At 36.5% G+C, this 57,671-nt stretch carries 50 protein-coding genes and 1 other annotated feature (2 of these 51 cut by a window edge); of the genes, 35 read left to right on the forward strand and 15 right to left on the reverse strand.

The features are described 5' to 3' along the window. The 7 genes from gad to RU96_RS05960 all read left to right on the forward strand — a co-directional run. Nucleotides 1–835: the 3' portion of a glutamate decarboxylase gene (gene gad / locus RU96_RS05930; protein ID WP_071864620.1), read on the forward strand. It extends 560 nt beyond the left edge of the window; only the last 835 of its 1,395 coding nucleotides appear in the window; the start codon falls outside the window, past its left edge; its stop codon occupies nt 833–835. Between the two features lie 118 nt (nt 836–953). Continuing rightward, nucleotides 954–2,459 carry a phosphohexomutase domain-containing protein gene (locus RU96_RS05935; RefSeq protein WP_071864621.1) on the forward strand — a complete coding sequence of 502 codons (1,506 nt, stop codon included), beginning with the start codon at nt 954–956 and terminating at the stop codon, nt 2,457–2,459. A gap of 82 nt (nt 2,460–2,541) precedes the next feature. Further along, entirely contained in the window at nt 2,542–2,745 is a 204-nt protein-coding gene (locus RU96_RS05940) for a hypothetical protein (RefSeq protein WP_071864622.1), read from the forward strand. A 148-nt stretch (nt 2,746–2,893) separates the two neighbouring features. After that, nucleotides 2,894–3,568 carry a two-component system response regulator SapR gene (sapR, locus tag RU96_RS05945; RefSeq protein WP_071864623.1) on the forward strand — a complete coding sequence of 225 codons (675 nt, stop codon included), beginning with the start codon at nt 2,894–2,896 and terminating at the stop codon, nt 3,566–3,568. A gap of 73 nt (nt 3,569–3,641) precedes the next feature. Beyond that, complete coding sequence (sapS, locus tag RU96_RS05950) at nt 3,642–4,667, forward strand: two-component system sensor histidine kinase SapS (protein WP_071864624.1); 1,026 nt, start codon at nt 3,642–3,644, stop codon at nt 4,665–4,667. A 97-nt stretch (nt 4,668–4,764) separates the two neighbouring features. Continuing rightward, nucleotides 4,765–5,640, forward strand: a complete 876-nt coding sequence (locus RU96_RS05955; RefSeq protein WP_071864625.1) for a GRP family sugar transporter — start codon at nt 4,765–4,767, stop codon at nt 5,638–5,640. 42 nt (nt 5,641–5,682) lie between these two features. Then, entirely contained in the window at nt 5,683–7,053 is a 1,371-nt protein-coding gene (locus RU96_RS05960) for an amino acid permease (RefSeq protein WP_071864626.1), read from the forward strand. A 51-nt stretch (nt 7,054–7,104) separates the two neighbouring features. Here RU96_RS05960 and RU96_RS05965 read toward each other — a convergent pair whose 3' ends face one another. The 3 genes from RU96_RS05965 to RU96_RS05975 form a co-directional block, all read right to left on the reverse strand. After that, entirely contained in the window at nt 7,105–7,884 is a 780-nt protein-coding gene (locus RU96_RS05965; RefSeq protein ID WP_071864627.1) for an ABC transporter ATP-binding protein, read from the reverse strand. 233 nt (nt 7,885–8,117) lie between these two features. After that, the gene (locus tag RU96_RS05970; RefSeq protein WP_071864628.1) at nt 8,118–9,314 is read right to left on the reverse strand and encodes a toxic anion resistance protein; all 1,197 of its coding nucleotides are present in this window, start codon (nt 9,312–9,314) and stop codon (nt 8,118–8,120) included. 88 nt (nt 9,315–9,402) lie between these two features. Continuing rightward, nucleotides 9,403–10,053 (reverse strand): 5-bromo-4-chloroindolyl phosphate hydrolysis family protein, encoded by a 651-nt coding sequence (locus tag RU96_RS05975; RefSeq protein ID WP_071864629.1) that lies wholly within the window; start codon nt 10,051–10,053, stop codon nt 9,403–9,405. Between the two features lie 286 nt (nt 10,054–10,339). On the opposite strand from RU96_RS05975, the gene RU96_RS05980 reads away from it, so the two are divergent. The 4 genes from RU96_RS05980 to RU96_RS05995 all read left to right on the forward strand — a co-directional run bounded on the left by RU96_RS05980 (nt 10,340) and on the right by RU96_RS05995 (nt 12,629). Continuing rightward, nucleotides 10,340–10,897: an NUDIX hydrolase gene (locus tag RU96_RS05980; protein ID WP_071864630.1), complete on the forward strand. Its 558-nt coding sequence runs from the start codon at nt 10,340–10,342 to the stop codon at nt 10,895–10,897. Between the two features lie 9 nt (nt 10,898–10,906). After that, nucleotides 10,907–11,212 carry a cell wall synthase accessory phosphoprotein MacP gene (macP, locus tag RU96_RS05985; protein WP_071864631.1) on the forward strand — a complete coding sequence of 102 codons (306 nt, stop codon included), beginning with the start codon at nt 10,907–10,909 and terminating at the stop codon, nt 11,210–11,212. Between the two features lie 146 nt (nt 11,213–11,358). After that, entirely contained in the window at nt 11,359–12,054 is a 696-nt protein-coding gene (locus RU96_RS05990) for a 5'-methylthioadenosine/adenosylhomocysteine nucleosidase (protein WP_071864632.1), read from the forward strand. A gap of 26 nt (nt 12,055–12,080) precedes the next feature. Next, nucleotides 12,081–12,629: a cysteine hydrolase family protein gene (locus tag RU96_RS05995; protein ID WP_071864633.1), complete on the forward strand. Its 549-nt coding sequence runs from the start codon at nt 12,081–12,083 to the stop codon at nt 12,627–12,629. A 163-nt stretch (nt 12,630–12,792) separates the two neighbouring features. On the opposite strand, the gene RU96_RS06000 is transcribed toward RU96_RS05995, so the two are convergent. Both RU96_RS06000 and RU96_RS06005 read right to left on the reverse strand, forming a co-directional pair. Continuing rightward, nucleotides 12,793–13,950 (reverse strand): alanyl-tRNA editing protein, encoded by a 1,158-nt coding sequence (locus tag RU96_RS06000; protein WP_071864634.1) that lies wholly within the window; start codon nt 13,948–13,950, stop codon nt 12,793–12,795. 87 nt (nt 13,951–14,037) lie between these two features. Then, the gene (locus tag RU96_RS06005; RefSeq protein WP_071864635.1) at nt 14,038–15,942 is read right to left on the reverse strand and encodes a M13 family metallopeptidase; all 1,905 of its coding nucleotides are present in this window, start codon (nt 15,940–15,942) and stop codon (nt 14,038–14,040) included. A 240-nt stretch (nt 15,943–16,182) separates the two neighbouring features. On the opposite strand from RU96_RS06005, the gene RU96_RS06010 reads away from it, so the two are divergent. The 10 genes from RU96_RS06010 (at nt 16,183) to RU96_RS06055 (ending at nt 28,230) form a co-directional block, all read left to right on the forward strand. Then, nucleotides 16,183–16,722, forward strand: a complete 540-nt coding sequence (locus RU96_RS06010) for a hypothetical protein (RefSeq protein ID WP_071864636.1) — start codon at nt 16,183–16,185, stop codon at nt 16,720–16,722. 123 nt (nt 16,723–16,845) lie between these two features. Continuing rightward, complete coding sequence (locus tag RU96_RS06015) at nt 16,846–17,817, forward strand: ribose-phosphate diphosphokinase (protein ID WP_071864637.1); 972 nt, start codon at nt 16,846–16,848, stop codon at nt 17,815–17,817. A 248-nt stretch (nt 17,818–18,065) separates the two neighbouring features. After that, complete coding sequence (locus tag RU96_RS06020; RefSeq protein WP_071864638.1) at nt 18,066–19,199, forward strand: cysteine desulfurase family protein; 1,134 nt, start codon at nt 18,066–18,068, stop codon at nt 19,197–19,199. Between the two features lie 69 nt (nt 19,200–19,268). Then, a complete protein-coding gene (locus RU96_RS06025) occupies nt 19,269–19,616 on the forward strand; it encodes a DUF1831 domain-containing protein (RefSeq protein WP_071864639.1) in 348 nt (115 codons plus the stop codon). Between the two features lie 163 nt (nt 19,617–19,779). Beyond that, nucleotides 19,780–20,631, forward strand: a complete 852-nt coding sequence (locus tag RU96_RS06030) for an aldo/keto reductase (RefSeq protein WP_071864640.1) — start codon at nt 19,780–19,782, stop codon at nt 20,629–20,631. Between the two features lie 9 nt (nt 20,632–20,640). Beyond that, nucleotides 20,641–21,246: a metallophosphoesterase gene (locus RU96_RS06035; protein ID WP_071864641.1), complete on the forward strand. Its 606-nt coding sequence runs from the start codon at nt 20,641–20,643 to the stop codon at nt 21,244–21,246. A gap of 269 nt (nt 21,247–21,515) precedes the next feature. After that, a complete protein-coding gene (mnmA, locus tag RU96_RS06040) occupies nt 21,516–22,637 on the forward strand; it encodes a tRNA 2-thiouridine(34) synthase MnmA (protein ID WP_071864642.1) in 1,122 nt (373 codons plus the stop codon). Nucleotides 22,638–23,007: 370 nt separating this feature from the next. Beyond that, nucleotides 23,008–25,047, forward strand: a complete 2,040-nt coding sequence (pbp4, locus tag RU96_RS06045; protein WP_071864643.1) for a penicillin-binding protein PBP4(5) — start codon at nt 23,008–23,010, stop codon at nt 25,045–25,047. 486 nt (nt 25,048–25,533) lie between these two features. Beyond that, a complete protein-coding gene (locus RU96_RS06050; RefSeq protein WP_071864644.1) occupies nt 25,534–25,902 on the forward strand; it encodes a DUF1033 family protein in 369 nt (122 codons plus the stop codon). A 246-nt stretch (nt 25,903–26,148) separates the two neighbouring features. Continuing rightward, nucleotides 26,149–28,230 carry a DNA topoisomerase 3 gene (locus RU96_RS06055; protein WP_071864645.1) on the forward strand — a complete coding sequence of 694 codons (2,082 nt, stop codon included), beginning with the start codon at nt 26,149–26,151 and terminating at the stop codon, nt 28,228–28,230. A 252-nt stretch (nt 28,231–28,482) separates the two neighbouring features. Here the strand turns inward: RU96_RS06055 and RU96_RS06060 are convergent, their stop codons facing one another. Beyond that, entirely contained in the window at nt 28,483–29,757 is a 1,275-nt protein-coding gene (locus RU96_RS06060; protein WP_071864646.1) for a solute carrier family 23 protein, read from the reverse strand. Between the two features lie 307 nt (nt 29,758–30,064). Further along, nucleotides 30,065–30,898 carry an AraC family transcriptional regulator gene (locus tag RU96_RS06065; RefSeq protein ID WP_071864647.1) on the reverse strand — a complete coding sequence of 278 codons (834 nt, stop codon included), beginning with the start codon at nt 30,896–30,898 and terminating at the stop codon, nt 30,065–30,067. A 177-nt stretch (nt 30,899–31,075) separates the two neighbouring features. Here RU96_RS06065 and RU96_RS06070 point away from each other — a divergent pair, with 177 nt between their 5' ends. Both RU96_RS06070 and RU96_RS06075 read left to right on the forward strand, forming a co-directional pair. After that, nucleotides 31,076–32,824, forward strand: coding sequence for an ABC transporter ATP-binding protein (locus tag RU96_RS06070; protein WP_071864648.1), 1,749 nt, complete (start codon nt 31,076–31,078; stop codon nt 32,822–32,824). After that, complete coding sequence (locus tag RU96_RS06075; RefSeq protein ID WP_071864649.1) at nt 32,814–34,595, forward strand: ABC transporter ATP-binding protein; 1,782 nt, start codon at nt 32,814–32,816, stop codon at nt 34,593–34,595. Before RU96_RS06070 ends, RU96_RS06075 begins: the two co-directional genes overlap by 11 nt. Before the next feature lie 45 nt (nt 34,596–34,640). Here the strand turns inward: RU96_RS06075 and RU96_RS06080 are convergent, their stop codons facing one another. Together RU96_RS06080 and RU96_RS06085 are read right to left on the reverse strand one after the other, a co-directional pair. After that, entirely contained in the window at nt 34,641–35,624 is a 984-nt protein-coding gene (locus RU96_RS06080) for a LacI family DNA-binding transcriptional regulator (protein ID WP_071864650.1), read from the reverse strand. A 12-nt stretch (nt 35,625–35,636) separates the two neighbouring features. Continuing rightward, on the reverse strand, nt 35,637–37,118 hold the full coding sequence (locus tag RU96_RS06085) for a sucrose-6-phosphate hydrolase (RefSeq protein ID WP_071864651.1): 1,482 nt from the start codon (nt 37,116–37,118) through the stop codon (nt 35,637–35,639). 292 nt (nt 37,119–37,410) lie between these two features. Here RU96_RS06085 and RU96_RS06090 point away from each other — a divergent pair, with 292 nt between their 5' ends. After that, nucleotides 37,411–39,366 carry a sucrose-specific PTS transporter subunit IIBC gene (locus RU96_RS06090; RefSeq protein WP_071864652.1) on the forward strand — a complete coding sequence of 652 codons (1,956 nt, stop codon included), beginning with the start codon at nt 37,411–37,413 and terminating at the stop codon, nt 39,364–39,366. A gap of 387 nt (nt 39,367–39,753) precedes the next feature. On the opposite strand, the gene RU96_RS06095 is transcribed toward RU96_RS06090, so the two are convergent. Then, nucleotides 39,754–41,943: an alpha-galactosidase gene (locus tag RU96_RS06095; RefSeq protein WP_071864653.1), complete on the reverse strand. Its 2,190-nt coding sequence runs from the start codon at nt 41,941–41,943 to the stop codon at nt 39,754–39,756. A 91-nt stretch (nt 41,944–42,034) separates the two neighbouring features. Here RU96_RS06095 and RU96_RS06100 point away from each other — a divergent pair, with 91 nt between their 5' ends. Next, nucleotides 42,035–42,829 carry an AraC family transcriptional regulator gene (locus RU96_RS06100; RefSeq protein ID WP_071864654.1) on the forward strand — a complete coding sequence of 265 codons (795 nt, stop codon included), beginning with the start codon at nt 42,035–42,037 and terminating at the stop codon, nt 42,827–42,829. Between the two features lie 88 nt (nt 42,830–42,917). On the opposite strand, the gene RU96_RS06105 is transcribed toward RU96_RS06100, so the two are convergent. Continuing rightward, the gene (locus RU96_RS06105; RefSeq protein WP_071864655.1) at nt 42,918–44,909 is read right to left on the reverse strand and encodes a KUP/HAK/KT family potassium transporter; all 1,992 of its coding nucleotides are present in this window, start codon (nt 44,907–44,909) and stop codon (nt 42,918–42,920) included. A 283-nt stretch (nt 44,910–45,192) separates the two neighbouring features. Between RU96_RS06105 and RU96_RS06110 the strand changes: the two genes are divergently transcribed. Continuing rightward, nucleotides 45,193–45,642: a DUF3290 domain-containing protein gene (locus RU96_RS06110; protein ID WP_071864656.1), complete on the forward strand. Its 450-nt coding sequence runs from the start codon at nt 45,193–45,195 to the stop codon at nt 45,640–45,642. An 11-nt stretch (nt 45,643–45,653) separates the two neighbouring features. Beyond that, nucleotides 45,654–46,289, forward strand: a complete 636-nt coding sequence (locus tag RU96_RS06115) for a DUF421 domain-containing protein (RefSeq protein ID WP_071864657.1) — start codon at nt 45,654–45,656, stop codon at nt 46,287–46,289. 577 nt (nt 46,290–46,866) lie between these two features. Here RU96_RS06115 and RU96_RS12800 read toward each other — a convergent pair. Next, the gene (locus tag RU96_RS12800) at nt 46,867–47,046 is read right to left on the reverse strand and encodes a hypothetical protein (RefSeq protein ID WP_143350950.1); all 180 of its coding nucleotides are present in this window, start codon (nt 47,044–47,046) and stop codon (nt 46,867–46,869) included. A 19-nt stretch (nt 47,047–47,065) separates the two neighbouring features. Continuing rightward, nucleotides 47,066–47,548: a prolyl-tRNA synthetase associated domain-containing protein gene (locus RU96_RS06120; protein ID WP_071864658.1), complete on the reverse strand. Its 483-nt coding sequence runs from the start codon at nt 47,546–47,548 to the stop codon at nt 47,066–47,068. Between the two features lie 70 nt (nt 47,549–47,618). Then, nucleotides 47,619–47,853: a binding site (T-box leader), on the forward strand. A 165-nt stretch (nt 47,854–48,018) separates the two neighbouring features. On the opposite strand from RU96_RS06120, the gene RU96_RS06130 reads away from it, so the two are divergent. From RU96_RS06130 to aac(6'), 7 genes are all read left to right on the forward strand, one after another. After that, entirely contained in the window at nt 48,019–48,666 is a 648-nt protein-coding gene (locus RU96_RS06130) for an amino acid ABC transporter permease (protein ID WP_071864660.1), read from the forward strand. A 13-nt stretch (nt 48,667–48,679) separates the two neighbouring features. Next, on the forward strand, nt 48,680–49,312 hold the full coding sequence (locus RU96_RS06135; RefSeq protein ID WP_071864661.1) for an amino acid ABC transporter ATP-binding protein: 633 nt from the start codon (nt 48,680–48,682) through the stop codon (nt 49,310–49,312). A gap of 42 nt (nt 49,313–49,354) precedes the next feature. Next, nucleotides 49,355–50,164, forward strand: coding sequence for an amino acid ABC transporter substrate-binding protein (locus RU96_RS06140; RefSeq protein ID WP_071864669.1), 810 nt, complete (start codon nt 49,355–49,357; stop codon nt 50,162–50,164). Nucleotides 50,165–50,254: 90 nt separating this feature from the next. After that, a complete protein-coding gene (locus RU96_RS06145; protein ID WP_071864662.1) occupies nt 50,255–52,669 on the forward strand; it encodes a DNA translocase FtsK in 2,415 nt (804 codons plus the stop codon). A 36-nt stretch (nt 52,670–52,705) separates the two neighbouring features. Further along, complete coding sequence (locus tag RU96_RS13035; protein ID WP_169818344.1) at nt 52,706–52,870, forward strand: hypothetical protein; 165 nt, start codon at nt 52,706–52,708, stop codon at nt 52,868–52,870. Nucleotides 52,871–53,170: 300 nt separating this feature from the next. Next, the gene (rlmN, locus tag RU96_RS06150) at nt 53,171–54,247 is read left to right on the forward strand and encodes a dual-specificity RNA methyltransferase RlmN (RefSeq protein WP_071864670.1); all 1,077 of its coding nucleotides are present in this window, start codon (nt 53,171–53,173) and stop codon (nt 54,245–54,247) included. Between the two features lie 141 nt (nt 54,248–54,388). Next, a complete protein-coding gene (gene aac(6'), locus RU96_RS06155; protein ID WP_071864663.1) occupies nt 54,389–54,943 on the forward strand; it encodes an aminoglycoside N-acetyltransferase AAC(6')-Ii in 555 nt (184 codons plus the stop codon). A 128-nt stretch (nt 54,944–55,071) separates the two neighbouring features. On the opposite strand, the gene RU96_RS06160 is transcribed toward aac(6'), so the two are convergent. Together RU96_RS06160 and RU96_RS06165 are read right to left on the reverse strand one after the other, a co-directional pair. After that, entirely contained in the window at nt 55,072–55,905 is an 834-nt protein-coding gene (locus tag RU96_RS06160) for an NUDIX domain-containing protein (protein ID WP_071864664.1), read from the reverse strand. Nucleotides 55,906–55,924: 19 nt separating this feature from the next. Continuing rightward, nucleotides 55,925–56,200, reverse strand: coding sequence for a hypothetical protein (locus RU96_RS06165; RefSeq protein WP_071864665.1), 276 nt, complete (start codon nt 56,198–56,200; stop codon nt 55,925–55,927). Between the two features lie 293 nt (nt 56,201–56,493). Between RU96_RS06165 and metG the strand changes: the two genes are divergently transcribed. Continuing rightward, nucleotides 56,494–57,671 carry the 5' portion of a methionine--tRNA ligase gene (gene metG / locus RU96_RS06170; RefSeq protein ID WP_071864666.1) on the forward strand. 832 nt of this gene lie beyond the right edge of the window, so the window shows 1,178 of its 2,010 coding nt (coding positions 1–1,178); its start codon is at nt 56,494–56,496; its stop codon lies beyond the right edge, outside the window.

Here is a 57,671-nt window from a genome sequence, read left to right on the forward strand (position 1 = left end):
TTTAGATGTAGAAAAGGCAGTGGCAGCAATTGACGAATATACAATTGGTATCGTAGGGATTTTGGGTATCACCTATACCGGACAATACGACAATATCAAAAAATTGGATGAGTTGTTGACAACTTATAACGAACAAACAGAGCAAAAAGTTTTTATTCATGTTGACGCAGCTTCTGGCGGATTATATGCACCTTTTGTTGAACCGGAATTAAAATGGGATTTTCAACTAGATAATGTTATTTCCATTAATGCTTCAGGTCATAAATATGGGTTGGTGTATCCAGGAATTGGTTGGGTATTGTGGAAAGACAAAACTTTTTTACCAGAAGAACTAGTTTTTAAAGTGAGTTACTTAGGGGGAGAATTACCAACAATGGCGATTAATTTCTCGCATAGTGGTGCGCAATTGATTGGGCAATATTATAATTTTGTTCGTTTTGGCTATAAAGGGTATCAAAGTATTCATAAACGGACCCATGATGTCGCCCTTTATTTAGGAGAGAAATTAAAAGAAGCAAAACAATTTGAACTAATTAATACCGGAGACCAACTTCCTCTACTGTGTTATAAATTAGTCGCGGATAAGACCAGAAAATGGACGCTCTATGATCTTTCTGATCGCCTTTTAATGAAAGGATGGCAAGTTCCAACGTATCCTCTACCGAAGAATTTAGACGAAGAGATCATTCAGCGCATTGTCGTCCGGAGTGATTTTGGAATGAATATGGCTCACGATTTTATTGAAGATTTAAAAGTGGCGATTAAAGAATTAGAACAGAGCCATTTAGTCTTTCACGAAAAAAAAGAACGAAAAAATTATGGCTTTACTCACTAACTTTACAAAGTTCAAATATTTTCGTGATAGATAAAAGTATTTTTTACCAAAAAAGTAATGCTTCTAAAAAAAGAATCTGTTATACTGAAGAAAAGCGTTTTCAGAAAGGGTGCTTATTTTGGCAAAGAAATTACCATTAGCATTGAGTTCAGATATTCGTGGTATTGCAGTAGCGACAACAGATTATAAAGAAAATTTAACTCCCTATGAAATAGAAAAAATTGCAGGTGGCATCATTTCTTTTTTAATCAAAAAAGGATTAGAAGAAAAATACAATCAAGGTAAATTAATTATCGGAATCGGCCAAGATAGTCGTATTAGTGGTCGGGCATTAAAAGAAGCAATGGTGGCTTCGTTTAACGCGCAAGGTGTACAGGTAATTGACTTTGGTTTAGCTACTACGCCAGCGATGTTTATGAGTACGCAATTTCCACAATTTTCTTGTGATGCGGGCATTATGCTAACCGCAAGTCACCTGCCTTATTATTACAATGGGGTAAAAATTTTTACCAAAACAGGGGGCGCAGAAGCAGAAGATGTGGCGTATATCATGGCGCATTCAAACCAACACAAAAACGGTTTAAAGGGAACAAGTCAAACTGCGGATCTTATTTCTGTTTATAGTGCTGATTTAGTTGAAAAGATAAGTTTAGCAACGAAAGAATTTGGAGAAAAACCGCTGGAAGGTTGGCATATTATCGTGGATGCTGGCAATGGGGCGGGAGGCTTTTTTGCTGAAAAAGTCTTGCAAGTATTAGGGGCAGATACTACCGGTTCGCAATTTTTAAACCCAGATGGTCATTTTCCCAATCATATTCCTAACCCCGATAATAAAGAGGCGATGGCAAGTATTAAAGCAGCAGTGTTGCGAGAAAAGGCCGATCTCGGCGTTATTTTTGATACTGACGTTGATCGTGCAGCTTTAGTGGGACCTGATGGCGCCGTTTTGAACCGCAACAATTTAATTGCCGTGTTAAGTAATATTGTTTTAACCCAACATAAAGGTGCTGTAATTGTAACCAATTCGCCGACAAGTGATCATTTAAAAACGTTTATTGAAGCGTTAGGGGGCAAGCAAGTCCGTTATATTTCGGGCTATCGGAATGTGATCAATAAAATGATAGCGTTAAATAATGAAGGAATTGACACCCAACTTGCCATTGAAACAAGTGGTCATGCGGCTTTTAAAGAAAATTATAACCTCGATGATGGCGCCTATGTCGTAGCCAAAATTTTAATGATTTTACCACAATTAAAAGCCAAAGGGCAAACGATTAATGACCTCATTGCCCAATTGAAACAACCTGCCCAAACAATGGAAATACGTCTGAAAATTAATGAAACTAATTTTAAAGACTATGGACAAAACGTAATTGATGCCTTAAGAAAAGCGGACTTTGTCGGCTTTAAAGAAGATACAGAAAATGAAGAAGGCGTGCGAATGATTTTAAGTGAACCTTATGGCACAGGCTGGTTTTTATTACGCTTAAGTTTACATGAGCCGCTACTTGTTTTACAAATAGAAAATGATGAAAATGATATGATTCAAAAAGTCCTGCCTATTTTACGTAAGTTTTTCGCTACTTTTACTAGCTTAGACCTGACATCTTTAGACAAAAAATAAGATTTGTCAAGATACCGCTTGCAAACAAGAAGATTTTGCGTAAAAATAAAGCTGAAAAGGTTTTAGTAAAAGGGGATTGAAAATGATTGGTTGGGTTTTAATGGGTGCCACTCTCATCACTTATGGCAGTAATTTTTTAGCGTACCGCTATCTGAAAAGACGACGGAGTGATTGGTTTGAAAAGATTGCTTTATACTTTGGCGTGAATATGAGTGTTTTATTTGCTGATGGCCTATTTTTATTTTGTGCCAAATTAGTCGAAGAAGGTATTTTAATAATTGAATAAAGTAAAGATACTTCTCATAACTTTTATGGGAAGTATTTTTTAATTCGCTAAGTTATTTTTAAATCTGGTGTCAGAACTTGCGACAAAAAACAAAATGCGCTAATTTGATATTATAAGCTTCACTAAATGTGTCTGATAGGAGGATATCATGGCAAAAATTATGGTAGTAGAAGACGAAGGTGTAATTCGTCAACTAATTATGGAAGAATTGAAAAAATGGCAATTTGAGGTTTTTGGGACTACTGATTTTGAAAATGTTTTTGATGATTTTTTAGCACAAGAACCACAATTAGTTTTATTGGATATTAACTTACCAGTTTTTGACGGCTACTATTGGTGTCAAAAAATTCGGGAGGTCTCCAAAGTTCCAATTATCTTTATTTCCAGTCGTAATACTAATATGGATATGATTATGGCGATGAATATGGGGGCGGATGATTTTGTCACAAAGCCTTTTGAATTGGATGTTTTAGTTGCTAAAATCAATGCATTACTGCGCCGTTCTTATAATTATTCTGAGGCCAGTAGCGAAACTCTCGTTCATAATGGTCTAACGCTAAATGTGGATAATAGTACGATGGTCATTCAAGATGAAGTTATTGATTTAAGTAAAAATGAATATCGTTTGCTGTACATTTTAATGAAAAATAACGGTAAGATTTTATCACGGGAAAAATTATTACGCGCATTATGGGATGATGAACGCTATGTGGATGATAATACGTTGACGGTAAATATTAATCGTTTGCGCCGTAAAATTGAACAGGCCGGTGTAAAAGATTATATTGAGACAAAAGTTGGTCAAGGATATCTTGTTCCTTAGTAAACTATGACTTGTAAGTAAGAAAAGCCCGCTTTACAAAAAAGGATAAAAATTTTAGTTGATAGGAGCTACAATGAACTTTTTTAAATATTTAAAAGATCAATGGCTATTGATTTTTGCTTGGGTAGGCTTTGTATTTTTGACCGCTTTTATAATGTGGCTGACGCCAGGATTTCAAATGAATTGGCGTAACATTGGCTATTTGGCTTTGATTGAAGGCGTCTTTTTCAGCTTATTTTTGGCTTACCATTATTATTATAAGCGACGCTGGTGGCAAAAGTTGCAAGTGGGTGAAGAAGAAAGTTCTATTCAAAATTATTTAGCCGGAGCGAGAACCCATGAAGAACAACTGCAACAAGATTTTATTAATCAAATTATTCGTGAACATCAAGTCCATATGCAAAAAATTGTAGCCGCACAAGAAGATCAAAAAGATTATATCGACTCTTGGGTTCATGAAATTAAGGTGCCTCTTGCGGCCAGTCAGCTGTTACTGCATGCAGTGGAGTTTGATATTCCGGATGAAAAATATATGCAGTTGGAAAATGAATTAGGCAAAATTGACGGCTATGTCGAGCAAGTTTTATACGTAGCCCGTTTGGATAATTTCTCAAAAGATTATTTGATTGAAGAAACCCAATTAAAAAAAGTTATTCAACCTATTATGCGTAGTAACGCCAATTATTTTATCCAAAAAAAATTGCGTTACCAAGTAGTGGGAGAGGATCAGCGGGTGTTAACTGATGGGAAATGGATTGGCTTTATTTTTCAGCAATTATTAAGTAATGCCATTAAATATACACCAGAAAACGGCGAAATCCTTATTTTACTCGATCAATCTGCTAAAGGTGTCACTTTAGCGGTAAAAGACAATGGAATTGGAATTCCAAAAGAAGATTTACGTCGGATTTTTGATAAGGGGTTTACAGGACAAAACGGCCGCTTTTCAGAAATGCACGCCACCGGTTTAGGCTTGTATTTAGCGCAAAATTTAGCCCAACAATTAGGGGTGACGTTAACCGCTGAATCAACCGTTGGGGTAGGAACGACCATGACACTTTTCTTTCCTTATGTGTCTTATTATCAAGAACAACGCTAAACTCGCAGAAAACTGCGAGTTTTTTCTTGTCTGCAAAACGTTTTCACTGCTACACTGTTTGGGTGTCTTTTTAGAATTAGAGAAAAGGAGAATGGAAATGGCTATATTAGTAGCATTAATACCAATGTTTGCCTGGGGCAGCATTGGTTTGGTAAGCGGAAAATTAGGTGGGGATGCCAACCAACAAACACTTGGCATGACGATGGGAGCATTTATTTTTTCACTAGGAATCTTCTTTGTGATGCGCCCAACAATTGATATGATGACAATTATTGTCGGCTTTATTTCTGGATTATTTTGGTTTGTTGGCCAAAATGGACAATTTCACGCCATGAAAGCAATGGGTGTTTCAGTGGGATTACCCCTTTCAACTGGCATGCAGTTGATGTTAAATACGATCGCAGGGGCAATCTTTTTCCATGAATGGCAACATGGTCGTGACTTTGTTTTAGGCTTTTTAGCCTTAGCATTACTCGTTGCTGGTGCTTATTTAACTTCCCGCAAAGATCCAGACGGTAAGAGTGAACCAGAAGCAGGAAGAAAAATGTATGATTTTGGTAAAGGTTTTCGTTTCTTGTTTGTTTCAACAATCGGGTATGGTCTTTACACTATTATTATTACATGGGCAGGACTTGATCCTTTAGCGATTATTTTGCCACAAAGTGTTGGGATGCTAACTGGAGCGTTATGTTTTTCAGCGAAAAAAGTTGCTTTTGACAAATATGTTTGGCGGAATATTACCTCTGGTCTTTTGTGGGGAATTGGGAACATTTGTATGTTATTATCCATCCAAACAGTTGGCTTAGCAGTTGGTTTTTCTCTATCGCAAATGGGTATTATTATTTCAACTTTAGGTGGTATTTTCTTATTGGGGGAACACAAGACAAAAAAAGAAATGTTTTATGTCATTATCGGTTGCCTTCTTGTTATTTTTGGTGGTATTCTTTTAGGATATATGAAGGCTTTAGCTTAGAAGCCAAAAAAGAATTCTAGTTAGATTATGAGGGGGAGCGCAATGGATTTTCGTAAAAAAGAGATTAAAACAAGTCATGCAACAGACTTAAAGCGCAATTTACAGTTAAAAGATTTGATTATGTTAGGAATTGGGGCCATTATTGGTACTGGTATTTTTGTTATAACTGGCGTACCAGACGCTAATCAGGCTGGTCCAGCCTTAACCTTATCTTTTGTATTAGCAGCTGTTGTTGTTGGTCTATCTGGACTTTGTTTCGCTGAATTTTCAGCGCGAATCCCCGTTATTGGTGGTCCTTATGCCTACATGTATGTTGTTTTTGGCGAATTTGCGGCCTGGTTTACGGGCTGGTTTTTGATTTGTGAGTTTTTATTAGCTGTTTGTTCCGTCGCTTCAGGCTGGTCAGGGTATATGCAAGGTTTTTTGGGCAGTTGGGGCATTCATTTACCAAAGGCATTAACGGCAGGCTATAATGCTGCCAATGGTACGTATATTGATTTAATTGCGGCTTTAGTTATTGTCTTTATTACTTTTTGGGTTAGCCAAGAAGCTAAAAAAGCACTGCGTTTAAATAATGCGATGGTATGGGTGAAATTTTTCATTATTATTTTATTTATTGCTGTCGGTATTTTTTATATTAAACCTAATAATTGGACGCCATTTATGCCTAATGGAATTGGTAGCGTCTTTAAAGGATCATCGCTAGTTTTCTTTGCCTTTTTAGGTTTTGATTCTGTTGCCATGGCGGCTGAAGAAGTGAAAAATCCGCAAAAAGATGTTCCCAAAGGCATTATTGGCTCAATTGGGATAGCAACAGTTTTATATATTATTGTCACTTTAATTTCAACTGGAGCAGTACCTTTTGCTAAATTACAAGTATCTGATCCCATGGCTTTTGTCATGCGTTACGCTGGTCATGGTTTAATTGGCTCTATTATCTCTGTTGGGGCAATTTTAACGTTATTGACAGTGACGATTTCTATGATGTATTCATTAGCTCGGCTATTATATGCAATTAGTAAAGATGGTTTGTTACCAAAACAAATGCAAAAAATTGATAAAAAGACGCGTACACCAAAAAATGCAACGTTTGTGGCAGGTGCTTTTGCTTTATTCTTTGCCGCTGCTTTTCCTTTGCAAATTTTAGCGGAATTAACCAACATTGCTGCTTTGGTTTACTTGATGATGGTCTCTGGTGGGATTTTGAAATTACGCAAAGAATTTGGTAAACCAGAAAAAGGTCAATTCGCAGTGCCATGGGTACCAGTTTTACCGATTGTATCTGTTTTAGCATGTGTCTTTTTAATTGTGCAATTTAGTATCACAACTTATATTGTGTTTGCGATCACGTTGATTTTAGGATTAGCGATTTACTTTTTCTATGGTTACCGCAATAGTGCAATGAATAAATAATAAAAATGTCATAGGAGTTCATCTGGGTGAGAACTTCTATGACATTTTTTATTATTGCGGATAAACGAGTATTCGCTCTTTCATAAAGGGCATAATTTGTATTTTACGTTGATAAAAATTATTTAAAATGGCAGGAGTAAGTAATTTTTGTGGTGTTCCTTTGGCAAAAATTTTGCCATTTGAAATCATGAGTACATGGGAAATAAAAGGAAGAATTTCTTCTATATGATGAGTAACAAATAAAATAGTAGGTGCATCCTTTTGGCATTTTAATTGTGCAATTCTTACTAATAAATCTTCTCGGGCAAATAAGTCTAATCCATTACAGGGTTCATCTAAAATTAAAAGCTCGGGATCTGCCATAAGGGCACGAGCAATCAGAACAACTTGTTTTTCTCCTTGAGATAGAATTTGATAAGATTTATGGTGAAGATTATCTCCACCTAACATAGCGAGTAATTCAGCCGCTTTTTTTTCATCGGCAGTACTGTAATCTTGCCACAAACCAATGCTTGAAAATTTGCCGGAGATTACAATTTCAAGAGCTGTGTCACTTTGGTAAAGTTTGGCTTGAACGACATTACTGACCCAACCAATACGTTTTGCTAAGTCTGGGATATTTGCCTTACCGAATTCAGCTCCTAAGACTGTCAATTTACCACTTGATGGCCACAAGTTTCCGGCAATTAATTGTAGCAGTAATGTTTTTCCCGCCCCGTTTAAGCCAAGAATAGCCCAATCTTCACCATGTCTAATTTGCCAGTTAATATTTTCAAGTAAAAATTTTTGGTTGCGGATTAAATGAACTGCTTCAAAATCTATAATAGCCATCGTTTTTCTCCTTAATTGACAGAATTTTTTTACAATTTCATCATAACAAACGAAACTTACTTTTGCCATTGAACAAGTAAGTTTAATTAAGGAAGACAAAATAAGGTGTGACAAGATTCTTGTCACACCTTATTTTGTCGAATAAACGCTATTAAAGAAACAACTTCTTAAATCAGTTGAAATTTCTTGAAGCGCATCACTTTTAGTCCGATTACTTCAATGTTAAAGTAGTTTCATTTTTCGTTTTGGGTTAGTTCTAGTAGACGTTGTTTCAAATCAGCCTCCATATGACCAAGTTCTACTTCGGCTGCTCGTCGTTTTTCTTTTCCTTCCCGTTGAATTTGTAACGTTTGTTGAATTGTTTCAACTAAGTCGTTTTGAGTCTTTTGCAAGGTTTCAATGTCAACGATACCGCGTTCGTTTTCTTTGGCGGTTTCAATTGCGGAAACTTTCAACATTTCAGAGTTTTTCTTCAATAATTCATTGGTTGTTTCAGAAACTTGACGTTGTGCCGTTACAGCATCTTTTTGACGTAATAAGGTTAATGCAATCACTACCTGATTTTTCCATAATGGAATAGCGGTATTGACAGATGCTTGAATTTTTTCAGCTAACGCTTGGTTCGTATTTTGAATTAAGCGAATCTGAGGGGCTTGTTGAATCGTAATTTGTCGTGCTAAACGCAAATCATGAGTTCGTTTGTCTAAACGGTCTAAAAATTGATTGTAGTCATTGACAATTTGCACGTCCATTTGATCACCAGTAGCTTGGGCTTTTTCAACAGCTTCTGGAATAATTTTTGTTTGCAATTCTTCCATCTTTAATTCGCCTGCGGCAATGTAAAGATTTAAAGCATCAAAATAGTCTTTGTTTTTATGATAAAGTTGTTCTAGCATCAAATTATCTTTTAGTAGCCCATCTTTTTCTTTGTCCAGTTTAACGGCAATTTTGTCAATTTGAGCACCGATTTTTTGATATTTGGCGGTAATTTCATAAATGGATTGTTTAACTTTACCAAACATCCGTTTAAAGACGTTGCCTTCTCCGGCTCTTAAATCATCTGGATTGGCTTCGTTTAAGCGATACATTAAATCAGTTAAAGAATCACCCACAGGACCGATATCGGCAGCTTGGACATGATTTAACATGGATTGAGAAAACTCGCTTAATTTTTGTTGCGCGACAGCGCCATAGGTAATCACCCCTTGTTGATCTGTCACATCAATTTTTGCCGCTAATTCTTGGGCTTGTACTTTGCGCTCATCAGGTAATTTGTCAACTAAGCGCTCAGCTTTTTGTTGATCTTTTAAAACATTAATTTCATTTTGTTGTGTTTGGGTTAAAGAACCTACCGGGGTAGTAAATGGATTGTTTAATAAATCGTCTAATGTTTGATCGACGTTTTGTTGTGTTTCAGGTGTATCGGTCATCTTCATTCCTCCAGTTTTACTTGGTTTTCGTAATTAAAAGTTTAATAAAAAATCTAGCTTGCGCTAGATTTTTTTTGTAAGCGCCTGCTTACAAACTATTATCTCTTTTTAAGCTTTGTTTGGCAATGGAAAGCTCAATATCCAAATCTTCCAAATCATCAGCGACAAACTGTTGATAATCTTTAGCGATTAAAGCGGCCATTTGATCAATAATTTGAGAGCTTTCTTCGATTTTTTCATACGTTTCTTTGGTTTTGATTTCATGCCCGTTAATTTCAATAAATTTGTCGGTTAAATCTACCATGTTAGGTAGGTGAGTGTATAAGAAATGATTGGCAAAATGCAATTTTTGGGGATCTTTTACCAATTCCTTAAACATAGCTTTTGAGGCACGCAATGTATCATGGCGTAAGTCAATTGCTTTTAACTTGGCATTTTGGTTAATGTTTTCTTGCAATTTTAAAATTTGCTTTTTCGTTTGATTCATCGTTTCGCGGAAAAATTCAATCTCTTTTTCCGTCATGCCACTTTCTATATAGTGGGCTTCTTTTTCTTTGGTCATGACAGGTAACACACTTACTTGGCTATTGTTGCGCCGATTTGAAACGCCATAAATAATTAGGCAAATACCGCCAACCACTAAAATGAGTGGAATCAAATCCGTTCCTGTTTCATAGCCGAAATAAAGCAGTAAAAAAAGAATTCCTGCTAACATGAGTACAGTGGTTTTTTTCTTCATTTTTTACCCTCCTAAAATTGGGTGATTTATCATTTAAAGGTCTTCCCTTAACTTCACGAGTTTATTTTACCACGGGGGGAGGTGGAAAAAAATCAGACCAAGGGTGGATTTTTGCGATTTAGAAAATTCATAAGATTTATTATCGCATTCTTAAGTTTCCCATTCGTGAAATTGTGTATAATAGTACTTAGTTTTAATCAAAAGGATTCAATTTCCTTTTATGATTACCCACAGTATATTTATAAAAACAGGCAAGTGGAAATAAAAATAGAAAGTAGGCGTTCCAATGCTTTCCTTTGCAGATTTTGAAGAAAAAACAATTAAACGAACTGAACTTTTTCACGGTAAAATTATCGATGTCTTTTTGGATGATGTTAGACTGCCTAGTGGCGGTACCGCCAAACGAGAATTAGTCTTTCATCCTGGTGGCGTAGGCATTATTGCCATTACGGCTGAAAATAAAATGCTTTTTGTTAAACAGTTCAGAAAGCCTTTAGAAAAAGTTATTTTAGAAATTCCCGCTGGTAAAATTGACCCAGGTGAAGGAAGTCATCCTGCTGTGACAGGTGCTAGAGAATTAGAAGAAGAAACAGGTTTTGCCGCTAAAGAAATGAAACATGTAGGTTCAATGTATTTATCACCTGGTTTTTCAAACGAAATGTTACATCTTTATCAGGCAATAGGATTAACTAAGGTCGAAAACCCTCGGGCGCAAGATGAAGATGAAGTACTGGAATTATATGCATTAACACTTGAACAAGCCCAAAAAGCGGTCAAAGACGGAATAATTTGTGATGCGAAAACTATGTATGCAATTACTTATTGGGAATTATTACAGAAATGAGGGGCGTAAGTGAGTAAAGGACCACTAATTACCCGCAGTGAGTTACGTCGGCAAAAAGAAAAAACAGGAATAAGAAAGGAATTTGATGTTCCTGTGCGGGAAAAAGAAACGATGAAGTTACAAAAAGAATACGACCGAAAAGATGAAAAAATTAAAAATTTTTATCGTAAAGAAGCTAAAAAGCAAAAAGAACTAACCAAAACCAGAAGCGGCGAATCTCGTAAATCCCGTGAATTGAATAGTTTTTTAGTCGGCGCAATTATTGTCGTTGCGCTTTTAATTGGGGTCGTCTTATTGGCAACTTTCTTTTTATAAATAAAACAAAATGAGTTGGAATTAAGTTGGCGTGTAAGCTATACGTAAACTTAAGTCTAGCTTTTTTGCATTTTCTTATCGAGTGAAATTTTTTAAAGAAACTGCTACTATTAGGTTAAATAACAGATAATGCTGGGGGAATTAATGTGAAAATTGGAATTATTGGCGCAATGGAAGAAGAAATTAAAATTTTAAGAAGTGCAATAGATAGTCCGCTATCTTGGGAACGGGCGGATGCTTTGTTTATTTCTGGTCGAATTGGTAATCATGAAGTGATTGTAGTTCGTTCTGGGATTGGAAAAGTAGCAGCCTCTTTAACCACCAGCTTATTAATTCAACAATATGGCGTAAATATGGTGATTAACACTGGTTCTGCTGGCGGGATTGGTGCTGGCTTAAGCGTAGGTGATTTAGTTATTGCTGAAAAATTAGCTTATTTTGATGTTGACGTCACCGGATTTGGCTATAAAAAAGGACAGTTACCAGGTGGATTTCCGCTTTATTATGAAACGAGTACTTATTTGCAACAAGTAATGGCTCAAGCGGCAGCAAAAACGGATCATGAAGTAAAACGCGGTCTAATTGTTACCGGAGATAGCTTCATCGATAGTCCAGAAAAAGTAACCGCAATCTTAAAAGATTTTCCTGATGCATTAGCTTGTGAAATGGAAGGGGCGGCTATTGCGCAGACAGCGAGTCAGTTTTCTATTCCGTTTTTAGTTGTGCGGGCGATGAGTGATACTGCCGATCATAGCGCGACGGTTAGTTTTGATGAGTTTATTGAAGAAGCTGGCAAACGTTCTGCTGAATTAGTTTTAGAATTTATTCGGATTTTAAAATAGATTTTCTATAAAAAGGGAGGCCCAAAATGAAAAAAGCACTTATTTCGATTGATTATACCAATGATTTTGTAGCAACAGATGGCAAGTTAACGACTGGAAAAGCTGGTCAAGCGATTGAAGAAAAGCTCGTGGCAGTTACAAAAGATTTTATTGAAGCAGGCGATTACACCGTTTTTACCATTGATGCCCATGATCCAAACGATCAATATCATCCTGAAAATGGACTGTTTCCTCCTCATAATGTTATTGGAACTAGTGGCCGTAATCTTTACGGTAGTCTGGCGTCTTTATATGATAAACACAAAGAAGATGCTACCGTCTATTGGATTGATAAACGCCATTATTCTGCTTTTAGTGGCACGGATTTAGATATTCGCTTGCGGGAAAGAGGGATAACCGATTTATATTTGACAGGTGTTTGTACGGATATTTGTGTGCTGCATACCGCAGTTGATGCTTATAATCTAGGATATAAATTGCATATTATAAAAGATGCTGTCGCAAGTTTTGATGAAATTGGACACAACTGGGCCTTATCACACTTTAAAAACACATTAGGTGCTGAAATTTTATAAGATAAAAAGTAAAAAAGTAGGTGTGCTAATTTAGTCATTTATTTTTGGCTTATGCTAGTGCTATAAAAAGGTATTTCAAATAAAAAAACAGCGATGATTCCATGGTTAGTTTTCTTAACCACAGATTTCATCGCTGTTTTTTTGAGTGCATTTGTTTATTTAGCTAGTCTTGTAAAAAGTGTAACCAAGCTTCTTTTTGGCTGTAAGGTAAGGTACCGTCACCTTTTAAAGCAGAACCGCCACCACGGCCACCAAATTTTTGATTGCTCAATTTAATCAGTTGTCCGATGGGAAGTTTGTTATTTTCTTTTAGACAAGTCAGGTGATAGCGCAAAATGTCATCGCTTTTTGTAGCGGTACAAATCAACGCTAACGGATAAATTTCAGCTAGTTTACGAGCGGCTTGTTGTAATTCATTTACATTTGCTGTAGTCGCTTCACTATAAACAAAGTTTGGTGCAATTTCTTTGGCAGTTGTGATTAACGTTTGAACTTGATAAGCAGCAAGACATTGTTGGTAAGTGTCGATTTTTTCTTGTTGCTCTTTAAAGAAAGTTGTTAAATCAGTAATAGGAACTTGGGTGACTTTCGTTAAAGTTGCTAATTGTTTTTGATTGCTTTCAAATTGTTGGAATAAACGATTGCCACAAGTAAAGTGCAATGTCATTCCTTTTTTATGTTCTTTTATTTGGGTAAAAGCAATTCCTTGCACTTCGGCGGTATTTTGAACGTGAGTACCACCACAGCCAATGAGGTCAAAATCAGCAATTTTAATTAAACGTAAGCCAGCAAAATATTTTGGCGGAGTCGTAAAAAGGGTTTCTTTTTTCAGCTGTTCTTCAGTCGGGAAAAGAATAAAGACACTTTTATGAGCGCGAATAATTTCGTTACTACGGGCAATGGCTGTTTGTAATTGAGTGGGACTTAATTTTGTATCAATCTCAAAAAAAGAATCTGTTAGTGTAATTTGTTCTTTTGAAATGCGAACTTGAAATAAATCTTCGCAGACTCGCGCTAAGATGTGTTGGCCGGTATGTTGTTGCATAAGGTCAAAACGTTGTGCCCAATCAATTTGGATATCCACTTGTTGTGGAAGATTATTTGGCGCTTCTTTTAGATAATAACGAACATCATTTTCATTTTTTTGTATTTTTGTCACAGGGATAGCTTGTATCCAAGCCCTATCTGCCGGTTGGCCACCACCACCTGGATAAATAATACTGTCTTTTAAAGAGACAAAATTACCGTATTCGTCTGTTCCTTGTTGGGTAATCGTGGTTTTTAAGGTCGTGAGATAACTATCTTTTTCATAAAGTTTCAATTGAAACACCTCTTTTTTATTAAAAAAGCACTAAGTTAGACGCATGAAAATACGAATAGCTTAATGCTTTTTACTACTTACAACTTCTTACCAAATATGCACTCGTTCTTCTGGCGCTTTATACATGCCGTCACCTTTCGTAATAGCATAAGTCTCAAAGAACTCAGGGACATTTTGCAGTTGAATATTGGCGCGTAGTTTGGCTGGCGCATGGACATCCACCGCCAATAATAATTGTTGATATTGTTCCCGTGCTTTTGTACGCCAAATTTTGGCCCAGTTGGTGAAGAAGTCATCTAATGAGACATCGGCTTCTTTTTTAGCCGCAGCTAGCGCGCAACTAACGCCACCTGCATCGGCGATATTTTCTGAAACGGTCAGAGTGCCGTTTACTTTACCTCCGGCGAATTTAATCCCATCAAATTCAGCAATCATTTTTGCCGCTAACTTTTCAAAATGCGCTAAATCAGCTTCCGTCCACCAGTTGTTCATATTGCCATATTCATCAAATTTCGCACCATTATTATCAAATGCATGAGAGATTTCATGAGCGATTACGGCACCAATTCCACCATAATTGGCGCTAGTAGACTGTTCCAAGCTGTAAAAAGGAGCTTGTAAAATAGCAGCTGGAAAAACAATGATATTTTTAAATGGATGGTAATAAGCATTGACCGTAGCAGCACTCATCTCCCATTCATTGCGATCAGCTGTTTTACCGTAACGGCTGAAATTGTCTTCTCTAACAATCCGGCTAAACTTGCGACTATTTGCGACTAAGGTTCCACCTTCTGCTTTACTGGTAGTGGTGAATTTTTCATAAAAAGCAGGGATTTTGTCAGGATAGCCTACTTGTACGCCTAATTTATTCAATTTCGTAATCGCTTTTGTACGGGTTTCTTTTGATAACCAGTCATTTTTTTCTAAGCGGTCTTGATAAATTCCAATCATAGTTTGGACCATATGTTTGACATCTTCTTTGGCTTTTTCACCAAAATATTTTGTTCCATAAAATTGTCCAACTACTTGACTAAAACGGCCATTTGCCAAATAAAATGCTGCTTTTTTTTGTGGCATAGCGCTAGGTGCGCCAGATAATTGTCGGGCATAAGTTCCCCCTAATTGACGTAAATCTTCACTTAATAAGTTGGTGTAACTTAAAGCGGTTTGAATGTAAAGCCAGTTTTTAAGTAATGGGAAGTTTTCTTCTGTTAAAAGGTCATTCAACGCATCAAAGTAATCAGGTTCTGTTACAATAATGGTTTCAGGAGTTGCGTTTATGAGTGTTTCCACCAAATCTTTTAAATCCAAAACAGGTGCATAGGCACAAAATTCCGTGAAACTCCGGGGATTATAATTTTTACTATAGTCAGCGTTCTCCTCAGAACTTCTAACATTAGGAACGATTAAGCGGTCAAAAGCTAAAGCATCTTGTGTAATTTTTTTAGCTTCCGTAGTAGAATGTCCCATTTTTTCAAGAACACGAATCGTCATGTCCGCAAAAACTTTTAGTAAGGCTTCCCCTTGCGGATGGTCTTTTTCATAATAGGTTTTATCCGGCAAAATAGTATCGGCAGGATAAGCAAATAAGACATTTTGCTGAGTATTTTTCATGTCTTGGTCTACATCTAAGGCAAAGGGTAACGCAAAACCATCTAACACCCAGTCAGTTAGCTGTTTATTTAGATCATCATAGCCTTTTAAAGCGGCAATCTTAGCCAAAGGTTCTTGAATCGGCTCTGCCCCTAATTTATCCCGCATGGCATAATCGTTAGCTAGTTCGTAATAGGCGATTGCATCTTCCATTTTTCCTTGTGGGATGGTGCTTTTTTCAGCTAGCATGTCATCAAATTCTGTCATTAATAATTTATCGATTCCATCGACTAGATCTTGAAAGCCGCCGGTAGCAGGTTTGTCCTCAGGGATAACGGCTGTTTTCATCCAGTCACCATTGACATATTCATAAAAATCATTTTTTAGTAAGTTACTCATCAGATGATATCCTCCTTGTTTTGCTATTACAACGACTGTCATGGATAAGTAAGTAGTTTAGGTACGTTGTTCTTATCGGAAAAGTGTTGAAAAGCAATAAAAAATCGTAGTTCTTTTTATTTTATGTCTATTATCGTATATAGAAAGCTTTTTCACAAAGAAAACGTTCAATTTTTTATAAGTCTAGCGAAAATGAATTAAAATGTTCACTTATGCTATACTGTGGGCGAGGTGAAGATTATGACTGCAAATGAATGGATTGGAATTGACGCTGCGCTTTTTTATCCTTATCGCAAGATTATAACCAAATCGGGGTATTTGTGTGGAACAAGTGCTGCGACTACTTTTTTATGCTATTACCAAGATCACCTAATGCCGACTATTATACCAGCGCACATTCGAGCAAAAGGTAGTGAAAATACGGCTGCTTTACAAGATTTATTGCGTGTAATTATTCAACCTTTTGATTTTCCAACGCTTTCTTTCCAAGTGGCCCATGGGATGTCTCGCTACTTTAGTCTATTTCATTTACCTTTACGGGCGCGGCAAACACCCCTAGGCGGTCTGACCCGTGTAATAAAACGCATCGACCAAGGAAAACCAGTCATTGTGGGATTAATGAAACTAAAAGGCAGCACGTATGGCAATCACTGGGTGGTAGCTTATGCTTATAAAAAAGATGCTGTTGGCAATTATTGGCTCAAAATTCACGATAACTGGGGAGACTATCAAAAAATAGTTCCCGCTAGTTGGATTAATGGCACCATTTCTTTAGCGTAAAGTGAGATGAAAGTGAACTTGCGCTTACGGTTCAAAAATGCCGCAAAAAATGTTAGAATAAAAAAGAATTTGTCATAAAAAATGACGTTTGTTAAAGAACTGCCAATAACTAAGGAGGCTATCATGGGGGAACAATACCAGGATCAATCGTTGAAAATTTTTAGCTTGAATGGAAATGAACCATTAGCAGAAAAAATCGCTGCTGTTTTTGGAACAAAATTAGGACAATGTGCCATTAAACAATTTAGTGATGGTGAAATTTCAATTAGTATTGAAGAAAGTGTGCGGGGTGCTCACGTCTACTTAATTCAAGCCACCAATCAACCTGTTAATGATTACTATATGGAATTGTTGATTATGATTGATGCAATGAAACGTGCAAGTGCCAAAACTATTAACGTCGTCTTGCCATACTACGGCTATGCCCGTCAAGATCGGACTGCACGACCTCATGAACCAATTACTGCCAAACTTGTAGCCAATATGTTACAAGAAGCAGGTGCAACACGAATTTTAACTTTGGATTTACATACCGTCCAAGTACAAGGATTCTTTGATATTCCAGTTGATAATTTGTTTACGATGCCACTTTTTGCCAAATACTATCGCGAAAAGAAAATGTATGGTGATGATTTTGTGGTGGTTTCACCAAAAAATTCAGGTGTTAACAGAACCCGAAGTTTAGCGGAATACTTGAATACGACACTGGCGATTGTAGACCAAGAAGAAAGCGATGAAAATGGCGGTTATGTCATTGGCGATGTCACCGGTAAGACGTGTATCATGGTAGATGATATTTTAAATACCGGCAATACTTTTAAAGTAGCGGCAAAATTGTTAAAAGAAGCAGGCGCAAAAGAAGTTTACGCTTGTGCATCTCATGCGTTGTTATCTCCACCTGCTAAGGAAAATTTGGAAAGTGCGGGGATTACCAATATTTGTGTGACGGATTCTTGTTTAACCGATCCGAGTCGTCATCCTAATAATTTAACTTATATTACTTGTGGTGAACTAATGGGGGAAGCCGTTAAACGTATCCATGAAAATACACCAATGAGTCCATTATTTCGCTTAGAAGAAAAAGATTTTGATTAGTCTAAAGTCAAAAAGAACGTAATAAACGTATAGAAAATTAAACATAAATGACTAAAAAATGTTGTTTATCTTTAAATGAGGCAGTGACATGCCATTTGTGTAGTATCGTTAAAGTTAACGCAAAGTTTAATTTTAACGATACTTCATGGTCACTGTCTCTTTTTATTTTGGCTAAAATGGTAATCAATTAATAAAACGTAACTTTTATGCTAGAATGACCCTAGCATAGACAAGAAAAGGTGAAGACAGTGAAAGAAATTTATTTGGATCATGCTGCAACAACGCCACTACATCCGACGGTTATAAACGCAATGACTGAAGCAATGCCGGTTTTTGGTAATCCTTCTAGCGTACATGGTTTTGGTCGCAAAGCCCATGAAAAATTAGAAGCAAGTCGCTTATTAATTGCCAAAAGTTTAGGGGTCAAAGCGCATGAAATCATTTTTAATAGCGGCGGAACAGAAGGTGATAATACCGCCATTATCGGAACTGCTCTAGCCCGGCAACAACAAGGCCGGCATTTAATTACCACCGCCATTGAACATCCGGCTGTTTTAGAATCGATGCATTATTTAGAATCTTTGGGATTTGACGTGACGTATTTGCCGGTGGATGAAAAAGGTCAATTGTCTGTTGAAACAGTTAAAAATGCATTACGGCCAGATACAATTTTAGTTTCAATTATGGCGGCTAATAACGAAACTGGAAATTTATTACCGATTAAAGAAATTGGTGAACTTTTAAAAGATCATCCAGCTTTATTTCATACGGATGCCGTTCAAGCTTTTGGGAAAGTCCCTTTAAATCCTTACGAAAATCAGATTGATTTATTTAGTATTTCAGCCCATAAAATTAACGGACCAAAAGGAGTCGGCTTTCTTTTTAAAAAAGACGGGGTCAGCCTACCAAGTTATCTTCATGGCGGCGAACAAGAAGAAAAAAGACGTGCTGGCACTGAAAATTTGATGGGAATTATTGGCATGGCGCAAGCTGTTGCCATTTTAACGCCAGAAAAACAAGCAGAAAATGCTGCTCATTATGCCAAACTAGCCGACTTGCTGTTAAAAAAATTGACTGAAGCTAACATTTCTTATCGCATTAATGGTGATTTACAGCATAAGTTGCCTCATGTTTTAAATTTACAACTGCTGGATGTCGATAATAATTTATTATTAATGAAATTAGATTTAAAAGGGCAAGCAATTTCAACTGGTTCTGCTTGTACAGCAGGTAATATTGAACCCTCCCATGTTTTAACGGCGATGTATGGTAAAGATAGTGATGCTATTCATGAATCAATTCGCGTTAGCTTTGGTTATGGAAATACTTTAGAAGATGTGGCTTATTTTGCCGATCAACTTATTGCCGCCTGCCAAAAATAATAGGTTCAGTATAGTCAAACCTTGAAAAAACTTTTATAATTAAAGTAATAATAAAATAGAGGTGAGCAGATGGCATTTCAAAAAACAGCAACTGTTTTAGGAGCAGCAGTAACCTACCAATTAAATCCTGAAGCAAAGAAATATACATTACGAGATAACGGCTTTAAAGAAACTAATGGCGGTAATTTTCAATTGATTCAACCTTTAGAGGCAACCCCTCAAAGTAAAGAAGGTTTTAAGTTAAAAATTACAGTCGACAGTGAAATTAAAACACTAAAAATGTCCGTTACCACTGCCAATGGCTTAAAAGCTGTTAATATTTTTAAAGATTCACAACATAAAATGTTGCAAGACAAATTTTACTTTTTAATGGATGGCTTTATTAGTCGCGGCTTATTTGAAAAAGTAGAAAAATAAACAATCAGTAAAACCGTTAGCTTGGACTGACGGTTTTTTTGTCCTAATTTTTTAGTTGCGGTCATTTTTTACTTTATTTTTCTGGTGTAAGAAGAGGTATTTTTTTACCCTATTTGTTTGCTGGTTTATACTGGAAGTAACAAAAGCCGAGGAGGAGAAATTGATGGAAATTGCAGGTGAAACAATCTATCCCATTGGATTGGGAACATGGCACATGGGAGATGATCCAGCCAAAAAGACAGCCGAATTAAAAGCTTTAACAGCTGGTTTAGCCCAAACAACGCAAGATGCTAAAGTAGCGGTGGATACAGCAGAAATGTATGGCGAAGGAAACGCTGAAAAATTAGTCGGAGCGGCTTTAAGAACAATCAAGCGTGATAGTATCTATTTGATATCAAAAGTTTATCCTTGGCATGCTTCAAAAAAAAAATTACCACAAAGCTTAGATGCCAGTTTAAAACGTCTTAATACCGACTATTTAGATTTATATTTACTCCACTGGCCGGGTGATATTCCGTTAGAAGAAACAGTAGTAGCGATGGAATCAGCTAAACAAGCAGGAAAAATTCGAAATTGGGGAGTCTCAAATTTTGATGTTACAGAGCTTAAGGAGTTAGCAAAAATTCCTGCTGGCAAAAATTGCGTGGCAAATGAAGTATTGTATAACTTAGGCAGTCGCGGGATTGAGTTTGATTTATTACCTTACATGAAAGAAAACAAGCTGCCTTTAATTGCCTATTCGCCAGTGGCTCAAGGGGATAGCCTGGGAAATCAGTTTTTAGCAGATGAAGTTTTACAATCACTAGCCCAAAAACATCAGTGTACCATTTTTCAATTATTACTTGCTTGGGCAATTCGTCATGATAATACACTGGCAATTCCCCAATCAAGTAATCAACAACATGTGCTGGCAAATTTTGCCGCTGCTAAGATTTCATTAACCGAAGCTGAATGGGAACTGATAGCAACGCATTATCCTGCTCCCACTAAAAAACAGCCTTTGGCAGTATTGTAGGTGAAGAAAATGAAATTTTTTACCTCTGATACCCACTACTTTCATCAAGATTTATTAGGCGACAATGATTTTGCACCCCGACCTTTTAAAGATTTAGCTACGATGCATGAAATTATGATCAAAAATTGGAATGCCGTTGTAAAAGAAACAGATACAGTTTATCACTTAGGCGATATCGCCATGCATAAAGACTATGAAGCTGGTTATCCAGAAATCTTAGCCTTACTGATGCAGTTAAATGGTCAAATTATCTTTATTAAAGGGAACCATGATCATCGGACATTATTCAAATTTTTAGCCCAAAATAATTCTGTTTTGGCCAATGGGCAAAATAAATTTGCTTTTGCAGATGTCGGCATTATTATAAAGTTCAACCATCATCAGTACTATTTAACCCATTACCCGCTACTTTTGGGTGTTACCAAAAATATCCGTAATCTTCATGGACATGTTCATCATTATAGCGTGCCGATTAAAGAAAATATTAACGTTGGGGTAGATGCACCGGAGTTAGATTTTCTGCCGGACAAACAACCCTTTGGCAGACCAATTTCAGAAAATCAAATTGATCTTATTGCGGCAAAAAAAGCGACGGTATTGGCAAATATGAGTTAATAAAATAAGAAAAATTATGATAGTTTAAATTTTATATTCTTCTACGGAAATCTTTACTAGTAGTTTTATAGCTGGCGTAATTTTAAGCAAAAATAAATAGATAGCTGCCTTAGTTTACCAACGGTTTAAATTATCATTTAAAGAAAATGCTAATTTAAAAACAAGTACATGAAATTATTAGACTTCTGTTGTATAATGACAAATACTGAAAAGTTGCGACCTTCAAATCGTTAAATTTTCGGAATTAACAATGAAATGATGGTGATTACATGACAGACAACAGCAAAATTCGCGTTGTCGTGGGCATGAGTGGCGGGGTGGATTCTTCTGTAACCGCACTTTTGCTAAAAGAACAAGGCTACGATGTCGTAGGTATCTTCATGAAAAATTGGGATGATACTGATGAGAACGGTGTCTGTACCGCAACAGAAGACTATAAAGATGTTGCCCAAGTGGCAGCACAAATTGGAATTCCGTATTATTCGGTCAATTTCGAAAAAGAATACTGGGATCGCGTGTTTGAATATTTCTTAGCGGAATATCGCGCCGGTCGCACGCCAAATCCTGATGTGATGTGTAATAAAGAAATTAAATTTAAAGCTTTCTTAGATTACGCGATGGAATTAGGGGCAGATTACGTGGCTACAGGTCACTATGCGCGTGTTTCAAAAGATGAAAATGGTGTTGTTCACATGCTCCGGGGTGTGGATAATAATAAAGATCAAACGTATTTCTTAAGCCAATTATCACAAGAACAACTTGCCAAAACAATGTTTCCTTTAGGTGGTATGCAAAAACCTGAAGTACGGGCTATTGCAGAACGTGCTGGGCTGGCTACTGCTAAGAAAAAGGATTCTACTGGTGTTTGTTTTATTGGGGAAAAGAATTTCAAACAATTTCTAAGTAATTACCTCCCTGCTAAAAAAGGGAAGATGGTTACACTTGATGGTGAAGTTAAAGGTGAACACGATGGGTTAATGTATTATACCATCGGTCAACGCCAAGGCTTAGGTATCGGTGGTGGCGGTACTTCAAATGACCCTTGGTTTGTAGTAGGGAAAGACTTAGCCACTAATACGCTTTATGTCGGCCAAGGATTCCATCACCCAGCGCTTTACGCTGATCGTTTAGATGCTAGTACAATTCATTTTACAACCAATGAACCAATGCCACAGGAATTCAAATGCACAGCTAAATTCCGTTACCGTCAAGCAGATGTTCCGGTAACAGTACGCTTATTAGCTGATGATCGCGCGGAAGTTATTTTTGATGAACCAGTGCGGGCAATTACACCAGGGCAAGCAGTTGTCTTTTATGATGGTGAAGAATGTTTAGGTGGAGGTCTAATCGACCACGCTTATAAAGCAGCTGAAGTTTTACAATATGTCTAAATTTTAAGATGTGTCCAAATGGGCGCATCTTTTTTTGGTAAAAGGATGATAATTTTACACAGAGTATGAAGGAGAGCGTAAAATTATTGAAATTTAGCTTTATGAACTAGCCTATTAATGGAGAGCTGAGCGCTGCTGTTAACATTTCTTTTGATCCTGCACAGGCAGCAGCTCTTCGGTAAAAATTCAAAAATTAGTTTCTGGTAAAAAGCACCAGAAGACGAATTTCTGAGATTTTTCCCAAAAGCTGACCGCTGCCTTTAGCTTTTCTTGTTAAAAGAATTAACTTTTGCTAAAAAATACGGAATTAGAAAAAGCGGGAACGTATCCTGGTGTAAAATATGAGTACTATTTTATTAGGAGAAAAAAGATGACGGAACAATCACGACGCAATACTAAACAAAAAAAGAAATTTAATCCATTTTTTATTGTTATTCTACTGCTTATTTTACTTATAGCTGGGGGCGCTTTTTTTGCGTATCATTTACAAAGTGAAAAGAAACAAGCGGCAAGAGAACAAGTGGTCAAAGATTTCACCACTTATTTAGCTGAGGGGAAATATGATAAAATTCCGAGTACACTTTTAGTTGATACAGCCCAACGTAACGGTTATAGTAAGAAAGAAATCAGCGAAAAGTATCAAACTATTTTCACAGCCATTGAAGCAAAAAATATCAAATTATCCGATTTAAAAATAACTGCCGGAAAAAATGATCAATATCAAGTGACTTATGAGTTATCCTTGTCGACGGCAATGGGCCAGTTGAAAAATTTGAAATATCAAACTTATCTCGCTTATGAAAATAATGAGCCAAAATTAGAGTGGGGTCCAAATCTAATTTTTCCTCAAATGAGCGGTAAAGATAAAGTTAGTTTAACTGTCGATGCGCCAGTCCGCGGTCAAATTTTGGATCGTAATAATCAACCTTTAGCAGAAAATGGAACACTAAAGCAATTAGGTGTTGTACCACAAAAATTAGGTGAAGGTTCTGAGAAGGAAAAAAATATTGCAGCCATTGCTCAAATTTATGACTTAACTGAAAAACAAATTACACAGGCTTTAGCTCAAAGTTGGGTTAAACCTGATTATTTTGTACCTTTAAAAATCGTCGATGAAGCCAAAAGTTTACCTACTGGTGCTAGTATTCAAGAAATTACAGGCCGTAAATATCCGTTAGGGGCAGCCGCTGCACAATTAGTTGGCTATCTAGGTAAAATTACCGCTGAAGATTTAGAAAAACATCCTGAGTTGACCAGTGATGGTGAAATTGGGCGTGCGGGACTAGAAGCAACTTATGATGAAAAATTACGGGGAACAGCCGGTGGAAAATTAGCGATTACAGATGAAGCGGGTAACGAAAAATCGGTTTTATTAGAAACGAAGAAAAAAGATGGCGAATCAATTCACTTAACCATTGATAGTAGTTTACAAGAGTTAGCCTATAATGCTTTAGCGAATCAAGCGGGTGCCACAGTAGTAAGTGCACCTAAAACAGGGGATCTTTTAGCTTTAGTCAGCAGTCCCAGTTATGATCCTAATAAAATGACCAATGGGATTTCTCAAAAAGAGTATGATGCTTATGAAAAAGATAGCAAAAAGCCATTTTTAAATCGTTTAGTGACCGGCTATGCGCCAGGATCTACCTTTAAAACAATCACTGCTGCTATTGGGCTTGATAATGGTAGTTTAGATCCCAATCAAAAAGTTGCAATTAACGGATTAAAATGGCAGCAAGATAGCTCTTGGGGAGACTATTATGTCACCCGCGTTTCAGATGTTCCTTCAGTGAATTTAAAAGATGCACTGGTTTATTCAGATAATATTTACATGGCGCAAGCAACGTTGAAGATGGGAGAAAAAGCTTTTCGAGCTGGTTTAGATCAATTTATCTTTGGGGAAGGACTAGATTTACCGCTTGCTATGAATCCTGCGCAAATCAGCAATGAAAAAAGTTTTGATTCTAAGATTTTACTCGCTGATACTGGCTATGGCCAAGGACAACTATTAATTAATCCTATTCAACAAGCAACGATGTATTCTGTTTTTGCCAACCAAGGGACACTTGTCTATCCAAAACTTATAAAAGACGCTAAGACAAAAGAAAAAGAGGCAGTCGTAAAAGCTGCCAGTGTCGCACAAATAAATGAAGATTTACAGGCTGTTGTAACCGATCCAAACGGTACAGCTCACAGTTTGAGTAGTTTAGGCTTTTCACTAGCTGCAAAAACAGGTACAGCTGAAATCAAAGAAAAACAAGATGAAAAAGGGCAAGAAAATAGCTTCTTACTAGCTTATGAAGGAGAAGGTAGTAGCTATCTCTTTATTAGTATGTTAGAAGACCGTCAAGAAAATGAATCGGCCACGCAATTAGCCCCTTCTGTTTTACAATATTTACATGATCACTATTAATAGATAAAAAATTTGACCTGAATGGATAACTATTTTATTGAGATGATGAAAACTCAAAATTAGTTATAATTCCATTTGGGTTTTTCTCGTTTTAGCGGTTGGACAAATAATCTATTTTATTCTTGTTTTTTTATTTTGTTAAAAAGAGTTATCACTTCAAACAAAAGATACTAAAATTAGCTTTTTGTTACGAAAAAAAATGTTTATCTTTCAATTTATTCGCGCAATTTGATCTAATAAAAATAACAGTCCCTCTTAATTGATTCGATTCTGTCGCCCGTTAAAAAGTGTTTAACTTTTTTATAAGGGAAAAAAGAAGTTTTAATAATATTTATCTTTTTTCAAAAGAAAAATTCCTTAAAAAGAATAATATTTTCAAATTAAATAAAAATAATAATGGTTATTTAAAATTAGTGCGAATTTCTTGTCAGTATAAGGATTCATGAGTATGATTAATGCAAATGGGGAATAAAAGGAGCAATAGGTATGTATCAGGTTGTTATTATGTATGGGGACAACGAACCGTGGTGGTTCTTTGAAGATTGGCAAAATGATATTAAAGAAGAATATACTTTTACTGATTTAAATGCGGCAGAACAATTTTATGAAACCAAGTGGCTAGAATTAAGTCCGAATTTTACACATCTGAAATCTCATCCCAATTATCAAGCAGCATTTTGGAACGAAAGTGACGAGCGCTGGTGTGAAGAGTGTGATGACTATTTGCAACAATACACGGGACTGGTTTTATTAAAAGATTATGCTGCGGTTACAAAAGAAAGTGCGTCAAACCTTTGTCAAACCATAAATGGTGAAGCAAGACTACGTGTATGTAGACGTAAAGTAGCAAATTAATCATTAAGTATAAGCTTAAACTGGCTGTGGTAGTTAGTTTAAGCTTTTTTAGTTTAGTAGATAAATGACAGTTAAAATTTGTTATTTCCTCTTATTAGAGTTTGTAAGATTATTTAATAGCAGTTTAGCTTTCAAAAGGGAGCTGTTATAATGAAGGACAGGAAATGAACAAAGTGATGTCACTAAAAACTGAATTATTTCATAGAACTATAAATTTTAACAAAGTCCTGTTTTAAAGGAGCAGATATGGGAAAAAAATTAGTATTAACCGAAAAACCAAGTGTAGCCAAAGATTTTGCTAAAGTCTTAGGGGCAAAACCAAAAGGAAAAGATTATTTTGAAAATGACCAATATGTTATTACTTGGGCGTATGGCCATTTATTAACTTTAAAATTACCTGAAGATATTAAACAAGAGTGGAAAACATGGACGATGGAAACATTACCCATGATTCCAAAACACATCGGAATTAAGCCGTTACCAAAAACTAATCGACAATTAAAATTAATTGGAAACTTAGCTAAACGGCAAGATATTACCGGTGGCATTATTGCGACAGATGGTGGTCGTGAAGGAGAAGCTGTTGGGCGCTATATTTTTGAATGGATTCGATTTAATAAACCGTTAGAACGGCTTTGGATATCTTCACAAACAACAAAAGCCGTAAAAGAAGGTTTTCGGCAATTAAAACCAGCAAAACAATACGATAATTTGTATCAATCAGCTGTGGCACGCGGAAAAGCCGATTGGTTGGTGGGGTTAAATGTTACCCGCGCTTTAACGGTAAAATACCAAGATAGTCTAAGTGCTGGTCGAGTTCAGACCCCCACTTTGGCATTAGTGGCAAAAGCCCAAGAAAAATCAGAAAAATTTATTCCTGAAACTTATTACACCATTGATTTGTTATATGGCAATGAAAAAGGGCGTCTACAGCTAAAAAATCCGCAACAATTACACGAACGTAACCAAGCAGAAGCGCTCGTTGCAAATTGGCAAAATCAAATTGGAAAAGTAAAAGACGTAACAGTAAAAGAAAAGCGTCAGTCGGCGCCTTTACCTTATGATTTAACAGAATTACAACGAGTAGCCAATAGTAAGTATCAATACTCCGCTAAAAAAACATTGTCGGTAGTGCAAAGTTTATATGAAACTCATAAAGTGGTCAGCTATCCGCGGACAGATTCAAAATATTTACCAAAAGATGTGGCGGGCACGTTAAAAGAAAGATTACAAGCGCTGGCGACAGTGGATAATCGGGCCAAAACGTATTTAAAAGAAGGGGCCAAAGTCAAACAAACTGCAGTTTTCAATGATAGTAAAGTAACCGATCACTATGCGCTAATCCCAACAGAAGAACGTCCTCGTTTTGAAAAGATGTCAACGGATGAAAGCCGCATTTATCATTTGATTGTAGAACGTTTTCTAGGATTATTTGCCGACCAATATATAACGGCAAACGTGAAGGCAATAGTTGAATTTCCTGCTGGTGAATTTGTTTTTCGCCAAGAAAAAGTATTGCAAAATGGTTGGCAAAAAGTGAGTGAAAAACTGACTGAAAAATTAACGGATTGGGAAAATGTCAAAAGCGTTAAGGGCCAATTTGCGATTAATAAAGAATTGACCACCCCACCTAAGTTGGCAACAGAAGGTAGTTTGTTAGCCCAGATGGAAAAGTATGCCTTAGGAACCCCCGCCACGCGTGCAGAAATTATCGAAAAACTATTAAAATCAGAATTAATGGAACGTAGAGGCAATGTTTTAGCCGTAACACCTAAAGGCAAACAACTGTTAAATTTAGTCAATGCCTCTCTTGTCAGTCCTGATTTAACTGCAAAATGGGAAAGAAGTTTAGAAAATATTGCGCAGGGGAAAGAATCTGCTACTAGCTTTTTAAAAGGAATTGAAAAAGACACTGCACGATTAGTAAGTGAAATTAAAGAATCCAAAGAAACTTATAAAGATTACACGCTTACGACTAAACTTTGTCCTGAATGTGGCGCACAGTTAAAAGAACGCAACACAAAAGATGGTAAAATCTATATTTGTTCCAATACTGAATGTAGTTACCGTCGCAGAAAAGAACCGAAAGTTTCGAATCATCGTTGTTCTCAGTGTCATAAAAAAATGGAAATTTTAGATGGTAAAAATGGTGCCTTCTTTAAATGTAAATATTGTGGTATCACTGAAAAAATACCAGATAAAAAAGCCCGTAATAAAAAAATGACAAAACAAGAAGAAAGAAAATTAGTTAAGAAATATAGTAAGCAAGAAGAAACAGAAAGTCCTTTGGCGTTAGCATTAAAAGCTGCGATGCAACAAAAGGATTAAAAAAAGGCGTGGCCACTTTAAAGTGGTCGCGCCTTTTTAATCGGTGAGAAGATAAGGTGAATGTGAAATGTAATTTTCAAAATGCCATCTTCTTACTTGCGAGCTGGACACTTCGTTTTGCTTTTCTTTAATCTAGCAAAATGAACTAACTCTCTACGACAATAAGCCAAAATCTTGTGAAATTTGGGGAACAATTTGGCAAGATTGCGCCTTAATACTAGAGAGTTAAATGCGTTTCTTCAGCTTTTTTTACTAACGATCTGGTAAAACTAAATTTAAAAAGATGCCAATTAAAGTGGACAATGCCATGGCTGATAAGGTGAATGTTCCAGCTTCAAAAACTAAACCGCCAATACCGATTACCAAAATACTTGAAGTAATCAATAAGTTTTTCTTTTTATCAAAGTTGGTATTATTTTCAACTAAAATTTTCAATCCGCTTGCGGCAATTACCCCGAATAAAACAAAGCTAATACCAGAGATTACTGGTCCTGGAATACTTAAAATTAAAGCACTTAATTTTCCGACAAAGCCTAAAACGATGGCTAAAACAGCAGCACCACCGATAACAAATACGCTATGCACACGTGTGATTGCTAATACCCCAATATTTTCACCGTAACTAGTAACGGGTGGGCCACCGACAAAGCCTGCCACAATTTGTGCTAAGCCATCCCCCATTAATGTGCGATCCATGCCAGGATCAGAAAAGAAATTGCGTTTGGTTAATTTATTTAACACCATTAAATGGCCGATATGCTCTGTCATGGTTACAAAGGCAATTGGTGCCATAGTGGTAATTGCATTGAAGTAAAGTTTTGGCTGATATTGGACAAACATAACTTCAAATGCCGGTAACTGTAACCACGGCGCATCAAGAACTGGTTGAAAGTCGACAATGCCAAAGGCTAAGGCGATTAGATAACCAGAAATAATTCCGAGTAAAATGGGAATTAGTCCTAAAAAACCAGTTAAAAACATGTTGAAAATAATTGTCACAGCTAAAGTCAATAAAGCTACAGCAACGTATTTAAAATCATAATTACCACTGGCATTATACATGGCGTTGTTAGCGGCATTACTTGCTAGACCTAGACCAATTACCATAATGACTGGTCCTACCACAATAGGAGGTAAGACCTTATCTAACCAAGCAGTTCCAATTTTTTTGATTAGAAAAGCAACGATTAAGTAAACCGCACCGGTTGTTAAAGCACCTTGGGCAATAGCCGGATAACCGTCTGTTTTCATCAATAATTGCATAGCGGCAATAAAAGCAAAACTGCTACCAAGATAAGCGGGTATTTTTCCTTTTGTGACGGTTAAATAAACCAGTGTCCCAAGGCCAGAACTAACTAAAGCGATACTTGGGTTAATACCAACTAAAATGGGAACTAAGACGGTGGCACCAAACATAGTAAATAAATGCTGTAAACTTAACCCAAACCAATGAAATGGTGTGGGGCGATCGTGGATGTCTAAGACGACATCATCATTGTGAAAGTGAATATCATTTTTCTCTGCCATAAAAAATCCTCCTCATAATTTTTGGTACAAAAAAATCCTACCTTTTTAGGCAGGAGGATCGTCAATGGCGACAATATGGGTAGTAAGACCCCTTAGCTTGTGACGGACCCTTCTTAGCCTCTCTGGACTATGTTAAAGGTGGTTTGAAAAAATGGACACGCAATGATGCGAATTTTTTCAATGGTGAATTTTTTTGCTGTTAAAAATATACACTACAAAAAGACAGATAGCAAGGAGATTTACTTTCTTTGTCCTCCTTAGTAAAATCTAATATCCTTTACTCTGATTTTTTTTAAAGCGCTTTTAATTAAGAGGTCTTTTTTTCACTTAAGCTAGAAGGTGCGATTCCAAATTGTTTTTTAAAAGATTTACTAAAATGATAAGCATCTTGGTAGCCTGTAGCTTGTGCAATCTGTTTAATTGACAGTGTTGTTGTTTTTATTAAATGTTCGGCCTCACTTAATCGTAATTTAATGAGATAATTAATCGGACTTTCCCCGACAATATCTTTAAATAAACGGGATAAGTAGGCGGGGCTCACAAATTGTGCTTGGGCAAGTTGTTCTAAACTGATTTCTTCTGTAAAATGATTTTCCAAAAAATAGATTGTCTCATCAACAATTTTTTGCTGGCGCTGTTGCCGGCTGGTTAAAGAAGTAGGTTGGCGTTCGTTTGTATCATCAAGACCGCGTAAAATATGCACCAACATTTCACTGATAAGAATTTTGCGTAATACCTGCGTTTCTGGAGCATCTTGATACAATTCCTCTAATAGACGCCACGCGATTTGTAAGACATTTTGCTGGTGACGTCCCAAGTTTAAAATGGGACTTTTATGGGGAAAAGTATCCCGAGGCAAACCTTGTAACGTAAAATTTTTAATCCCGATATGCAGTTGATGAGAAGTTTGTTTAATATGGCGCTCCATATGATGATAGCCTGGGTTAAAGAGTAGGACTTGCCCAGCTCGAATAGTAGTTTTGGGTAAATCTTCAAAAAAATACTCTGATTCTCCTTCTAATACTAGTGAAATTTCTAAAAAATCATGTGCGTGATAATTTCCAACTGAATCTTCATCGCAACAAGCATCAAAAAGATATAAAATTTCAGGATTAAAGGTTTGCGGATTGATTAAATGCATAATAAACTCCTATATTTTAACGAATTGTGAAATCGCTTTAATTTTGTTTTAAAAAAAGAAGCACTAAAGGCAAAAGCTATCTTTGTTAATATTTTACATCATTTTAAAGAAGATATCCCATTTCTTTTCTAATTCAATCTACTAAGATATTTATAGATAAAAGTTGGAGGTGAATTTATGTCGAATATGCAATGGATCTGGCGTTATATCAAAAAATCACGCAATCATTTTGGTCTTATTTGTTTATTTATTTTATTGAATGCAAGTTTGATTGTGGTTAATCCGTACGTGGGCGGGTTAATTGTAGATGACGTCATTAATCAGGGGAAAAAAGCGTGGTTGTTACCTTTAATTGCTTTAATGATTGGTACCACGGTTTTACGGACGATTGTACGCTATTTGTATCAAATTTTGTGTGAAAAAATGAGTCAAAATGCGATTTATCAATTACGCGAGGATATGTATTCTAAATTACAGACGCTAGATTTTGATTTTTTTAATCATACGCGTGTAGGTGATATTATGGCACGAATGACTGGCGATGTGGATGCAATCCGTCATTTTGTTGCCTGGGTCACTTACAATATTGTGGAATGTGTATTGTGGTTTTTAGCTGCTGTGATTGTCATGGCGTTTATTAGTTGGCAACTTACATTGTCTTTATTAGTAGTGACACCGATTATTTTTATTTTAACCAATAAAATGGCTAAAGAAGCGCATCCCAAGTTTTTTGAAATTCGGGAAAGTTTTGCACGCCTGAACTCGATGGTAGAAGAAAATATCGGCGGTAATCGCGTGGTAAAAGCTTTTGCAAGAGAAGATTTTGAATTAGATAAGTTCAAACAATACAATGAAGATTTTAAACAACGAAACTTGGATTCTGCTGAAGTTTCCGCTAAATTTTTACCGTGGCTAGATGGGTTTGCTGGTACATTAGCTGTTATTACGTTAGTTTTTGGCGGAATTTTAGTTATCCGCGGGAATCTGACGTTAGGACAATTGGTAGCTTTTAATGGTTATTTATGGATGTTAAATAATCCTTTACGAATGAGCGGTTGGCTGATTAACGACGTGCAGCGTTTTAATGCGGCTTGTATTAAAATCCGCCAATTATTGGGCCAAAAATCAAGTATTCCTGTTGAAGATGAAAACTTATTGACACCAATTAAAGGAGAAGTAGTCTTTGAAAATGTTAGTTTTCATTTTTCAGATGATCCAAATCACAATGTCTTATCCCAAATTAATTTTAAAACTGGACCAGGTAAAACAGTGGGGATTTTAGGAGAAACTGGCTCTGGGAAAACAACCTTAGTAAATTTGGTGGGGCGTTTTTATGATCCTACTCAAGGCCGTGTTTTAATTGACGGCAAAGATGCGCGGGAATATCCAGTACGTCAATTGCGTGAAAGTATTTCGATGGTTATGCAAGATGTTTTCCTATTCTCCAATACAATTGCTGATAATATTGCTTTTGGTAATCCTTATGCAGATGAAAACTTTATTCGGAAAATGGCAACAGTGGCAGATGCTGATTCCTTTATTACGCGAATGCCTCAGGGGTATGAAACGGTTGTCGGTGAACGGGGAGTAGGGTTATCTGGGGGGCAAAAACAACGGATTTCTTTAGCACGCGCCCTAGCTAAAAATCCTGCTATTTTAATTTTAGATGATACAACTTCTGCTGTGGATATGGAAACAGAGTCAAAAATTCAGCAGGAATTGGCTAAATTAACAACCAAAAAAACGACCTTTATCATCGCCCACCGTATTTCTTCTGTTAAAGATGCCGATCTCATTTTGTTAATGGAAAAAGGCCGTGTAGTAGAACAAGGAACCCATGAAGAGTTGGTGACTAAAAAAGGAAAATATTACGAAGTATACCGTAAGCAATTGGGATTGACAGGGGGGACAGAAGATGGCGCGTAATCGTTTTGATGAAGACGAAGAATTAGCACAAGAATTTCGCTGGGGCGATTTAAAACGGCTTTTAAGCTACGTCACCCCGTATAAAAAAGCAATTATAATCGTACTAGCTACGATTATTTTAGCCAATGGTTTAGGGATGTTAGGCCCTTATTTAACCAAAATCGCCATTGATACGGTTATTCCGCAACAAGATAGTAATCGGTTATTGCTGTTAGGTGGTATTTTCTTAGGTTCATTAATTATTATCGGGGTGTGCATGCGTTATCGTATTATCCAAATTACGACAATTGGACAAGATATGTTAAAAGATATGCGTTTTGATATTTTTGAACATTTGCAACGTTTGCCTTTTTCATATTTTGACAATCGTCCTCATGGCAAAATTTTAATTCGGGTTGTCAATTACATCAATACGTTAAGTGATTTATTAAGTAATGGCTTAATCAATTTGATCTCAGATATTTTTAGTGTCGTGATTACCCTTATTTTTATGTTCTTTATCGATGTACGCCTAACTTTTTATAGCCTAATTTTATTGCCAGTTTTATTTGTGATGGTGCTTGTGATTCAAAACAAACAACGTAAAGCGTATCAAGCATTAAGTAATAAACAGTCCAATTTAAATGCTTATATTCACGAAAGTATTGCCGGTATCCGTATTACCCAGTCGTTTGCTAGGGAAAAAGAAAATGCACGGATTTTTGATGAGGTAAGTGAAGAATACCGCACATCTTGGATGCATGCGGTGAAAATTCAATTTCTTTTATGGCCGGGTGTGCAAAACATAGCCGTCTTAACGACCTGTATTATTTATTATGTCGGGATTTCATCTCTGGGAGTTAATGTGACTACTGGAACATTAATTGCCTTTATTAGCTACATTAATAACTTTTGGAATCCGGTGATTAATATTGGAAATTTTTATAATTCACTGATAACAGCGAGTGCATACTTGGAACGGATTTTTGAAACACTAGATGAAATTCCCGATATTCAAGATGCAAAAGATGCTCAAATTTTACCACCAATTAAAGGTGAGGTAGATTTTGAACATGTAGCGTTTCGTTATGAAGCAGGTAAAAACATTTTAAATGATATCACCTTCCATGTGGATTCTGGACAAAGTATTGCACTTGTTGGTCCTACTGGCGCAGGTAAAACAACGGTTATTAATTTATTAAGTCGTTTTTATGATGTCAATGAAGGTAGTGTCAAAGTTGATGGTAGAGATGTTCGGGAGGTAACATTACAGTCTTTACGTAGTCAAATGGGAGTTATGTTGCAAGATACATTTATTTTTTCCGGAACGATTATTGAAAATATTCGTTATGGTAATTTAGCAGCGACAAAAGAAGAAGTGATTGCTGCAGCTAAGGTTGTGCGGGCTCATGATTTTATTAAAGATTTAAAAGATGGCTATGAAACTGTCGTCGAAGAAAGAGGAAGCACGCTTTCAGCTGGACAGCGCCAATTGATTTCATTTGCCCGCGCGCTTTTAGCAGATCCTAAAATCTTAATTTTAGATGAAGCGACATCTAGCATTGATACTAAGACAGAGGAGCTGCTCCAAGAAGGATTGCAACAACTCTTAAAAGGTAGAACATCTTTCATTATCGCCCATCGGCTGTCTACGATAAAAAATGCCGACCGCATCTTTTATATCGCAGGAGGTAAAATTGTAGAAAGCGGCAATCATGAAGAGTTAATGAAAGAACGGGGACTGTATTATCATTTGTATCAATCCCAATATGATTTATTGCAAGCAATTTAAAAAAGTCACGAAATGTTTCTGCTAAAAGAAACATTTCGTGGCTTTTTAAGTAGTTTGGCCTTGGATTAATTTCACCGGTAAGAGATAATTTGTTTCAAGTTTTTTGTCGGCATCTTTAATTCGTTGGAGCAATAAGTCCACCAAAACATCGGCAAAGTCTGACATCGGTTGGGCGATGGTAGATAATTGAGGAAAATAATTTTGGATAAATTTGGTCCCATCATAACCGATAATTTTTAAATCATCAGGGATGTTTATTCCTAAAGCGTGGGCTTGATTCATTACTAAGATGGCGGTTAAATCGTCAGTACAAAATAACCCATCAGTTTCTTCACTAGTCAAAATCCGTTTAATATCGAGATTTTTCATCGCCGTTGAACGCGCCATACTACGAATTTGGTGAACGATAGGACTTAAATTGTGTTCTTTTAAAAATTGTAAGTAGCCGGCTAAGCGATCATTAGTTGGTGAGGCTGATTCTTGGGAGCCAGTTAAAATAGCAATTTTACGAGCTCCTTTCAAATAGAGGTTTTCAGTCGCTAAGTATCCTCCTTGAAAGTTATCACTCCCAACAATGGGGATGTCATCTGCCAGATAACGATCAAATGAAACAATCGGCATCTGTAATTTTTCATATTCATTAATCCCTAAGTTATGGGCGCCGGCGATAATACCATCGACTTTATTGGCGGCTAACATATTTAAGTAATTACGTTCTTTTTCTTTGTTGTTGGCACTATCGCATAAAATAGAACGATAACCTAATTCAAACAATTTGCTTTCCAAAAGTTCCACCAACTCCCCGTAAAATGGATGAGCGACGGTAGGAAAAATTAAACCGATTAATTGGGTGTTTTTCCCTTGTAATGAACGAGCCAATGAGTTTGGCTGATAATTTAATTCTTTCATTGCTGCATGGACTTTATCAATTGTCTTTTGACTTAAAGAACCATAGTTATTAATGACGCGAGAAACAGTTGTCGGCGAAACACCGGCTTTTTTTGCGACGTCGGTTAGTTTTATTGTCATCTATTTCAGTCCTTATTTTTTCATGGACCGTAAAGGAAAAAGTGTACCTTGCCAGTTTTTATCTGTCATAACAGTTATCGCTGTTGCCGACTTTTCCGGGAAATAGCGAGCGGTTAAAGTTTGTTCACCTTGATTTATAAAGATTTCTACCACAGAAGAATCTACAAAAATTTGTAAATTAAGCGGTTGTTTTGTAATTTCAAATTCTCTTTGTGAACCAAAGGCAGTGGCAAAAGGGTGTTCGCTGTGGTTACGGTCAACTTTCATTTTACCATGCTTTGAATCAAATGAAATGGTTAAGCCATTATTTTTGATGGGGTCATGGAATAAAGTGATTGTACCTTTAGCGTCTTTTGTAAAAGTCAATTTTGCTTCATAACTGTTTGTATGCAGGTCAAAACTTTCAGTAGAAGAAGTGCCCTTTAGTTTTTGCATAGGTGTTGTTTGTAATTTTTTACTTTCTTGGATCGGTTGTTGGAAAAGCACATCTCCTATTAAGTGCAACTCTTTAACTAAGCTTAAACAATGCGCCCAACCTTCTTGATCGGTGGGGTATTCAATTTCGGGTAAGCCGATCCAACTAATTGCTAAAGCACGTCCATCCGGAGCATTAAAAGCTTGGGTGGCGTAAACGTCAAAGCCTTCATCTAAATTTTTTAAAGAACTAGCTCCGACTAAAGTATTCGTAGCTAAATCAAATTTTTCCGCTACCACATACATATTGGGATAGATATTGTCATAGTGGCAAATGTTTTTATCTAAGCCTTGGGGACAAAAAAGTAAAATCGGGCGTCCTTTATAAAAAACTAAATTGGGACATTCAATCATAAATCCCATTTTTTTATCAGTGAAAGATAACGGCCCGATAAATTGCCATTCTTTTAAATCATCACTAATATACGTTAATATTTGACCTTCTTGTTTGGTATTTTGAGCTCCAATCAACATGACATATTTTTCTTCATATTTAAAAATTTGAGGATCGCGAAATTCCTGCGTATAACCAGCAGGTGGACTAGGGATGAACGGAGTAGAAATTTTTGTAATTTCATTGTTTGTATCCATCAGCGCCCCCAATTGATAAGAATGACGCTCCCATTCTTGATCACGCACGTTACCGGTATAAGTCAGCAATAATTGATCACCAAGCGGAAACGCTGATCCAGAATAGACACCGTGACTGTCGTATTTACTGTCAGGTTGAAGCGCTAACCCTAATTCCTGCCAGTCGATTAAGTTATCTGAAACAAGGTGATACCAAGATTTTACCCCATGAACTGCACCAAAAGGGTAAGCCTGATAGAATAGGTGCCATTGATTATTAAAATAAGAAAAACCATTTGGATCATTTAAAAGTCCTGTAACAGGCTGAATATGGTAATTAAGACGCCATTGTGATTGGGCGACAGAATGGAGAAGTTCTTTTTTGTATTCAGTTGACCATTGTTCGTATGGTCGATATCGTTTTTGGGTATTCCAAGTAATCGATTTCATAAATTATGCTCCTGTCTTAAGTAAACGATTTCTAAGCTTATAGTAGAATATTGTGGTTTGTTTGTCAAACGTATAACAATTTTATTTTGACGTCATACTAGCTTTTTTGTTTAATTCTAGTTTATTTGAAGGAAAATGAAAAATATTTTTGATAAACGTTTGACAATTTTGTTTTAGCATGTCATACTAAAGCCAGAAAAAGCGATTACATTTTATTTATCCTTAATTTAATTTTGTATTTTGCACTTATTTACAAAAGGATAAAAACACAATGAACTTAGGAGGAAAAAAGATGGATTACAAAAAAGTTGCTGAAGAGATTACACAGGCTTTGGGAAAAGATAATGTTCTAGCGGCTGCTCATTGTGCAACTCGGTTACGTTTAGTTTTAAAAGACAGTAGTAAAGTTGATCAAAACGCGTTAGATAATAACGACGCAGTCAAAGGTACTTTTGAGGCAAATGATCAGTTTCAAATTATCATCGGTGCAGGGGATGTCAATTATGTCTATGAGGAATTTGTTAAATTGACCGGCACCAAAGAAGCTTCTACCGCCGATATGAAAGCGATTGCTTCTAATGGCAAGAAAAACAATCCTGCGATGGCGTTTATTAAAGTGTTATCCGATATTTTTGTGCCAATTGTGCCGGCCTTAGTTGCTGGTGGTTTACTAATGGCTATTAACAATGTGTTAACAGCACAACATCTTTTTGGGCCGCAATCTGTAGTTGAAATGTTTCCAGGAGTCCAAGATTTTGCAAGTATTATTAACTTATTAGCTTCAGCACCATTTGCCTTTTTACCAATTTTAGTTGGATTTTCAGCGACACGCCGTTTTGGTGGCAATCCTTATCTGGGAGCAGCGATGGGGATGGTTATGGTAATGCCGGACTTAGTCAATGGTTATGGCGTAGCCAATGCTATTGCAGATGGTTCAATGCCATATTGGAACATTTTTGGTTTGCAAGTGGCACAAGCTGGTTACCAAGGTTCTGTGCTACCGGTTTTAGCAGTATCATTTATTTTGGCTAACTTAGAAAAATTCTTTCATAAACGTTTGGCTAATGCTTTTGATTTTACGTTTACACCTATGCTAGCTATTATTATTACGGGTTTTTTAACTTTTACAGTAGTAGGCCCGATTATGCGAGGCGTTGGGGATGGTTTAACATACGGCTTAACGTGGTTATATGATACAACAGGAGCTATTGGGCTTGGGATTTTCGGACTATTTTATTCGCCGATTGTCATTACGGGGCTACACCAAAGTTTTCCTGCTATTGAAACAACATTATTAGCAGATGTCGCAAAAACAGGCGGATCTTTTATTTTTCCAGTTGCTTCAATGGCAAATGTAGCACAAGGGGCGGCAACATTAGCGATTATGTTACTAACGAAAAACGAAAAGCAAAAAAGTTTAGCAACTTCTGCAAGTATTTCCGCTATGTTAGGTATTACAGAACCCGCGATCTTTGGGGTAAACCTTAAATTGAAGTTTCCTTTTATCTGTGGGATGATTGCCTCTGGTATTGCCTGTGTAGTCATTGGTTTGTTCCATGTTTTATCAGTGGCAATGGGACCTGCTAGTGTGATTGGTTTTATCTCCATTGCACCTAAATCAATTCCATTTTTTATGTTGGGAATTTTAGTTAGTATTGTGGTTGGCTTTACGACAACTTATCTTTACGGTAAGAAAAATATGGCTTTATTAGCAGATGAAGCAACACCAAAAGCAGATGTTGCTGTGGCGATTAATGAAGATCCTGCACCAATGAAAACACCTAAAGATGAAGTGTTGGCTTCAGCGGTGACAGGCACTGCGATTGCTCTTGAAAATGTAGATGACCCAGTTTTTTCAACAGAAATGATGGGTAAAGGAATTGCGATTAAACCAAAAGAAGGGATTATTTACGCACCGGCTGATGGGGAATTAACAGTTGTTTATGATGCAAAACATGCTTATGGCTTAATGACGACCCAAGGAGCAGAAGTTTTAATTCATATTGGAATTGATACTGTGAATTTAAATGGAGTGGGTTTTACAACTCAACGGAAGTACGGTGAGTTGGTAAAAAAAGGGGACGTTTTGGGAACCTTTGATTTAAAAGCATTACAAGAAGCCGGTTATGATGATACAGTCATGGAAATTGTCACTAATACACAAGCCTATGCTGCTGTTGATGTCTTAAATAAGACGCAAGTTGTCGCCGGCGAAGATTTATTAGTTGTAAGTGAAGTTCAAAGATAAATTATAGTTATTTCTTATAGAAACACCAAAGTAAAAGCGTAATGAGCCGACCCCCAAAAGTTAGACCGAAAAGTCTAACTTTTGGGGGGCACTTCGTAAAACATACGCGTAACTTTGGTGTTTTTTATAGATAAAGAGATTATAGCGTTTTTATAAGTAAGTCCACAAGGTGTTTTTTAATCCAGCTTTGTAGACGGGATCTCTATGGCAATAAGCTGAATTTTGAAGAGAGTTGAAAATTTCAGCTTATTGCTTGAGAACGGGGAATTAGCTTATTAAGCAAAATTTAAAAACGAGGTTATGACAGAAGCTACTTCTGTCATAACGTTTATTTGGAAAAAGGAAATGTAACAAGACTTTTGTCACATCTCGCAAGTATTTGATATTTTAAACAGTTTTAGTAGACGTAATTTTTTTGAAATGGAAGTAGCATGTTTCAAAATCACCTTTTATACGAGGAATTAATAAGCCAGCATAATTTAACTCAGCTCCGCTAAAAACGGCTTGGCTATTTACTTCTTGATAAAGTGCGTCGTGGTCTAGATAGTAAGTTTTCAAATAGTGTGCTTTTTGTGCAGGTTGGGCTAAACCGTGAAAATAAACGACTAGTGCTTCGTCTTCATTTTTAAATAGCCAAGCACAAGCTGCAGTTTCAGTAGGTAAAAGCAGACGATAAAAGTCGCCGAATTGTAATAACTGGCGGTGCTTTTTATAAAATTTAATTTGTTTTTTTATTTCTGCAAGCGTAGTTTCAGATTGTTGATTTATTGCGAGTTCATAGCCAAAATTACCACTCATCGCAATTAAACCACGTGTTTTCAGCGGTGTAATTCGGCCAACTTGATGATTCGGGACATCAGAAACATGGGCTCCCATCATAATAGGTGGATAAAGATAGCTGTAACCACTTTGAATCCTTGTTCGGCATAGAGCATCAGAATTGTCACTCGTCCACGTTTGGGGCATATACGCCATCATACCAGGATCAAAACGTCCACCGCCACTGGAGCAATTTTCAAATAGAACTTCAGGAAACTTTGTCGTTAAAGTTTGTAAAATCCGATATAAGCCTAAAACATAGCGGTGAGCAATTTCTTGTTGCTGATCCTGCGGTAAAGTAAGGTTGCCCACTTCGGTTAAATGACGATTCATATCCCATTTAATATAATCAATTTTTCCAGTTTGCAAATAGCCAGTCAGCATGTCAATAATAAAATCTTGGACAGCTTCTTTACTAAAATCCAATACCAGTTGTTGTCGTCCTTGGGTTAAGGGATAATTTGGAACTTGCAATGCCCATTCGGGATGTTTATTAAAAAGTAAGCTCTCTTTTGAAATCATTTCTGGTTCAAACCATAAGCCAAATTGTAAGCCTTTTTCGTGAATTTTTTCAGCTAAGCCGGTAATTTTACTCGGAATTTTAGTTGTATTTTCAAACCAGTCTCCCAATGCTTTTGTGTCATCATTTCGCTGACCAAACCAGCCATCATCTAAAACGAATAACTCAATACCTAATTCTTTAGCTTTATCGGCTTGGTTTAATAAATCTGTTTCGGTAAAATCAAAATAATTTCCTTCCCATGTATTTAATAAAATTGGCCGCTCTTTTTTTTGCCAGGTTTTAGGAACCAAGTGCTCTTGGTAAAGATGATGAAATGTTTGAGACATACCGTTAAAGCCAGTTGTACTGTAGACCATAACTGCTTCTGGAGTTTCAAAAATAGCTTTTGGATTTAATTTCCATGAAAAAGTGTCCGGATTAATGCCCATTTGAACTCGGGATGTACCATATTGTTCTACTTCAACTTGGGCGATAAAATTTCCGCTATAGATAAGGTGAAATGCCATTACTTCACCGCTATTTTCGGTTGTGTTCCAGTTTGCCAGTGCCAAAAACGGCTGGTGCTGTGGACTGCTAGTTCCCCGATTAGAATCAATTCTTTGAATACCAGGGTGCAATTTTTGTCGGGTAATATTGGCTTCATTAGTATGGGCACCATTAAGGGTGACTAAATCATAATCACAACGAGGCAAATCTAACATTAAAGAACCAGCATTTTCTAAATAGATAGCTGTATTACTTAAGTTTTCAAAAGTTACACTGCGGGTAATAGCAGATGAATCGGTAAAAATACTGTAGTGTAAGATCATTTTTAGTTGCTGAATTGAATCAATTAATACAATTTCCAACGTCTTAGCTTTTGAACCACGAAGAGTAGGTAACTCTGAAAGTTTAGGTTTTCCGTCATAGATGCGATAGCTTTCATATTCAAAGGCGGTCACATTATTGCCGGCTTGATTAAGAAACTGATAATTTGCAATCCGATAATCGAGGCTTCCTTGAGTGCTTGTTTCTAATGGTAATGTGTTAAGCGAAAAAGTGCGCTCGCTACTAATAGGATTAGTATTAAAACCGCGATCGATAAATTGGGGTGGATTACTTTGATGATAACTTGTTAAAGCGGGCCCAAAGTAGCAATGTTGTAAATACTTGTCTTTTTCTACTTGGAAAATATAACTAATGGAATCGTTGCGTAAGTGAAAACGCTTTTCTTTTTCTTGGTAAATTATTTCCATTCTAATCGCCTCTATTCTCTTTTGATAATAATAAGATATAATAGAAAGATAGCGCTAAACAAGAAAAAATAATTTTGGGAAGGGTAAAAAATTGCAAGAGATAAATCAACGTTTTCATTATATTTCAGATGAAGGATTGCCTTTAATTTATGGGGTGGGAATTGGTTTTGGCGGGCAAGACTATTTTTGGGATGCGCGTCAGCGCAAGGAAAATATGCTCGTATTGCAAATGACGTTAACAGGAAGTGGTCAATTAAAAACACCCGGAGCAATGTTTACTTTAACCCCGGGGAAAGCCTTTTTAGGTGAAATTCCTGGTAATTATCAGTACTTTGGTGATAAATGGCATTTTTTATATTTAGAATTTTCTCCTAATGTTCGCCAATGGTTTCCGCAGTCTATCCAGGTGCTAACTTTAGAAAAAAAGTATCAGCTTGAAATAAAGAATTTGGTATCAAAATTAATTGAATCAGAAGTCGATATCTATTTAAACGCCAAGCTGACTTTTCAACTAGTACTTACCTTGAAAGCGGCGATTAAAAACCAAAACCTTGATCAGTCACCTAAAATGTTAAAAGTAAAAGATTATTTGAATAAAAATTATTCAAATGATTTTTCCCTTGATGATTTGGCACAAGAATTTGGCATGTCCAAATTTCGCTTAATACGGGAGTTTAACTCGGTTTATCAAATACCCCCTATGCATTATCTACAAAAAATTCGCATTAATCATGCGCAAGAGCTCTTGTGGCTAGGTAAAGAAGTGCAGTTTGTCGCAGAAGCTACTGGCTTTTCGAATGCCAATTATTTTAGTAAAGTGTTTCGCAAAGAAGTGGGGATGAGTCCATCTGACTACCGGGCAGGTAAGGAATTTTATCGGCGTTAAAAAACAGTTGCGATTAAAAACAAAAGTGCTCTGAGAAGTTAGATAAAAACTCTAACTTCTCAGAGCACTACAATTAGCGACTGTTTCTTTAATTTTTACGTTCCACGAGTCGGGTTTTCTTGGTGCGACCAATTATAAGAGGTACAGTTTCATATAAGACGTCACTATATTCTAAACCAAACCAGTTTTCTGGGGACATAGTATGTCGTTTAATCAAGAGTTTTGCCTGCATGATCTGACGTTCCCATTTACCTAGTTCCGTATTGTTAGAAAGCTCTTCTTCGATTAAGACAAATTGGAAATCACCGACATTTCGTCCCGGTGTTAAGGAATAACGTTGGGGTTGTTTTGGTAGCCGACCATCTTTCATTAAGTCATGAATAATTTGTCGGACGTAAACATTTACTTCCTGATTGACGCGAAAACCTAAATACAAACGGACAACGACAATAAAATCAGTTTCTAAGGTATCAACAGAAAATTCTTTAGTGTAAGGTTCATCTGTTACGACAACATTTACAAACCAATATGTTTGGGCCCGTTTTGGTCGTTTGTCTAAAATAGAGTAGACGAATTGTTTCCCAATTTCATCATCATTAATATGAGGTACTAGAAAAACCACGTTTGTTTGATACATTGGGATACTTTCATCTTGACGTAAAGCAGCTAATTGGGGGATATATTCTTTTAGATGCACGGTATCCGCTGCTTCTTCTTGAATAATATTGCCCCATTCCCAAATAATCATGACAGCTAAGATAAGTAAAGCAATAATCACAGCGACAAAGCCACCGTGTAAAAATTTCGCGGCACTGGAAATGAAAAAAATCGTTTCAATAGCTGCAAAGAAAAGACTAACACAAGCTGCTAGCAATTTATTGTGCCGTTTTTCTGATAAATAAAAGTAAAGTAAAAGAGTTGTCATAAGCATCGTTACCGTAATGGATAATCCGTAAGCTGCTTCCATATGAGAAGAGGTACGGAAAGTAAGCACGATTAAAGAACAAGCCAACCACAAAATAAAGTTCACCGCTGGGATATACATTTGTCCAATTGAAGATCCGGGATACATAATTTTCATTCGTGGCAATAAGCGCAACTTAATGGCTTCAGAAACTAAGGTAAAAGAACCCGACAATAACGCTTGTGAAGCAATTACAGCTGCAATGGTGGCAAATATAACCCCGAAAACCATCCAACTAGCTGGTAAAATACGGAAAAATGGATTTAATTGTTCAATCGCCTGGATTTTAGGGTCTTGATAAACACTTAATAACCAAGCAGCTTGGCCTAAATAATTTAATAAAAGGCAAACTTTGACATAAGGCCAGCTGACACGAATATTTTTCTTACCGACGTGTCCCATATCAGAATACAAAGCTTCCGCCCCAGTAGTTGCTAAAAAGATATTGCCTAAAATTAAAATGCCCAATTTGTTATCAGGACTAAATAAAAGTTTGATGGCATACATCGGATTTAAAGCGCGGATAACAGATAAATCTTGCCCAAAGTGAAAAAGTCCCATGCCACCTAAAAAGGTAAACCATAAAAACATCGCCGGGCCAAATGCTTTCCCTACCATATCGGTACCAAAACGCTGGACTGTAAATAAAATTAGTAAAATAATTAATGTGATAATTACAATCACATTTTGGTTCATCCCAAAACGATCATAAAAGGCTGGGATGCCCCGTAAGCCTTCAATAGCAGTTGTTACTGTAACCGCAGGCGTTAACACACCATCAGCTAGTAGCGCTGCACCACCAATCATAGCTGGGATAATTAAGTATTTGCTTTTTTTTCGCACCAACGTATACAGCGAAAAAATTCCGCCTTCACCGTGGTTATCGGCATTTAAGGCAATTACCACGTATTTAATTGTGGTTAAAAACGTTAGCGTCCAAAAAATCAGCGAGACAGCACCTAAGATAAAATCTGGATTGAGACTTTTTAAGCCACCGTTTTCTTCGACAATTGCCTTCATAACGTAAAGAGGACTTGTCCCAATATCACCATAGACAACTCCCATCGCAACCAGTAAGCCTGCTGCTGTTACTTTAGACATTTTCTGTTGACTCATTTTTTCCTCCTAAGTTTTGCTAAAATTAACTGAATAAGTTTCAAAAATAAAAACTTTCTCAGTTGGAACTTAGGTCTGGCAATGATGTTTTAGACCAGCGATTTACGCGGGATGTTGATCTAAAACCATAGTCTATCTATGTGCTACTCCCCTAATTAAGCTACATTATCGAGATTTTATAAGACAATGTCAAATAATAGTTGCAGTAAAAATCAAATATATTAAAAATAATTTATCTACATGCTAAAATAAGGAGAAGTAAACAGAGAAATGGGGAGTGAAAATGACTTTTTATGGCATTGATTATTTACAAAATAATGCAGGAGTAAACGATTACATTAAATATGGGTTGATTTTTGCCGCTTTGATTTTTTTAATTTTTGTATTTAGTACATATTTGCGACATCGTCTAGATACAAAATACCGAGATTTGACTATTATCTTTTTATTATTGTTACTTTTTTTACTGGGAGTACAGTATTCTGATTACAAACAAGATCAAAGCAATCATTCGCAGTCTTCCCAGATGGTCCATTTTGTTAAAAGAGTTGCCCAAGATGAAGTGGTTGCACCAGAAGAGGTATATGTTAACAGCACGACTTTGACGGACCAAATGTTAGTTTTAATCGGAGAAGATTGTTACCGCGTTACACTCAGTCAAGATGGGACGAACTTTAAAATGGATGCCGTAGCACTATTAACGGCCAAAGACCAGATTGTGAAACAAAAGTAGGGGGAATAAAGATGAGTTATTATTTACCAATTTTAGCCAAGTTTGCTTTGGGGCTAATTTGTTTAATTTTACAAATTACGATCATGGGAAAAGGCAACCTAGCTCCAACCTCTCCAATGGATCAAGTCCAAAACTTTGTCTTAGGGGGGATTATTGGCGGGGTTATTTATAACGAAGCCATTACTGTTTTACAATTTGTTTTAGTCTTAATTATTTGGACATTACTCGTTTTAGTTTTAAAATTTGCCAAAGAACATAACCGCTGGATAAAACGCGTGATTGACGGGGCACCAGTTACTTTAATTCGTAATGGGGCAGTAAATGTGCAGGATTGTCTGCGAATTGGTATTTCAGCCAATGACTTGATGTTTAAATTGCGTTCTAACGGCATTTTTGAAGTGGAAAAAGTAAAACTTGCGGTCATGGAACAAAATGGGCAATTAAACGTCATCGAATATGGCGCCGAAATGATTCGTTATCCGATTATTGTCGATGGCCAAGCAAATTTCGATTTATTAGAAATAATTGAAAAAGATGTTGACTGGCTAGAAGCAGAAGTAAAAGCCCAAGGGCACGACAAAATTAGTGAGATCTATTTGGGAGAATATTTAAATGGCAATGTCATTTTAACCGCTTATGAAACTTAAATTTAATCTAGATTTAAATTGAAATAAAAGAAAAAAACTGCCTTTATTAAAAAAAGTTGTTTTTAATTTATGAGAAATTTTATTTTTATTAGCGAATAAAATTTCTCATAAAAAGAACAACTTTTAGTGTGATTTAGTTTTTTATCTGGTTATTTTTATCAAAATAAAAATGGTAAAGGTTAGAAAATGTTTGTTATTAATAAGTTTTAAACGGTGTTCTTTTAATAAATTTCTTTTTCAGTGGCAAAGTTATAAAAAATGCAGGTTAAAATCATAAAACCTCTCACATTTTGCTAAAATTCCCGCAAATAAGTGGTAGCATAATTATGCAATAGGCTTAATTGTTTACCACGAGGGAGGAGTAAGGATGCGAAGTCGGAGAAAATTTATGGTAGGGCTGATATTGTTTATGTTAATTTCTGTTATTATATTAGTCGGCGTGTTGTTAGGTGTTTTGAAATATTTAGGATTGGATTTATTGGTATAGTACATATTTTTTTAATACATAAAAAAGCGTTCTCATCTAGAGAGCGCTTTTATTTATACGTTAAGATAAAAGTAGTTGCTAAAGCTGGATTTAAAAAGCTATCAGGTGGAAAACACCTAAACAAACGGCTTTAATTTTGCGAATTTTTTCATTTTTATCATCCAATTGTTCGTAAACTTCGCGAATAGTATCTTTAGTTAATAGATAGAATAAATAGCCGGCGCCACCAGCAATTAATGTGAAAATCAATAAGACCAACATAAGCGTCACTACACCTCGTAATTTCTATTTAAATCGCTACATAAAGTGGTTTGTATCCTAAATGATTTAAAATCTTTTCAAAATCACGAAATTGCATAATCAGTGTCGTCGAATTAATGTTGGGATGAAATCCGACTGTATCTTGTTGGTCGATATCTTTATCAATGACGACAGTGATTTTGTGATCATAATCATTAGGCAAAGCCAAAGGTGTGACCGAACCTGCGGGCACATTTAGTAATTCTACCAAATTTTTTTCCGAAACAAAAGATAGACGCTTTTCATTTAAGGTTTTCGCTAAAGATGTCAAATCTGCTTGTTTTTCATCTGGTAAAATGACCAAAAAACGATGTTCGCCTTTGCGCGGTTTTAAAACTAAATTTTTTACTTGTGGTCCGGGTAAAGTAAAAGGTACATTTTTAACGGATGTAATCGGTTGGTGGTCTACTCGTTGGTAGGAAATGTTTAATTCTTCTAGTAGTTGATAGGCAGCTTTGGCCGTAGCGAACATAAAAAAGACCCCTTTTAAAAAAATAGTTGACAAATTTCATTTCACCTTTTAAAGTTAAAGACAACCTAATAATACGACATCGATAAGAAGAGTAGCAAGTATGTCCATCTAAAGAGAGTCTCTGGCAGGTGAAAAGAGGCGATGACAATTTGTGAACCACATCTTGGAGTTGTTTTTCTGAAATACTAGTAAGAAAATCCGGGTATGCCCGTTACAGCAACAGTCATTGATAGATGACTTATAGAGACTCTTAGCTGCAAAGCAGGAGTGAAATAAGGTGGAACCACGTAATTTACGTCCTTTAGCGCTTGCGCTAAGGGACTTTTTTATTTTGGGATTACTTTTATCTATGGTGACTGATGGAGATTACTTTTGTGAAAAAGTAATAAAAAGAGGTGGAACCGCGGAATTACGCCCTCTGACTTTTATGTCAGAGGGCTTTTTTGTTTACAAAATAAGGAGCTGACGAGATGAATTATTTATTATCTGTTTTACCACAATTATTGTCTGGAGCAGGCATCACTTTAAAATTATTTGGTTTAACTTTACTAGGCTCAATTCCATTAGGGATTATTTTAGCCTTTGTATTAGCAAGCCACTTGCAACCTTTTAAGTTAATTGTGCAGGTGTATGTTTGGATTATGCGGGGTACGCCACTGTTATTGCAATTAATTTTTATCTTTTATGGGTTGCCACTTTTAATGCCAGCGCTGGTCTTGGAGCGCTTTGATGCTGCACTACTAGCTTTTATTATTAACTATGCTGCTTATTTTGCTGAAATTTTCAGAGGTGGCATTCAGTCTATTCCAGAAGGACAATACGAAGCAGCGCAAGTTTTACGCTTAAGCAAAATGCAAACAATCACGAAAATCATTATCCCACAAGTCGTAAAAATCACGCTTCCTTCAGTAGGAAATGAAGTGGTCAATTTAGTAAAAGATACGTCTTTAGTTTATATTTTAGGACTTTCAGATATGATGCGAATTGGTAAAATTGCAATGGAACGGGATACCACTTTGCTACCGTTAGTCGGAGTTGGTTTAATCTATTTGGTGATGACGGGGGCTTTCACATTGATTATGAAAGCTTTAGAAAACAAATTAAACTATTATCGTTAGGTGGGTGAAAATAATGTTGGAATTAAAGAACATCAATAAAGCATTTGGTAAAAAAACTATTTTTGAAAACTTAGACTTAAATATTCCTGATGGGGAGATTTTAGCGATTGTGGGTCCTTCTGGGGGCGGAAAAACAACTTTACTACGTATGTTAGCTGGCTTAGAAAAAGCGGATAGTGGTACTTTTTTACTAGATGGTAAAGCATTTAATCCGATTGCATTAAATGAACAAGAACAAGTTGTCGGGGTTGTTTTTCAAGATTTTCAACTTTTTCCCCATTTGAATGTTTTTGAAAATATTACGTTAGCACCAAAACTAGTTTTGAAGGAAAACACTGCGACTTTTACCAAAAAAGCTGAAAAGTTAGCTGCACAACTAGGATTAGAAGATTTATTACAAAGTTATCCTTATCAATTATCAGGTGGACAAAAACAACGGGTCGCAATTGCTCGTGCTATGGCAATGGATCCGCAAGTTTTGGCTTATGATGAGCCAACCAGTGCTCTTGATCCGGCTTTAAGAGAGCAAGTTGAAAAATTGATTTTATCTTTAAAAAAAGAAGGCGTCACCCAAATCGTAGTTACCCACGATTGGACATTTGCAGAACACATTGCCGATCAAACACTAAAAGTAACACCAAAATAAATTGGAAGTGTTGTAAAAAATAAGGAGGGTGTAAAAATGAAATTGAAAAAATGGAGTACATTATTAACTGTAGTGGCAAGTCTTGGTTTGTTGGTAGCTTGTGGGAGTAAGGAAGAAAATCCCAAAACAAAAGCAAATGAAATTCCAAAAGAAGTAGTCGTAGGGCTAGACGATACTTTTGTACCAATGGGTTTTAAAGACAAAGATGGGAATTTAGTTGGTTTTGACATTGATTTGGCTAAAGCTGTTTTTAAAGAAACCGGACAAAAAGTCAAATTTCAATCGATTGACTGGTCAATGAAAGAAACAGAACTTGATAATGGAACAATTGATGCCATTTGGAATGGCTACTCCAAAACGGCAGAACGAGAGCAAAAAGTCCTTTTCTCCGATACGTACATGGAAAACGATCAAGTGCTAGTTACACCGAAAAAGAGTAACATCACTACGTTTAAAGAGATGAAAGGTAAAATTTTAGGCGCTCAAGAAGGTTCTTCTGGTTATGACTTGTTTACTAAACAGCCAGAAGTGTTAAAAGATATTGTCGCAGATAACGACGCAGTTTTATACGCCAGCTTTAATGAAGCTTTTATTGATTTAGAAAATGGTCGTATTGATGGTTTACTAATTGATAAAGTCTACGCTGATTATTATTTAACGCAAAAAGATCAACTAGAGGATTACAACATTATTAAAGGACCGTTTGAAAATGAAGATTATGCAGTCGGAGTACGAAAAAACAATGAAGCCTTAGCTAAAAAAATTAATGAAGGTTTTAACGCTATCAAAGAAAATGGCGAATTTAAAAAAATCTCTGAAAAATGGTTTGGTGAAGATGTCTCACCCAAATAAAGTGGTTAAAACTTTTAACAGGTAGAACAAAACTTTTGTTCGCCTGTTTTTTTTTGTATAATAAGGAAGATGAAATGAGGGATTATAAAAATGGCACAACGAAAAAGCCAGAAGAAAAAGAAACGAGTAACAAAAAAACAACAGCAACAACAAGAAAAAATGATGTTGGCGGTAATTGGCGCCGCTTTTATAATATTTGCGCTACTTGGTTTATTTAAGTTGGGCTTTTTGGGAACTTTAATTGCTAATTGTCTTAGAATTATTGGGGGGAATACTTATCCTGTATTGGCAATTGCGCTAGCTTTATATGGACTATGGCTAATGGTCAAAACCACAGCGGCAAAATTGGAAAGTTTTCGTCGCTTTTTGGGTGGACTACTTATTTATGCGGGCGTTTTAATGTTTTTACACGCGTTATTATTTCGCAATGTAATTAGTGGTGACCCCAATATTATTAATACAACCTGGGGTGCTTTATTAGGGGACATTCGCACGAACCAAGTCAGTCAAAATGTCGGCGGTGGTATGTTAGGGGCTATTTTGTATCAATGTAGTTATTTTCTAGTATCCCAAATTGGAAGTTATTTCTTTGCCTTTTTATTAGCAAGTGTAGGTTTATTTTTAGTTAGTATGATGAGTGGTGGCGAGCTTTTAGAACATTTGCAAGCTGCCGGTGAAACCTTACAAGAACTTTTAGCCGGTGACCCTGCAAAAAAAGAAGCAAAACAGGCGTTAAAAAAAGCAAGACAAGCAGAAAAGGCTGCTACAAAAGCAGAAAAAATTGCTGCTGAAAAAGCCGCTGCAAAACGGGAATTAGAAAAAAATGCGAAAAATCAAGTTCGACCACAAACAGAAGGTGAAAAACTGGCGGAAACAGCAAAAAGTACCGTTGAAGTTGAACCAGAGCAATTGAGTTTTGTACCAATTGATCATTTTCAAGAAAAAGTTGCTACTGAGCCTGTAACGGAAACGAATAATTTAAACCAGACAACAGAGGCTGAGATACCAGACGACGGTGAAGATTTAGATTTTGAAATTCCAGCCGAAGCAGAAGATCGCGATTATCAACTACCCAATGTGACGTTACTAGACTCACTTCCGCCTACTGACCAGAGTGATGAATATCAAAAAATTGAACACAATATTGGTGTATTAGAACAAACCTTCCAAAGTTTTGGCGTCGAAGCAAAAGTTGTCAAAGCTAGCTTAGGACCTGCTGTAACCAAATTTGAAGTCCAGCCAGCAGTTGGGGTGAAGGTTAGTAAAATTGTCAGCTTAACAGATGATATAGCCTTAGCCTTAGCTGCTAAAGATGTGCGGATGGAAGCACCGATTCCCGGAAAATCTCTAATTGGTATTGAAGTGCCAAATAGTAGCATTAGTATGGTTTCCTTCCGAGAAGTGATTGAAGCCCAACCAGATCATCCAGATAAATTATTAGAAGTACCATTGGGGCGAGATATTTCTGGTCGGGTTCAAACGGCCGACTTAACGAAGATGCCCCATTTACTTATTGCTGGATCAACAGGTAGCGGGAAATCCGTTGCCATTAATGGCATTATCACAAGTATTTTAATGCGGGCTAAGCCCCATGAAGTCAAATTAATGATGATTGATCCCAAAATGGTGGAATTAAATGTTTACAATGGGATTCCGCATTTGTTGACACCGGTTGTGACAAATCCGCGAAAAGCTGCCCAAGCATTACAAAAAGTTGTCAAAGAAATGGAAGAGCGTTACGAGAAATTTGCCGCGGCCGGCGTCCGCAATATCACCGGCTATAATGAAATGATTTCAGAGCGAAATAGTAGTCATGGTGAAAATAATCCGATTTTACCTTTTATCGTAGTTATTGTTGATGAACTGGCGGACTTAATGATGGTGGCTTCTAATGAAGTGGAAGATGCGATTATTCGTTTGGCTCAAATGGCACGGGCAGCTGGAATTCACATGATTTTAGCGACACAGCGGCCGAGTGTGGATGTTATTACCGGGATTATTAAAGCTAACGTTCCTTCCCGCATGGCTTTTGCTGTTTCGAGTGGGACGGATTCCCGTACAATTTTAGATAGTAATGGCGCCGAAAAATTACTAGGGCGCGGGGATATGCTCTTTTTACCAATGGGTGAAAATAAACCGATTCGCGTGCAAGGTGCCTTTATTTCCGATCATGAAGTAGAGCGCGTGGTAGCCTTTATCACTGAACAACAAGGGGCAGAATATGAAGAAAAAATGATGGTCACAGAAGAAGACGAGACTGCAAGTGGTGCTAATGCTCAACCAGAAGATGAGTTATACGAACAAGCCAAAGATTTGGTGGTTGATATGCAGACTGCTAGCGTTTCATTATTGCAGCGCCGTTTTCGGATTGGTTATAATCGGGCAGCGCGTTTAGTTGATGAACTGGAAATGCACGGTGTGGTAGGCCCTTCTGAAGGAAGTAAACCGCGTAAAGTTTTAATTGAACCAGCCCCAACAGAAGAAGTCCCGCAAGATTTAGAGTAGCAAACTAACTTTTTAATGGAACAAAAGGAGGTAACGATGCAAGAATTTTTGCTTAAAATGTTACGAAAAATTACTGCCCTCACGCGTAACGGCGGAGCAGCAAACGGTAATACACTCAGCCGCAATGCTTATGGTGAGTTGGAAAAACAAGAACAAAAATTAAATGCATCAAAAAAAGAACAGACACCACCTCAAAAGTAAATTGTAATAAAAGAAAGCTATATTTTAGCTGATTTAATTTGTTTTCTAGACGTGCTTAGCTTAGCTAAGCAGTTTAGAAAACTTTTTTCTTTAGTACATATAAAAATCTTAGAAACTAGACAACTCTATTAGGGTTTTACTCAAACATATTTTTTCTTTTAGACAAAATGAGTCTTTTCACTTTTTTTATTTCTTTTCTTTCTTTAAAAAAGACTAAGCCAGGTTGAAAGATAGACAATAAATCTGTTATAGTATGGAGCGAATCTGTCAAAAAGGGGAAAAATTGTGAAAAAACCAACAATGAAACCATCTATTTATGGTTTAAATAAAGAAGAGCTAATGAACTGGCTGATTGAAAATGGCGAAAAGAAGTTTCGGGGCAATCAAGTTTGGGAATGGCTTTATGAAAAGCGTGTGTCAGAATTTGCACAAATGACGAATTTGTCGAAAGTTTTAATCGCAAAATTAGAAGAACACTTTGTTGTAAATCCTTTAAAGCAATTAGTAGTCCAAGAGGCAAGTGACGGTACGGTTAAATATTTATTTGAGTTGCCGGATAAGCTGATGATTGAAACAGTCCTAATGCGGCAAGACTATGGCATGTCAGTTTGTGTCACTACCCAAGTTGGCTGTAATATTGGTTGTACTTTTTGTGCAAGTGGCCTATTGCGAAAGCAACGGGATTTAACAACAGGTGAAATTGTCGCCCAAATTATGTTAGTGCAACACTATTTTGATCAACTGAATAATGGGGATCGTGTTTCCCATGTCGTCGTGATGGGAATAGGCGAACCATTTGATAATTACGATAATGTTATGAACTTTATTCAAGTGATTAATGATCCTAAAGGTTTAGCCATCGGTGCCCGCCACATTACGGTTTCTACAAGTGGTTTGGCCCGTAAGATTAAAGAATTCGCGAATAACGGCTTGCAAGTTAATTTAGCGATTTCATTACATGCCCCTAATAATGAAGTCAGAAGTTCCATGATGCGTATTAATAAAAGCTATCCAATTGAAGTTTTAATGGAAGCAATTGATGAATATATCGAAAAAACGAATCGACGGGTTACCTTTGAATACATTATGTTAAATAATGTCAATGATCGCCCCCATCATGCCAAAGAACTTGCTGAGTTGTTAAAAGATAAGAAAAAATTAGCTTACGTCAACTTAATTCCTTACAATCCAGTCAGTGAACACGATCAATATTCTCGTAGTGAAAAAGCGGATGTTTTACGCTTTTATGATATTTTAAAACGTAATGGAATCAATTGTGTAATTCGTAAAGAACATGGTACAGATATTGATGCGGCCTGTGGACAATTGCGGAGTAAAAAAATGCAAGAACAAAAAAAGCAAAAACAACACGCGTAAAATTACTTAATCGTTGTGATTAGAAAAGTGGCTGATGCCACTTTTTTTCATTTATATTCTGATTTAAGAAAAAGTCATATTATTTCCTGCATTTTTGAATTATTGGTAAACTACCTTTAAGACTACAGGAGGCGTGTGCCAATGTTAATTACAGAATTTGAACGGGATAATCCAATTTTAAAAGATCAATTGGCAGATCTTTTAGCCAAAACATGGCCTAAAGAATATGGTCAATCAGCTAAAACAGAAGTTGAAAAATTGTTAGCGCCAGAACGCATTGCGGTTGCTGCTTTAGTAAAAGAGGAGCTGGTGGGCTTTATTGGGGCGATTCCACAATATGGTCAAACGGGTTGGGAATTGCATCCTTTAGTAGTAGTGCCAGATTTTAGGCGACAAAATATTGGTGCTCGCTTGGTTTCTTTTTTAGAATCGGAAATTGCTTCTAGAGGCGGGATTACCATTTATTTAGGTGCTGACGATGAAAACAATGAAACAACTTTAAGTCAAATGGACCTCTATCAAGAACCTTTAGCAGCAATTGCACAAATTAAAAATTTGAAAAATCATCCATATAGTTTTTATGAAAAAATGGGGTATCAAATTACGGGTGTGATTCCTGACGCAAGCGGTTGGTTTAAACCAGATATTATTATGGCCAAACGGATTGGTGATTTTGAAGAAGTAACAGAGGATTAGTGGCTTTCTCACTGTGAGGTAAGGTGCTTTTGTCGAAAATCTACTTTAGAATAAAGGAAAAACAGGAGGTGTGACAAAAGACTTGTCGCACCTCCTGTTTTCGAATAAAGCTGATATGGCGCAAAAATTTAGAATTTAGCTGCGAGAACTTCTTTTTTTAGTTGATAAATTTTAGAAGGTCGGCCAATGCCAAGGGGTTTTTCACCAATTTCATCAAAATATTGCAACATCGCTTTTTTAAAGTTGGAATGATCGATACTTTTAAAATCCATGCCCCAAAATTTTGCAAAAACTTTGCGGGCTTCAGTGATCGTAAAAGTAGGTCCTAAAACTTGTAAAACTCTAGGTTCATGTTCCATTTTTTCTGCGACGCGTTTAAAAGCTTTTAAGACAATTTGACTGTGGTCAAAAGCTAGAGAATCGCTACCGGAAGAAAGGCCAGTTTTTAAGTTCAAAATAATCTCAACGTCTTGACCGCTGGTTAAATACAGCTGGCTTCCTTTTCGTTCCATGGTAAACCACCGAACTTCATCCGCATCATCCCCGGCACTTAATGGTTCTTCTCCAATAAAAGTTAAATAACTAACGGTGACTACCCAACCTCTGGGATCGCGATTAGGCGTGCTGAAAGTATGGAGTTGTTCAATATTGGATTTAGAAATTTCTACTCCCGTTTCTTCCAATGTTTCTCGTAGTACCGAGTCATCAGTTGATTCATTTGGCATTACAAATCCGCCAGGCAATGCCCAAGAATTACGATAAGGATGGCTTTTTCGCTTAATTAAAAGCATTTTTAACTGGTCTTCTTCTTTGTTGTAACACATTAAAACCATATCAACAGTTAAAGAAGGTTTCTCATATTCTGGGTGATCTTGCTTTTTATACCACTGCAGAAAGTCCTCTTCGGTGGCAACTTGTTCATAGTAATGTTTTTCTTCAGCTTTTGATGCAAACTCTGGCATAAAACTGCTCACCTCTACTTTATTTAAAAATAAATGGAATAATCAAATTGAATAAAAAGAAAATTAGGTAAAAAGGAGTTGTTTTGCTCGCTTTATCTTTTAAGCTAATTAAGCCTGAAATAGCGATTCCAATCAGTAAAAGGCCACGAATAATTGCAGTTGTGGTCAAAAAAGATTGTAATTGTCCCTCTAAATTAAAATAGCCATATAAGCGGCCGTAAAAAGCGCAAAATATCATGTGGAAAAGTGTTAAAACGGCAATGGCCGCGATTAAAAGCCGATGTTTTTTTGTCATAGTGTGTCCCTCAATTTCGTTAATCTCTTTCATTATACCAAAAAAAATTTCTTTAAGGCGGGCAAATCCAGTGAAAATGAATTTGCCTTTGTTTTTTACAAGGAAAAGCACTTAAAGAAAGTTAGAATTGTGGTATACTAGCTAAGAATCATTTACGTGATGTGTACTTAAAAATTTAGGTGACGACCTTGGTTGAAATGCGACGAATAGCCATTTGTGGTATTTTAGTAGCTTTTTAAAGCGACTGGTCCCAAAGAGTCATCTTCACTTTTTTATTACTAGGAGGAAAATCCATGGCTGGAAAAGAAACTTTTTATATTACAACACCGATTTATTATCCCAGCGGCAAACTGCATATTGGTAACTCATACACTACAATTGCCTGTGATGCGGTTGCACGTTACAAACGTTTAATGGGCTTTGATGTTTTTTATTTGACTGGTGTTGATGAACACGGTCAAAAAATCGAGAAAAAGGCATTAGAATTAGGTGTTGAACCCCAAACTTATGTAGATAAAATGGCAGCTGATATTCAAAAGTTGTGGAAAACATTAGATATTAGTTACGATAAATTTATTCGGACAACGGACGATTATCATAAAGCAGCAGTCCAAAAAATCTTTGATCGTCTTTTAACCCAAGGGGATATCTATTTAGGTGAATACGAAGGTTGGTATTCTGTTTCTGATGAAGAGTACTTTACTGAAACGCAATTAGCAGAAGTTTATCGTGATGAAGATGGTAAAGTAATCGGCGGTAAAGCACCAAGTGGGCATGAAGTCGAATTGGTAAAAGAAGAATCTTACTTTTTCCGCATGAGTAAATATGCTGATCGTTTATTGGAATATTACAATGAACACCCAGAATTTATTCAACCGGAATCTCGTAAAAATGAAATGATTAACAACTTTATTAAACCTGGTTTAGAGGATTTAGCAGTATCACGGACTACTTTTAAATGGGGCATCCCTGTTAAATCTGATCCAAAACACGTTGTATATGTTTGGATTGATGCCTTATCTAACTATATTACTGCTTTAGGTTACGGCTCAGATGATACTACTTTATTTGATAAATATTGGCCTGCTGATGTGCATATGGTAGGTAAAGAAATTGTCCGTTTCCACACGATTTATTGGCCAATTATGCTGATGGCGCTAGATTTACCATTACCTAAAAAAATCTTTGGTCACGGCTGGTTGTTAATGAAAGACGGTAAAATGAGTAAATCAAAAGGAAATGTAGTTTATCCGGAAATGTTAGTTGAACGTTACGGCTTAGATGCATTACGTTATTACTTATTACGGGCAATGCCTTTTGGTTCAGACGGCGTCTTTACGCCAGAAGATTTTGTGGCTCGAGTGAACTATGATTTGGCTAATGATCTAGGTAACTTATTAAACCGTACGATTGCGATGATTAATAAATATTGTGATGGCAATGTACCGGCTTATGCTTCTAAAGTGACTGC

Source organism: Enterococcus canintestini (genome assembly GCF_001885735.1).
Lineage (GTDB): Bacteria > Bacillota > Bacilli > Lactobacillales > Enterococcaceae > Enterococcus_C > Enterococcus_C canintestini.

What these genes read in the sequence shown, in the direction of transcription:
- RU96_RS05940 (WP_071864622.1), top strand. Translation starts at nt 2,542, where the DNA reads ATGATTGGTTGGGTTTTAATGGGTGCCACTCTCATCACTTATGGCAGT.
- sapR (WP_071864623.1), top strand. Translation starts at nt 2,894, where the DNA reads ATGGCAAAAATTATGGTAGTAGAAGACGAAGGTGTAATTCGTCAACTA.
- sapS (WP_071864624.1), top strand. Translation starts at nt 3,642, where the DNA reads ATGAACTTTTTTAAATATTTAAAAGATCAATGGCTATTGATTTTTGCT.
- RU96_RS05955 (WP_071864625.1), top strand. Translation starts at nt 4,765, where the DNA reads ATGGCTATATTAGTAGCATTAATACCAATGTTTGCCTGGGGCAGCATT.
- RU96_RS05960 (WP_071864626.1), top strand. Translation starts at nt 5,683, where the DNA reads ATGGATTTTCGTAAAAAAGAGATTAAAACAAGTCATGCAACAGACTTA.
- RU96_RS05965 (WP_071864627.1), bottom strand. Translation starts at nt 7,884, where the DNA reads ATGGCTATTATAGATTTTGAAGCAGTTCATTTAATCCGCAACCAAAAA.
- RU96_RS05970 (WP_071864628.1), bottom strand. Translation starts at nt 9,314, where the DNA reads ATGACCGATACACCTGAAACACAACAAAACGTCGATCAAACATTAGAC.
- RU96_RS05975 (WP_071864629.1), bottom strand. Translation starts at nt 10,053, where the DNA reads ATGAAGAAAAAAACCACTGTACTCATGTTAGCAGGAATTCTTTTTTTA.
- RU96_RS05980 (WP_071864630.1), top strand. Translation starts at nt 10,340, where the DNA reads ATGCTTTCCTTTGCAGATTTTGAAGAAAAAACAATTAAACGAACTGAA.
- RU96_RS05995 (WP_071864633.1), top strand. Translation starts at nt 12,081, where the DNA reads ATGAAAAAAGCACTTATTTCGATTGATTATACCAATGATTTTGTAGCA.
- RU96_RS06005 (WP_071864635.1), bottom strand. Translation starts at nt 15,942, where the DNA reads ATGAGTAACTTACTAAAAAATGATTTTTATGAATATGTCAATGGTGAC.
- RU96_RS06010 (WP_071864636.1), top strand. Translation starts at nt 16,183, where the DNA reads ATGACTGCAAATGAATGGATTGGAATTGACGCTGCGCTTTTTTATCCT.
- RU96_RS06015 (WP_071864637.1), top strand. Translation starts at nt 16,846, where the DNA reads ATGGGGGAACAATACCAGGATCAATCGTTGAAAATTTTTAGCTTGAAT.
- RU96_RS06025 (WP_071864639.1), top strand. Translation starts at nt 19,269, where the DNA reads ATGGCATTTCAAAAAACAGCAACTGTTTTAGGAGCAGCAGTAACCTAC.
- RU96_RS06030 (WP_071864640.1), top strand. Translation starts at nt 19,780, where the DNA reads ATGGAAATTGCAGGTGAAACAATCTATCCCATTGGATTGGGAACATGG.
- RU96_RS06035 (WP_071864641.1), top strand. Translation starts at nt 20,641, where the DNA reads ATGAAATTTTTTACCTCTGATACCCACTACTTTCATCAAGATTTATTA.
- mnmA (WP_071864642.1), top strand. Translation starts at nt 21,516, where the DNA reads ATGACAGACAACAGCAAAATTCGCGTTGTCGTGGGCATGAGTGGCGGG.
- pbp4 (WP_071864643.1), top strand. Translation starts at nt 23,008, where the DNA reads ATGACGGAACAATCACGACGCAATACTAAACAAAAAAAGAAATTTAAT.
- RU96_RS06050 (WP_071864644.1), top strand. Translation starts at nt 25,534, where the DNA reads ATGTATCAGGTTGTTATTATGTATGGGGACAACGAACCGTGGTGGTTC.
- RU96_RS06055 (WP_071864645.1), top strand. Translation starts at nt 26,149, where the DNA reads ATGGGAAAAAAATTAGTATTAACCGAAAAACCAAGTGTAGCCAAAGAT.
- RU96_RS06060 (WP_071864646.1), bottom strand. Translation starts at nt 29,757, where the DNA reads ATGGCAGAGAAAAATGATATTCACTTTCACAATGATGATGTCGTCTTA.
- RU96_RS06065 (WP_071864647.1), bottom strand. Translation starts at nt 30,898, where the DNA reads ATGCATTTAATCAATCCGCAAACCTTTAATCCTGAAATTTTATATCTT.
- RU96_RS06070 (WP_071864648.1), top strand. Translation starts at nt 31,076, where the DNA reads ATGTCGAATATGCAATGGATCTGGCGTTATATCAAAAAATCACGCAAT.
- RU96_RS06075 (WP_071864649.1), top strand. Translation starts at nt 32,814, where the DNA reads ATGGCGCGTAATCGTTTTGATGAAGACGAAGAATTAGCACAAGAATTT.
- RU96_RS06080 (WP_071864650.1), bottom strand. Translation starts at nt 35,624, where the DNA reads ATGACAATAAAACTAACCGACGTCGCAAAAAAAGCCGGTGTTTCGCCG.
- RU96_RS06085 (WP_071864651.1), bottom strand. Translation starts at nt 37,118, where the DNA reads ATGAAATCGATTACTTGGAATACCCAAAAACGATATCGACCATACGAA.
- RU96_RS06090 (WP_071864652.1), top strand. Translation starts at nt 37,411, where the DNA reads ATGGATTACAAAAAAGTTGCTGAAGAGATTACACAGGCTTTGGGAAAA.
- RU96_RS06095 (WP_071864653.1), bottom strand. Translation starts at nt 41,943, where the DNA reads ATGGAAATAATTTACCAAGAAAAAGAAAAGCGTTTTCACTTACGCAAC.
- RU96_RS06105 (WP_071864655.1), bottom strand. Translation starts at nt 44,909, where the DNA reads ATGAGTCAACAGAAAATGTCTAAAGTAACAGCAGCAGGCTTACTGGTT.
- RU96_RS06110 (WP_071864656.1), top strand. Translation starts at nt 45,193, where the DNA reads ATGACTTTTTATGGCATTGATTATTTACAAAATAATGCAGGAGTAAAC.
- RU96_RS06115 (WP_071864657.1), top strand. Translation starts at nt 45,654, where the DNA reads ATGAGTTATTATTTACCAATTTTAGCCAAGTTTGCTTTGGGGCTAATT.
- RU96_RS06120 (WP_071864658.1), bottom strand. Translation starts at nt 47,548, where the DNA reads ATGTTCGCTACGGCCAAAGCTGCCTATCAACTACTAGAAGAATTAAAC.
- RU96_RS06130 (WP_071864660.1), top strand. Translation starts at nt 48,019, where the DNA reads ATGAATTATTTATTATCTGTTTTACCACAATTATTGTCTGGAGCAGGC.
- RU96_RS06135 (WP_071864661.1), top strand. Translation starts at nt 48,680, where the DNA reads ATGTTGGAATTAAAGAACATCAATAAAGCATTTGGTAAAAAAACTATT.
- RU96_RS06145 (WP_071864662.1), top strand. Translation starts at nt 50,255, where the DNA reads ATGGCACAACGAAAAAGCCAGAAGAAAAAGAAACGAGTAACAAAAAAA.
- RU96_RS13035 (WP_169818344.1), top strand. Translation starts at nt 52,706, where the DNA reads ATGCAAGAATTTTTGCTTAAAATGTTACGAAAAATTACTGCCCTCACG.
- rlmN (WP_071864670.1), top strand. Translation starts at nt 53,171, where the DNA reads ATGAAACCATCTATTTATGGTTTAAATAAAGAAGAGCTAATGAACTGG.
- RU96_RS06160 (WP_071864664.1), bottom strand. Translation starts at nt 55,905, where the DNA reads ATGCCAGAGTTTGCATCAAAAGCTGAAGAAAAACATTACTATGAACAA.
- RU96_RS06165 (WP_071864665.1), bottom strand. Translation starts at nt 56,200, where the DNA reads ATGACAAAAAAACATCGGCTTTTAATCGCGGCCATTGCCGTTTTAACA.